54 protein-coding genes and 1 tRNA gene (2 of these 55 only partly in view) are annotated in these 55,507 nt (G+C 66.5%); 26 read left to right on the forward strand and 29 right to left on the reverse strand.

The window, feature by feature from the left end:
• Nucleotides 1–105, forward strand: partial view of a hypothetical protein gene (locus OMW55_RS13090; protein WP_264883753.1) — the 3' portion only. 315 nt of this gene lie to the left of the window's left edge; 105 of the gene's 420 nt are visible here — the last part of the coding sequence; its start codon lies beyond the left edge, outside the window; the stop codon is at nucleotides 103–105.
• Here the strand turns inward: OMW55_RS13090 and OMW55_RS13095 are convergent.
• Complete coding sequence (locus OMW55_RS13095) at nucleotides 102–353, reverse strand: hypothetical protein (RefSeq protein WP_264883755.1); 252 nt, start codon at nucleotides 351–353, stop codon at nucleotides 102–104. The genes OMW55_RS13090 and OMW55_RS13095 overlap by 4 nt on opposite strands.
• A 351-nt stretch (nucleotides 354–704) precedes the next feature.
• On the opposite strand from OMW55_RS13095, the gene OMW55_RS13100 reads away from it, so the two are divergent.
• The gene (locus OMW55_RS13100; protein WP_264883756.1) at nucleotides 705–1,349 is read left to right on the forward strand and encodes a S24 family peptidase; all 645 of its coding nucleotides are present in this window, start codon (nucleotides 705–707) and stop codon (nucleotides 1,347–1,349) included.
• On the opposite strand, the gene OMW55_RS13105 is transcribed toward OMW55_RS13100, so the two are convergent.
• Entirely contained in the window at nucleotides 1,350–1,523 is a 174-nt protein-coding gene (locus tag OMW55_RS13105) for a hypothetical protein (RefSeq protein ID WP_264883758.1), read from the reverse strand.
• Nucleotides 1,524–1,618: 95 nt separating this feature from the next.
• Here OMW55_RS13105 and OMW55_RS13110 point away from each other — a divergent pair, with 95 nt between their 5' ends.
• From OMW55_RS13110 to OMW55_RS13125, 4 genes are read left to right on the forward strand one after another with little or no spacing between them, the layout of a single operon-like run.
• Nucleotides 1,619–1,828 carry a hypothetical protein gene (locus OMW55_RS13110; RefSeq protein ID WP_264883759.1) on the forward strand — a complete coding sequence of 70 codons (210 nt, stop codon included), beginning with the start codon at nucleotides 1,619–1,621 and terminating at the stop codon, nucleotides 1,826–1,828.
• Between the two features lie 49 nt (nucleotides 1,829–1,877).
• Nucleotides 1,878–3,839: an autotransporter assembly complex protein TamA gene (locus tag OMW55_RS13115; protein ID WP_264883760.1), complete on the forward strand. Its 1,962-nt coding sequence runs from the start codon at nucleotides 1,878–1,880 to the stop codon at nucleotides 3,837–3,839.
• A 1-nt stretch (nucleotide 3,840) separates the two neighbouring features.
• Nucleotides 3,841–8,037, forward strand: coding sequence for a translocation/assembly module TamB domain-containing protein (locus OMW55_RS13120; protein ID WP_264883762.1), 4,197 nt, complete (start codon nucleotides 3,841–3,843; stop codon nucleotides 8,035–8,037).
• A gap of 7 nt (nucleotides 8,038–8,044) precedes the next feature.
• Complete coding sequence (locus OMW55_RS13125; RefSeq protein ID WP_264883764.1) at nucleotides 8,045–9,466, forward strand: amino acid permease; 1,422 nt, start codon at nucleotides 8,045–8,047, stop codon at nucleotides 9,464–9,466.
• Nucleotides 9,467–9,476: 10 nt separating this feature from the next.
• On the opposite strand, the gene OMW55_RS13130 is transcribed toward OMW55_RS13125, so the two are convergent.
• The 5 genes from OMW55_RS13130 to OMW55_RS13150 form a co-directional block, all read right to left on the reverse strand.
• Nucleotides 9,477–10,418, reverse strand: coding sequence for a PilZ domain-containing protein (locus tag OMW55_RS13130; protein WP_264883766.1), 942 nt, complete (start codon nucleotides 10,416–10,418; stop codon nucleotides 9,477–9,479).
• A 62-nt stretch (nucleotides 10,419–10,480) separates the two neighbouring features.
• On the reverse strand, nucleotides 10,481–11,899 hold the full coding sequence (glnA, locus tag OMW55_RS13135; RefSeq protein WP_264883768.1) for a type I glutamate--ammonia ligase: 1,419 nt from the start codon (nucleotides 11,897–11,899) through the stop codon (nucleotides 10,481–10,483).
• A gap of 114 nt (nucleotides 11,900–12,013) precedes the next feature.
• Nucleotides 12,014–12,442: a nuclear transport factor 2 family protein gene (locus OMW55_RS13140; RefSeq protein ID WP_264883770.1), complete on the reverse strand. Its 429-nt coding sequence runs from the start codon at nucleotides 12,440–12,442 to the stop codon at nucleotides 12,014–12,016.
• A 51-nt stretch (nucleotides 12,443–12,493) separates the two neighbouring features.
• Nucleotides 12,494–12,706 (reverse strand): helix-turn-helix domain-containing protein, encoded by a 213-nt coding sequence (locus tag OMW55_RS13145; protein ID WP_264883772.1) that lies wholly within the window; start codon nucleotides 12,704–12,706, stop codon nucleotides 12,494–12,496.
• Between the two features lie 13 nt (nucleotides 12,707–12,719).
• Nucleotides 12,720–13,058, reverse strand: coding sequence for a P-II family nitrogen regulator (locus OMW55_RS13150; RefSeq protein ID WP_264883774.1), 339 nt, complete (start codon nucleotides 13,056–13,058; stop codon nucleotides 12,720–12,722).
• Nucleotides 13,059–13,135: 77 nt separating this feature from the next.
• On the opposite strand from OMW55_RS13150, the gene OMW55_RS13155 reads away from it, so the two are divergent.
• A complete protein-coding gene (locus tag OMW55_RS13155) occupies nucleotides 13,136–13,867 on the forward strand; it encodes a phosphocholine cytidylyltransferase family protein (RefSeq protein ID WP_264883775.1) in 732 nt (243 codons plus the stop codon).
• Nucleotides 13,868–13,871: 4 nt separating this feature from the next.
• Here the strand turns inward: OMW55_RS13155 and map are convergent, their stop codons facing one another.
• Nucleotides 13,872–14,699, reverse strand: coding sequence for a type I methionyl aminopeptidase (gene map / locus OMW55_RS13160; RefSeq protein ID WP_264883776.1), 828 nt, complete (start codon nucleotides 14,697–14,699; stop codon nucleotides 13,872–13,874).
• A 46-nt stretch (nucleotides 14,700–14,745) separates the two neighbouring features.
• Between map and OMW55_RS13165 the strand changes: the two genes are divergently transcribed.
• A complete protein-coding gene (locus OMW55_RS13165; RefSeq protein ID WP_264883778.1) occupies nucleotides 14,746–15,507 on the forward strand; it encodes a competence/damage-inducible protein A in 762 nt (253 codons plus the stop codon).
• Here OMW55_RS13165 and OMW55_RS13170 read toward each other — a convergent pair.
• The 8 genes from OMW55_RS13170 to OMW55_RS13205 form a co-directional block, all read right to left on the reverse strand.
• Nucleotides 15,480–15,779: a hypothetical protein gene (locus OMW55_RS13170; protein WP_264883780.1), complete on the reverse strand. Its 300-nt coding sequence runs from the start codon at nucleotides 15,777–15,779 to the stop codon at nucleotides 15,480–15,482. The two genes, OMW55_RS13165 and OMW55_RS13170, sit on opposite strands and share 28 nt — an antisense overlap.
• Nucleotides 15,769–16,137 (reverse strand): DUF4440 domain-containing protein, encoded by a 369-nt coding sequence (locus OMW55_RS13175; protein ID WP_264883782.1) that lies wholly within the window; start codon nucleotides 16,135–16,137, stop codon nucleotides 15,769–15,771. Before OMW55_RS13175 ends, OMW55_RS13170 begins: the two co-directional genes overlap by 11 nt.
• Nucleotides 16,138–16,376: 239 nt before the next feature.
• Nucleotides 16,377–17,861 (reverse strand): lipopolysaccharide biosynthesis protein, encoded by a 1,485-nt coding sequence (locus tag OMW55_RS13180; protein WP_264883784.1) that lies wholly within the window; start codon nucleotides 17,859–17,861, stop codon nucleotides 16,377–16,379.
• A 374-nt stretch (nucleotides 17,862–18,235) separates the two neighbouring features.
• Entirely contained in the window at nucleotides 18,236–19,354 is a 1,119-nt protein-coding gene (locus tag OMW55_RS13185; RefSeq protein ID WP_264883786.1) for a glycosyltransferase family 2 protein, read from the reverse strand.
• 124 nt (nucleotides 19,355–19,478) lie between these two features.
• The gene (locus OMW55_RS13190) at nucleotides 19,479–20,606 is read right to left on the reverse strand and encodes a glycosyltransferase (protein ID WP_264883787.1); all 1,128 of its coding nucleotides are present in this window, start codon (nucleotides 20,604–20,606) and stop codon (nucleotides 19,479–19,481) included.
• A gap of 777 nt (nucleotides 20,607–21,383) precedes the next feature.
• Nucleotides 21,384–21,457, reverse strand: a tRNA-Gly gene (locus OMW55_RS13195).
• A 103-nt stretch (nucleotides 21,458–21,560) separates the two neighbouring features.
• Nucleotides 21,561–24,137 (reverse strand): TonB-dependent receptor, encoded by a 2,577-nt coding sequence (locus OMW55_RS13200; protein WP_264883788.1) that lies wholly within the window; start codon nucleotides 24,135–24,137, stop codon nucleotides 21,561–21,563.
• 195 nt (nucleotides 24,138–24,332) lie between these two features.
• Complete coding sequence (locus tag OMW55_RS13205; RefSeq protein ID WP_264883789.1) at nucleotides 24,333–25,001, reverse strand: queuosine precursor transporter; 669 nt, start codon at nucleotides 24,999–25,001, stop codon at nucleotides 24,333–24,335.
• A 77-nt stretch (nucleotides 25,002–25,078) separates the two neighbouring features.
• Between OMW55_RS13205 and OMW55_RS13210 the strand changes: the two genes are divergently transcribed.
• The 6 genes from OMW55_RS13210 (at nucleotide 25,079) to recA (ending at nucleotide 31,125) form a co-directional block, all read left to right on the forward strand.
• Nucleotides 25,079–26,065 carry an adenosine kinase gene (locus tag OMW55_RS13210; RefSeq protein ID WP_264883791.1) on the forward strand — a complete coding sequence of 329 codons (987 nt, stop codon included), beginning with the start codon at nucleotides 25,079–25,081 and terminating at the stop codon, nucleotides 26,063–26,065.
• Nucleotides 26,065–26,634: an LOG family protein gene (locus OMW55_RS13215; RefSeq protein ID WP_264884015.1), complete on the forward strand. Its 570-nt coding sequence runs from the start codon at nucleotides 26,065–26,067 to the stop codon at nucleotides 26,632–26,634. The genes OMW55_RS13210 and OMW55_RS13215 overlap by 1 nt, the downstream gene beginning before the upstream one ends.
• Nucleotides 26,635–26,656: 22 nt before the next feature.
• Nucleotides 26,657–27,982: a NupC/NupG family nucleoside CNT transporter gene (locus tag OMW55_RS13220; RefSeq protein ID WP_264883793.1), complete on the forward strand. Its 1,326-nt coding sequence runs from the start codon at nucleotides 26,657–26,659 to the stop codon at nucleotides 27,980–27,982.
• A 46-nt stretch (nucleotides 27,983–28,028) separates the two neighbouring features.
• Entirely contained in the window at nucleotides 28,029–28,979 is a 951-nt protein-coding gene (locus tag OMW55_RS13225; protein ID WP_264883795.1) for an isopenicillin N synthase family dioxygenase, read from the forward strand.
• Between the two features lie 83 nt (nucleotides 28,980–29,062).
• Nucleotides 29,063–29,839: a hypothetical protein gene (locus OMW55_RS13230; RefSeq protein WP_264883797.1), complete on the forward strand. Its 777-nt coding sequence runs from the start codon at nucleotides 29,063–29,065 to the stop codon at nucleotides 29,837–29,839.
• A gap of 215 nt (nucleotides 29,840–30,054) precedes the next feature.
• A complete protein-coding gene (recA, locus tag OMW55_RS13235) occupies nucleotides 30,055–31,125 on the forward strand; it encodes a recombinase RecA (protein WP_319950676.1) in 1,071 nt (356 codons plus the stop codon).
• Nucleotides 31,126–31,182: 57 nt separating this feature from the next.
• On the opposite strand, the gene OMW55_RS13240 is transcribed toward recA, so the two are convergent.
• Complete coding sequence (locus OMW55_RS13240; protein ID WP_264883799.1) at nucleotides 31,183–32,457, reverse strand: multidrug effflux MFS transporter; 1,275 nt, start codon at nucleotides 32,455–32,457, stop codon at nucleotides 31,183–31,185.
• 89 nt (nucleotides 32,458–32,546) lie between these two features.
• Here OMW55_RS13240 and OMW55_RS13245 point away from each other — a divergent pair, with 89 nt between their 5' ends.
• Nucleotides 32,547–33,170, forward strand: a complete 624-nt coding sequence (locus OMW55_RS13245) for a glutathione S-transferase family protein (protein WP_264883800.1) — start codon at nucleotides 32,547–32,549, stop codon at nucleotides 33,168–33,170.
• A 19-nt stretch (nucleotides 33,171–33,189) separates the two neighbouring features.
• Nucleotides 33,190–34,389 (forward strand): M24 family metallopeptidase, encoded by a 1,200-nt coding sequence (locus tag OMW55_RS13250; RefSeq protein ID WP_264883801.1) that lies wholly within the window; start codon nucleotides 33,190–33,192, stop codon nucleotides 34,387–34,389.
• 4 nt (nucleotides 34,390–34,393) lie between these two features.
• On the opposite strand, the gene OMW55_RS13255 is transcribed toward OMW55_RS13250, so the two are convergent.
• Nucleotides 34,394–35,575 (reverse strand): vWA domain-containing protein, encoded by a 1,182-nt coding sequence (locus OMW55_RS13255; RefSeq protein WP_264883803.1) that lies wholly within the window; start codon nucleotides 35,573–35,575, stop codon nucleotides 34,394–34,396.
• Between the two features lie 93 nt (nucleotides 35,576–35,668).
• Here OMW55_RS13255 and OMW55_RS13260 point away from each other — a divergent pair, with 93 nt between their 5' ends.
• Entirely contained in the window at nucleotides 35,669–37,066 is a 1,398-nt protein-coding gene (locus OMW55_RS13260) for a methyl-accepting chemotaxis protein (RefSeq protein WP_264883804.1), read from the forward strand.
• Between the two features lie 9 nt (nucleotides 37,067–37,075).
• Here OMW55_RS13260 and OMW55_RS13265 read toward each other — a convergent pair whose 3' ends face one another.
• From OMW55_RS13265 to OMW55_RS13275, 3 genes are all read right to left on the reverse strand, one after another.
• Nucleotides 37,076–37,918, reverse strand: a complete 843-nt coding sequence (locus tag OMW55_RS13265; RefSeq protein ID WP_264883806.1) for an AAA family ATPase — start codon at nucleotides 37,916–37,918, stop codon at nucleotides 37,076–37,078.
• A gap of 29 nt (nucleotides 37,919–37,947) precedes the next feature.
• The gene (locus tag OMW55_RS13270; protein ID WP_264883807.1) at nucleotides 37,948–38,619 is read right to left on the reverse strand and encodes a DUF6975 family protein; all 672 of its coding nucleotides are present in this window, start codon (nucleotides 38,617–38,619) and stop codon (nucleotides 37,948–37,950) included.
• Between the two features lie 147 nt (nucleotides 38,620–38,766).
• Entirely contained in the window at nucleotides 38,767–40,203 is a 1,437-nt protein-coding gene (locus OMW55_RS13275; protein WP_264883808.1) for a hypothetical protein, read from the reverse strand.
• A gap of 119 nt (nucleotides 40,204–40,322) precedes the next feature.
• Between OMW55_RS13275 and tgt the strand changes: the two genes are divergently transcribed.
• The gene (gene tgt, locus OMW55_RS13280) at nucleotides 40,323–41,465 is read left to right on the forward strand and encodes a tRNA guanosine(34) transglycosylase Tgt (protein ID WP_264883810.1); all 1,143 of its coding nucleotides are present in this window, start codon (nucleotides 40,323–40,325) and stop codon (nucleotides 41,463–41,465) included.
• 23 nt (nucleotides 41,466–41,488) lie between these two features.
• Nucleotides 41,489–42,910, forward strand: coding sequence for a DUF2142 domain-containing protein (locus tag OMW55_RS13285; RefSeq protein WP_264883811.1), 1,422 nt, complete (start codon nucleotides 41,489–41,491; stop codon nucleotides 42,908–42,910).
• Nucleotides 42,911–42,929: 19 nt separating this feature from the next.
• Here OMW55_RS13285 and OMW55_RS13290 read toward each other — a convergent pair whose 3' ends face one another.
• From OMW55_RS13290 to OMW55_RS13305, 4 genes are read right to left on the reverse strand one after another with little or no spacing between them, the layout of a single operon-like run.
• Nucleotides 42,930–43,277 carry a VOC family protein gene (locus OMW55_RS13290; protein ID WP_264883812.1) on the reverse strand — a complete coding sequence of 116 codons (348 nt, stop codon included), beginning with the start codon at nucleotides 43,275–43,277 and terminating at the stop codon, nucleotides 42,930–42,932.
• 55 nt (nucleotides 43,278–43,332) lie between these two features.
• Nucleotides 43,333–43,998, reverse strand: a complete 666-nt coding sequence (gene lexA / locus OMW55_RS13295; protein WP_264883814.1) for a transcriptional repressor LexA — start codon at nucleotides 43,996–43,998, stop codon at nucleotides 43,333–43,335.
• Between the two features lie 34 nt (nucleotides 43,999–44,032).
• On the reverse strand, nucleotides 44,033–44,623 hold the full coding sequence (locus OMW55_RS13300) for an anthranilate synthase component II (protein ID WP_264883816.1): 591 nt from the start codon (nucleotides 44,621–44,623) through the stop codon (nucleotides 44,033–44,035).
• Nucleotides 44,624–44,627: 4 nt separating this feature from the next.
• The gene (locus OMW55_RS13305) at nucleotides 44,628–46,565 is read right to left on the reverse strand and encodes a peptidyl-prolyl cis-trans isomerase (RefSeq protein WP_264883818.1); all 1,938 of its coding nucleotides are present in this window, start codon (nucleotides 46,563–46,565) and stop codon (nucleotides 44,628–44,630) included.
• A gap of 114 nt (nucleotides 46,566–46,679) precedes the next feature.
• Between OMW55_RS13305 and tpiA the strand changes: the two genes are divergently transcribed.
• The 5 genes from tpiA (at nucleotide 46,680) to trxB (ending at nucleotide 50,871) form a co-directional block, all read left to right on the forward strand.
• Entirely contained in the window at nucleotides 46,680–47,435 is a 756-nt protein-coding gene (tpiA, locus tag OMW55_RS13310) for a triose-phosphate isomerase (protein ID WP_264883819.1), read from the forward strand.
• 56 nt (nucleotides 47,436–47,491) lie between these two features.
• Nucleotides 47,492–47,902 carry a preprotein translocase subunit SecG gene (gene secG, locus OMW55_RS13315; RefSeq protein ID WP_264883820.1) on the forward strand — a complete coding sequence of 137 codons (411 nt, stop codon included), beginning with the start codon at nucleotides 47,492–47,494 and terminating at the stop codon, nucleotides 47,900–47,902.
• Between the two features lie 82 nt (nucleotides 47,903–47,984).
• Nucleotides 47,985–49,619 carry a CTP synthase gene (locus OMW55_RS13320; RefSeq protein WP_264883822.1) on the forward strand — a complete coding sequence of 545 codons (1,635 nt, stop codon included), beginning with the start codon at nucleotides 47,985–47,987 and terminating at the stop codon, nucleotides 49,617–49,619.
• Between the two features lie 49 nt (nucleotides 49,620–49,668).
• Nucleotides 49,669–49,818 carry a lmo0937 family membrane protein gene (locus tag OMW55_RS13325; RefSeq protein WP_264883824.1) on the forward strand — a complete coding sequence of 50 codons (150 nt, stop codon included), beginning with the start codon at nucleotides 49,669–49,671 and terminating at the stop codon, nucleotides 49,816–49,818.
• Nucleotides 49,819–49,905: 87 nt separating this feature from the next.
• Complete coding sequence (gene trxB, locus OMW55_RS13330) at nucleotides 49,906–50,871, forward strand: thioredoxin-disulfide reductase (RefSeq protein ID WP_264883825.1); 966 nt, start codon at nucleotides 49,906–49,908, stop codon at nucleotides 50,869–50,871.
• A 3-nt stretch (nucleotides 50,872–50,874) separates the two neighbouring features.
• Here the strand turns inward: trxB and OMW55_RS13335 are convergent, their stop codons facing one another.
• Nucleotides 50,875–51,156, reverse strand: a complete 282-nt coding sequence (locus OMW55_RS13335) for an acyl carrier protein (protein ID WP_264883827.1) — start codon at nucleotides 51,154–51,156, stop codon at nucleotides 50,875–50,877.
• A 45-nt stretch (nucleotides 51,157–51,201) separates the two neighbouring features.
• Nucleotides 51,202–51,558: a hypothetical protein gene (locus OMW55_RS13340; protein ID WP_264883829.1), complete on the reverse strand. Its 357-nt coding sequence runs from the start codon at nucleotides 51,556–51,558 to the stop codon at nucleotides 51,202–51,204.
• A gap of 1 nt (nucleotide 51,559) precedes the next feature.
• Between OMW55_RS13340 and OMW55_RS13345 the strand changes: the two genes are divergently transcribed.
• Nucleotides 51,560–53,023, forward strand: a complete 1,464-nt coding sequence (locus tag OMW55_RS13345; protein ID WP_264883831.1) for an AMP-binding protein — start codon at nucleotides 51,560–51,562, stop codon at nucleotides 53,021–53,023.
• Nucleotides 53,020–54,243, forward strand: a complete 1,224-nt coding sequence (locus OMW55_RS13350) for a pyridoxal-dependent decarboxylase, exosortase A system-associated (protein ID WP_264883833.1) — start codon at nucleotides 53,020–53,022, stop codon at nucleotides 54,241–54,243. The genes OMW55_RS13345 and OMW55_RS13350 overlap by 4 nt, the downstream gene beginning before the upstream one ends.
• Here the strand turns inward: OMW55_RS13350 and truA are convergent.
• Together truA and fmt are read right to left on the reverse strand one after the other, a co-directional pair.
• The gene (gene truA, locus OMW55_RS13355; protein ID WP_264883835.1) at nucleotides 54,240–54,983 is read right to left on the reverse strand and encodes a tRNA pseudouridine(38-40) synthase TruA; all 744 of its coding nucleotides are present in this window, start codon (nucleotides 54,981–54,983) and stop codon (nucleotides 54,240–54,242) included. The two genes, OMW55_RS13350 and truA, sit on opposite strands and share 4 nt — an antisense overlap.
• A protein-coding gene (gene fmt, locus OMW55_RS13360) for a methionyl-tRNA formyltransferase (protein WP_264883837.1) crosses the window boundary here: on the reverse strand, nucleotides 54,980–55,507 show its 3' portion. Its footprint extends 378 nt past the window's final position; 528 of the gene's 906 nt are visible here — the last part of the coding sequence; its start codon lies off the right edge, out of view; it ends in the stop codon at nucleotides 54,980–54,982. The genes truA and fmt overlap by 4 nt, the downstream gene beginning before the upstream one ends.

A 55,507-nucleotide genomic window follows, 5' to 3' on the forward strand; every position in this document is an offset into this window, starting at 1 on the left:
CACCTTGATGGGCGTCAGCAGACGGCGGAGGTCATCCCCTTGAAGGTGGACGCCTCCGCCGCGCTGCATGACGCGTTGATTGGGCTCAGGGACGCGCGCCGCTAGTCCTTCAGCGTCAGCGCCTCCAAGGATACCACCACCGAACCGTCTGCTCCCTCGGGCGAGAGATCTGCAACGGTGAGTTCGGCGACGAACATGCCCCGGCCTACGTCGAGTTCCGCATCCTCCAGGCCTTTGCTCCAGCGGCGGGCCAGTGCAGGTGCATCCGGCCCGAGTAGCCGAAAGCTTGCCTGGTGACGCTCACCAACGAAGGTGAGCGACTGCCAATCGACGCTGGTCCAGGAACTAAGCAATATCCTATTGCGATCGTTTCCTAACCGTTCCAATAATGAACGCATCAGTGCACCAGCCGACCTGCTGAGGAGTGAGCGGGTCATCGGGTCTGCTCCAGGAAGGCACGGACGCGCGCGACCGTGCGGCTGCGAGGTTCTCTCCCATTGCGGAGATCGAACACAAAGCGAGGGTCCTGCATTGCTTCGCGGCCGAACCGTGCGGCACTGAAGTTGTTGGATCGCAGGAAATTTTCAACATCACGCAATAGATACACAGCAGGTCCCCCCGGACGCTTACAACGACTCGGCACGTGAACAGTCACAATCGATTTCCTACTTGTCTAGGAAATTTCCTGCGGATAGAAGAAACAAATGTCGAATGAAGTGCGTGTGCAATTGGAACGTCTGTGCCTCGAGCGGGGGGAGGACTTCGCCGGCCTATCCCGCATGATCGGCAGGAATCCCGCCTATATTCAGCAGTTCATCCGTCGCGGCGTGCCCCGCCGGCTAGGGGAGGAAGAGCGGCGGCGGCTGGCAAGATATTTCTCGGTCCCGGAGGCGACGCTGGGCGGTCCGGAGGAGGAAGAGGATTTCGTCGGCATGGTCCGCGTGCCCGCGCTGCCGGTGCGCGCGTCGGCCGGACCCGGCGCTTTTGCCGACAATGAACGGCAGCGCGCCTTTTTCGCATTCGAGGAGCGGTGGCTCAAGAAACTGACCAGCGCCTCTTCGGAAGAGCTGAACCTGATTGTGGTCGAGGGCGACTCGATGGCGCCGACGCTGGCGGACGGCGATGACATCCTGGTGGACCGGAGCGACGCCAAGGCGCGCCTTCGTGACGGCATTTACGTGCTTCGGGCGGAGGAGGCGCTGCTGGTGAAGCGGCTGGCGCTGCACCCGATCACCCGCCGGGTAACAGTGCAGTCGGACAATCCGGCATACTCCGATTGGCCCGACTGCGATCCCAAGGAGATCGACGTTATCGGGCGGGTGATCTGGAGCGCCCGCCGAGTTACCTGATCAATGCCGTTGCCGGCGGTCGAACAGGTAGAAGCCGACCGCCAGGATGATCCCGGCGATCGCGCCGTAAATCAGGCCGGGACCGGTCAGACCCTTGTTCAGCCCGACCACCAGGCCGACCAGGATGGCAAGGAACAGCAGGCAGCCGCCTGCCTGGGGTGAACGACTATTCATGCTCCGCCTGTGGCAGAACTGCGGACCATGGTGAAGAGCGGCTTAAGTAAGCCCGGTAGCAGGCCTGGTAACCGGTCCCGCCCTAACGCTGGAGCATGCAGCAGCTCTTCATCGCCACCCGCACCGCCGTTGCCGACGCTCACGAATTGATCAACCGCTTCGGCGAGGATGCCGGCTTTGAGGCTGCTTTACGGGCCGAACGCAGCCGCCATGCGGACAATGTGCTCGGCTACTGCCACTGGCGCCAGATCGAACGCCTGATCGTCAGCCTGGCCGATACGGACATTTGCGGAACGGTCCACTAAGGGCGGTTCGCACTGGCAGGCGCCCACGGCACCCGGTAGAGCTTGCCGCATGGGCAGGCGGGGAGCGGATTGGGCCGTCGTGGCGGCAGGGCTGGCGGTGGCGGCGCCGGCCGCTGCCCAGACGGTTCCGCCTCCCACGGTTCCCGAACCCGCGGAGATCGACCCGAACGCGCCGCTCGCCCCGTTGCCGGACCTTGGCGTCGACTGGCCGGAGCTCCTCCCGCCGCCGCGCGGCGAAACTCCCGCAGGGGACGCCGCGGCGCCGAGCGTTTCATCAGCCGACATTGCCGCCGAGCGCCGTTATGCGCTGCTTGTAACCGGGCTCGACGGCCCCGGACAGACCGAGCTGCTGAGGCGCTTCCGCCAGAGCTCGGTGCTCGAGGCAGATCGCAAAAAGGCCGCCAACGCCGCGCAGCTTGACCGGCGGGCGCGCGCCGATGCCGACCTGCTCGAAGAACTGCTTCGCGCCGCCGGCCATTTTGATGCCGCGGTTAAGCCGTCTGTGGCCGAAGCGGGCGATACCGCGCGGATCACGCTCGCCGCGACACCCGGGCCGTTGTACCGCTTCGCCTCGGTCGACCTGCCCGGCTTGGAGCAGGCTGGCGAGGATGCGGCTTCCTTGCGGAAGGCCTTCGCCGTTCAACCCGGCGGCCCAGCGGATGCGCAGGCGGTGACCGATGCGGGGCTGGCCCTCAAGGTCGCTCTGGGACAACAGGGCTTCGCCTTGGCTGACGTCGGTAGTCAGGAGGTCGTCATCGATCATGCGGCCCGGACGGCACGGCTCACACTGCCGGTAGCCACCGGGCCTTTTCAGCGTATCGGCACCATCCGCGTTGCGGGCGAGCCGCGCTTCGGCGCCGCCCATGTCGCGACCATCGCCCGTTTCCGTGCCGGCGACCGCTATCGCCAGAGCCGTATCGACGACCTCCGCCGGGCGCTGATCGCCACCGGCCTGGTGGGCAGCGCGGACGTGCGGGTCGTGCCCGCGGCCGACCGCCGCACCGTGGACCTGGACGTCAGGCTGGAGCCGGCGCCGGCCCGGACAATCGCTGGCGAGCTCGGCTACGGCACCGGCGAGGGCGTCCGGGCGGAGGCAAATTGGCAGCACCGCAACCTCATCAACCCGGAAGGCGCGCTGACCCTTCGCGCCGTGCTCGGGACCCAGGAACAGCTCGCCGGCGCCGTGCTGCGGTTCAACAACTGGCGCGCGCGCGACCGCGTGCTGACCGTGCTCGGCAACGTCAGCCACGTCGACCGTGATGCCTACGATGCGCGGACGATCCAGGTCGGCGCGACCGTGGAGCGCCAGTCGACTTTCCTGTGGCGGAAGACCTGGACCTGGAGCCTGGGTTCCGAGCTCCTCGCCTCCGACGAGCGGGACGTCGTCGCCGCGACCGGCTTGCCGCGGCGTCGCACCTTCCTGATCGGCGCCGTCCCAGCGACACTTAACTACGACCGCAGCAACGACCTACTCGATCCGACGCGCGGGTTCCGGCTCGGCGGCCGCTTCAGCCCCGAGGTCAGCTTGCAGGGGAGCGTGTTCGGCTACGGCCGCGCGCAGTTCGACGCGAGTGCCTATCGGCCCTTCAGTGAGCGGGTGGTGGTCGCCGGCCGGGTTCGCGCCGGCACCATCCTGGGCGCGAGCCGCGATCGGATCGCGCCGTCGCGACGTTTCTTCGCCGGCGGCGGCGGGTCGGTGCGGGGCTATGGCTACCAGCGGCTCGGGCCGCGCGACGTCAACGGCGATCCAATCGGCGGTCGCAGTCTGGCCGAGTTCAGCCTCGAGACCCGCGTTCGTTTCGGCACTTTCGGCGTTGTACCATTCCTTGATGGCGGAACCCTGTCGACGGGCACCCTGCCGCGCCTTCGCCAGTGGCAGTTCGGCGCCGGGCTTGGCCTGCGTTATTATTCCAGCTTTGGTCCGATCCGGATAGATGTCGGTACGCCGCTCAATCGTCGGAGCGGCGACGGGCGGATCGCCGTCACCGTGAGCCTCGGGCAGGCCTTCTGACGTGAGTGAGGCGGTTCTCGACGCCGCGACGCCCGACGCCGGAGAGCACAAGGCCGCCATCCAAGTACGGCGCCGGTCCTGGTGGCAGCGGCTGCTAGTCGAATTTGCCGCGCTGCTGATCGTTATCGCCCTGTTGCTTGCTGTCGGCCTCGCCTTCCTCGACAGCGCGCCCGGCCACCGGTGGATTGCGGACCGTGTAGCAGGGCTGGAGACCAAGACGGGCCTGCGGGTCCGCATCGGCAGGATCGATGGATCGGTGTTCGGCGTCGCGCGGCTGCGGAATGTGGCGGTTTCAGATACGCGCGGCGTGTTCTTCACCAGCCCGGAAATCCTCGTTGAGTGGGCGCCTGGCGCCTGGCTCTACAACAGCCTGCATGTTGATCGTTTGGAGGCGAGCCGGGTGACGCTCGGTCGGCTGCCGGTGACAAGACCAGGCGGCGGCGGGCCATTGCTGCCCCGGTTCGACGTGCATGTGGGGCGCCTAAGGATCGCTCGGCTGGAGCTGCTCCGGCCCGTGACCGGCCAGCCACGCACCGGCCAGGTCGACGGCAGCGCCACGATCCGCGCCGGGCGGGCGATGGTCGCACTTGAGGCCCGGCTGAGCGGCGGCGGCGACCGGCTGGCGGTGACCCTGGATGCGGAGCCTCATCGCGACCGCTTCGACCTGGGCGTGCAGCTGGAGGCGCCCGCCGATGGCCTCGTACCCGCGCTGCTCGGCCTCAAGCGTCCGCTGGGACTGCGCATCGGCGGCGACGGCCGCTGGTCGCAATGGGCCGGCGTGGCCGAGATGGACATTGCGGGGCGCGAAGCCGCGCGGCTGAGGCTGACCGCAGCCAGCGGCCTCTACCGCTTGGCCGGGCAGCTGACCCCCGGACCCTTGCTGACCGGGCGGCTGCAGCGACTGGCGGCGCCGCGCGTCGCGGTACGCGGCGAGGGGCGGCTGGTCGAGCAGGTGCTGGACGGACGGCTGACCTTCGCTTCCGCCAGTTTGCGCGCAGTGGCGCGCGGCGCCGTTGACTTGGCCGAGGGCGAGTATCGGCAGGTCAGTGTCGGTATCGACCTGCTTCGGCCGCAGACCCTGTTCGACAACATGCGTGGCCGGGGCGTGCGCATGGTATGGACCCTAAATGGAGCCTTCCGTCGCGCAACCTATGCCTATCGCCTGACGTCGCCCGAGCTGTCGTTCGACACTACCGGCTTTGTCGACGTACGAGCGGAGGGCAGGGGGCGGCTCACCCCGTGGCCCATGCGCGTCCCGCTGCGCCTCTCGGCTCGGCGCATCATCGGCGTCGGCGAGGATGCAGGCGCGATCCTGGCGAATGCACGATTGGAGGGCATGCTGACCCTGACCCCGCACTTCGTGCGCGGCGACAAGCTTCGCCTGACAAGCGACAAACTACAAGCAGACCTGTCGGTGCTGATCGATCTCGCCACTGGCCGGTTCGACCTGCTCCTAAGCGGCGGCCTGACCCGTTACTTCATTCCGGGCCTCGGGATCGTGGACGTCACCAGCCAGTTGCACGTGGAGCCCGGACCCGGCGGCAAGGGCAGCCGCGTGGTTGGCTCCGGCGGGGCGCAGGTGCGACGGCTGGACAACGCCTTTTTTCGCAGCCTGGCCGGTGGTTTGCCGCGGATCGAGGCCCGGCTGGGGCGCGGTCCCGACCGCATCCTTCATTTCGTAGACTTGCAGCTGTTCTCGCCTGGCCTGCGGCTGAGCGGGCGCGGCTACCGACGGATAGACGGAAGCTTCGTGGTCGAGGCGAGCGGACGCCAGGAGACCTACGGGCCCGTCCGGTTGACCCTGGAAGGACCGATCGCCCGCCCTCGCGTCGAGCTGCTGCTGGCAAGGCCCAACGAGTCGCTCGGCTTGCGCGACGTGCGACTGTCGCTGGTGCCGAGCGCAGCCGGCTTCGATTACCGCGCCGCCGGTCAGTCCCGCCTCGGCCCCTTCACCACCCGCGGCGCGCTGCTGCTACCGCCGGGCGGTCGCACAACCGTCGCCATCGCGGCCCTGGATGTAGCCGGCAGCCATGCGACGGGTCAGCTGCGGGCCGATCCGGGCGGCTTTACCGGCCAGCTGACCCTCGGCGGTGGAGGACTGAGCGGCGAACTCACGTTTGCGCCGCAAGGTGACGACCAGCGCATCGAGGCGCATCTGGCCGCGAACGGCCTCCGGGCGGACGGCCCGCCCTCGCTGGCGGTTGCGGTCGGTCGGCTGGACGGCGTGATCGTGCTCGGGGACGGCCGGACGAGCGTCGGCGGGACGGTCGCCGCGCGTGGGCTGGAGACGGCCGGCGTGAGCCTCGCCCGGCTGACCGCCAGTGCGCAGCTGGTGAACGGCAGTGGCCAGGTCCGCGCGGCGCTCGCCGGCCGGCCCGGCAGCGCAGTCGAGTTCGTTACGCTGGCCGATATCACTCCCGATCGCATCGTCGCTCGCGGCAACGGGTCGATCGAGGGTCGGCCGCTGCAATTGGTCAGCCCGGCCGTGATTACCGCCGAAGCGGGTGGATGGCGGGTCGCGCCGACCGCATTGCGCTTCGCGGGGGGCACGGCAACGGTTGGCGGCCGCACTGGCGCCGATCCTCAGCTGACGGCCCAGCTCGCTGGGATGCCGCTGGGCGTGCTCGACATCATCTCACCCCAGCTGGACCTCGGCGGCTTCGCTACCGGGCAACTGACTTACGCCTGGAACCGGGGTCGCCCCACCGGCCGGGTGGACCTGCGGGTCCGCAATCTTACGCGGGCCGGCCTGGTGCTCGCCAGCAAGCCGATCGACGTGGGGCTGGCTGCCGTACTCAATGGCGATCAGGCGGGTGCGCGCGCGGTGGCGGCCAGTGATGGGCGCACCATCAGCCGGGCCCAGGCCCGCTTCGCGCCGCTCGGCGGCGGACCGGTCGTGGCCGAGCTGCTGAATGCGCCCTTGTTCGCGCAACTGCGTTACGCTGGTCCCGCCGATACGCTGTGGCGGCTGGCGGGAACCGAGCTGTTCGACCTGTCGGGCCCGGTGGCGATCGGCGCCGACATCCGCGGCCGCCTGCTCGACCCTCAGATCCGTGGCGGGCTGCGGACCACGGGTGCGCGGCTGGAAAGCGCGGTGACCGGCACCGTCATCACCGACCTGACCTCCATCGGCGCCTTCAATGGCTCCCGCTTGCTGCTTCAGCAGCTTCAGGGACGGACGCCAGGAGGTGGCAGCATTTCAGGCAGCGGCACGGTTGATCTCAGCTGGGGCAGTCCGGCACTCGACCTCCGGTTCCAGGCGGCCGCAGCGCGGCTGCTCGCCCGCGACGACATCGCTGCCGAGGTCACAGGTCCGATCACCATCCGCTCCGTAGGCAATGGCGGGACGATAAGCGGCGACCTGCGGCTCGACCGCGGCCGTTTCACGCTCGGGCGGGCCAGCGCGGCCGCCAGTGTTCCAAGGCTAGAGGTCCGCCACGTGGGCCTTGAAGACGACGAGGTGATAGAAGAAGCCGACCTCAAACCCTGGCGCCTGGACGTGGCGGTAAGGGGAGGCGAACTGGGCGTGCAGGGCCTCGGCATCGACAGCCGCTGGACCACCGATGTCAGGGTTGGAGGCACCGCCGATGCGCCACGCTTCACCGGCAGCGCCAGCCTGGTCCGGGGAGAGTATGATTTCGCTGGCCGCAGCTTCCGCCTCAGTCGCGGCATAATCCGGTTTCGAGGCGAGACCCCGCCGAACCCGCAGCTCGACATCGCGGCCGAGGCGCAGGTGCAGGGGCTGGACGCCAGCGTGCTGGTCCGCGGCACCGGGCTGAAGCCGGAGATCAGCTTCGCGTCCACGCCGCAGCTGCCGCAGGACGAACTGCTGTCCCGGCTGTTGTTCGGAACGTCCATCGCTAATCTGTCTGCACCCGAAGCGCTGCAGCTGGCCGCCGCCGTTGCTGGGCTGCGGGAGGGCCGCAGCGGCAGCCTTGATCCGATCAACGCTGTTCGCCGCGCGGCCGGGCTGGATCGCCTGCGCATCCTGCCGGCCGACATTGGCACCGGGCAGAAGACATCAATTAGCGCGGGCAAGTATCTGACTCGCAAGCTGTTCGTAGAAGTGATTACCGACGCGCAAGGGTACAGCGCTACCCGTGTCGAGTACGAGATGACCCGATGGCTTTCCCTGCTGTCCAGCATCTCGACGATCGGCCGCACCAGTGCCAACGTGCGTGTCAGCAAGGATTACTGAAGGGGGCATGGTGAGAAACTGGAACTTCCGAAAGGCCGTGGTCAGCCGAGCCGACCTGCCGGAACACCATCGGCTGGCGCAAACTCTCTCGTGGCCGCACCTCGTGGCTCTGGGAGTGGGCGCGATCGTCGGCACCGGCATCCTGACGCTGATCGGGGTCGGCGCCGGGAAAGCGGGGCCGGCCGTAATCCTGAGCTTCGCGATCGCCGGCGTGATCTGTGCATGCGCGGCCTTGGCCTATGCCGAAGTCGCGACCATGATCCCGGCGTCGGGCAGCGCCTACACCTACAGCTATGTGGTATTCGGCGAACTGCTCGCGTGGATGATCGGAGTCGCCCTGATCCTCGAGTACAGCTTGGTGGTGAGCGCGGTGGCTGTGGGCTGGTCCGGCTATGCGGCCGGCTTCCTCGAGCGCATCGGCTTCGCCTTGCCCCACGCGCTTATCCAGGGACCGGAGCTCGGCGGGATCGTCAACCTGCCGGCGATGTTCATCATTTGGGTCGTTGCCGGGCTGCTGATCGCGGGTACCCGCGAGAGCGCAACGCTGAACGCGGTTCTGGTCCTGGTGAAGCTGGCGGCGCTGGCCTTGTTCATAGCGGTAGCGCTCCCGGTGTTCGACAGCGCCAACTTCACGCCGTTCATGCCCAACGGCTTCCCGCGCAGTGGGGCCGCCGGCAGCGAAGTCGGGGTGATGGCGGCGGCGGCAATCATTTTCTTCGCCTTCTACGGCTTCGACGCGATCGCAACCGCGGCCGAAGAGGCCCGTAACCCTGGCCGCGACCTTGCCATCGGGATCGTCGGATCGATGGTGCTGTGTGTCGCTATCTACATGCTGGTGGCCGCGGCCGCGATCGGGGCGGTGCCAGTGCAGAGTTTCGCCCGCAGCGCCGAGCCACTTGCGCTAGTGCTCAGCGAGATCGGCCAGCCTTGGGCGGCGCGGCTGCTCGGCGCGTCGGCGGTGATCGCCCTGCCGACCGTCATTCTGGCCTTCTTCTACGGCCAGAGCCGGATATTCTTCACCGTTGCGCGCGACGGCCTGCTGCCGCCAGTGCTGGCCCGCGTGTCCAGCCGGGGCACGCCAGTACGCATAACCTTGTTCACCGCCGCGGTGGTCTCGGTTGTTGCCGGCATTTTCCCTCTCGACGAGATCGCCGCTCTGGCCAACGCGGGTACGTTGGCTGCCTTCATCGCCGTGTGCGCGGCCATGCTGGTGCTGCGTCGCCGAGAGCCACACGCCGAGCGTTTGTTCCGCGCGCCGCTGCCGTGGCTCGTCGGGCTGGGCGGCATCGCCGGCTGCCTCTACCTGTTCTACAGCCTGCCGCTGAAGACGCAGCTGTTCTTCCTCGTCGCGCAGGCGATCGGCGTCGCGCTCTACTGGCTTTACGGGCACGGAGCAGCGGCGCGGGCGCGGGCTGCGGGCGCGGCCTGACGCGCTCGGGTCAGCGGCGGAGTGTCTTGTTCAGTTCTTTAAGGGTCAGTCGGCCCCATTCGGCAGCCCAAGGCGAGTTGTCGGAGCCTTCGTCCCGCAGATAATCGGGCTTGGCCCAGCGGCTGGGCGCCACCTGCGGCTTGACCGCGGCAAGACGGGACAGATTGAAGGGCTGCCGGAACGCCAGGCCGTATTGGTCGCCATGGGCCCAACTGACCACCGCGAACAGGGCCTCGGCTTGGTCGATGTCAAGGTAGAGCTCGGCCCCGACGGGAAAACTGGTGCCGCTTTCCACCAGTGCTCCGGTGGACGAGATGTTGCGCAGCCGCACCGGATGACGGTCGTGCTGGAACAGCACCTCGCCGCTCCAGATCAGCGGATGGCGAGGCTCGCGGCGCCTGCTCTGCGGCGCGGACGTCAGCTCGGCCTCGAGTGCTTCCACGGTGCTTTCCGCCTGGGCGATTGTGTCCTCAACCACATCGGCGAAGCTGCGCGACAGGACTTCGCGGAGCAGCGCGGCGCGGGTGTCGTCGTCGGCCTCGATCCGGGTCTCGTGCGCGAATTCCAGTCCCATGCGGCTGCCACGGATCCAGCGGACGGCGCATTCCACCCGGCCTGACCGGTCGCTGCCGGCCAGGTCCAGGTCGACCCGGTCCCACAATTCAGGTTTGAACGCGCCGTCGATCATGGCGCCGCCGCCCGACAGGTTGACGAGCTTGACCTGGTACTTGCCTCGGCCGTGCCGCGCGGTGACCGGCGCCTCGCTGCCCAGGCGGTGGCGGTCGGCGAAACGGTGATTGGCGATGCGCGATGCTGCGCGTGGTACGGCGACCCGCTCCAGGCTCTCCTCGCCGCACTGAGGCGTGGTGGGCTGGCGGGGCGTCTTCGCCTTCAGTAGCCCAGCGTTCGCCGGGGTGGTCCCGCCTAGGACTCGTGAGCGAAAATCGTTCATTCCAGTGCCCCGCGCGCCGTGTGGGCGACCACCTTAGGCGCGCGGGGTTAACAGGGCGTTCCTTACATCGAGTAATACATGTCGAACTCGACGGGGCTCGGCGTGGTCTCCCAGCGCATCACCTCTTCCCACTTGATCTCGATGTAGGCGTCGATCTGGTCGGAAGTGAACACGTCGCCGCGCAGCAGGAAGTCGCGGTCCGCCGCCAGCGCCGACAGCGCTTCGCGCAGCGAGCCGCAGACAGTCGGCACGTTGACCAGCTCGGCGGCCGGCAGGTCATAGAGGTTCTTGTCCATCGCCTCGCCCGGATGGATGCGGTTCTGGATGCCGTCGAGGCCAGCCATCAGGATGGCGGCGTAGGCGAGGTAGGGGTTGGCCATCGCGTCCGGGAAGCGGAATTCGACCCGCTTCGACTTCTCGCCAGCGCCGTAAGGAATGCGGCAGGAGGCCGAGCGGTTGCGGCTGGAATAGGCCAGCAGCACCGGCGCTTCGAAGCCTGGCACCAGCCGCTTGTAGCTGTTGGTGGTCGGGTTGGTGAAGGCGTTCAGCGCCCGGGCGTGCTTGATCACGCCGCCGATGAAATGGAGCGCGAGGTCGCTGAGGCCCGCGTATCCGTTGCCGGCGAACAGCGGCTTGCCTCCGTTCCAGATCGAAAAGTGGGTGTGCATGCCCGAGCCGTTATCCTTGGCGATCGGCTTGGGCATGAAGGTCGCGGTCTTGCCGTAGGCGTGCGCGACCTGATGCACGACATACTTGTACACCTGCATGCGGTCGGCGGTCTCGACCAGGCTACCGTAGGTCAGTCCCAACTCATGCTGCGCGGCGGCAACCTCATGGTGGTGCTTGTCGCACGGCAGCCCCATCTCAAGCATGGTGGAGACCATCTCGGCGCGGATGTCGACGGCGCTGTCGACCGGCGCGACCGGGAAGTAGCCACCCTTGGCACGCGGTCGGTGAGCGAGGTTGCCGCCCTCATATTCCCGACCGGTGTTGGTCGGCAGCTCGATGTCGTCGAGCTTGAAGTAGCTGGTGTTGTAGCCGTCCTCGAAACGGACGTCGTCGAACATGAAGAACTCGGCTTCCGGACCGACGAAGACCGTGTCGCCGATGCCGGTCGCCTTGAGATAGGCTTCGGCGCGGGTCGCGGTGGAGCGGGGGTCGCGGGCATAGAGCTCGCCGGTGGCCGGCTCGACCACGTTGCACACCAGGATCATCATCGGCGTGGCGCTGAACGGATCGACATAGGCCGCGCCGAGGTCCGGCTTCAGGATCATGTCGCTTTCATTGATCGCCTTCCACCCGGCGATGGACGAGCCGTCGAACATGAAGCCGTCGTCCAGCATGTCCTCATCGACCGCGCCCGCGGCCATGGTGAGGTGCTGCCACTTGCCCTTGGGATCGGTGAACCGGAGGTCGATCCACTCGATCTCCTCGTCTTCCAGGCGCTTCATGATGTCGGACGCGGTCACTTTGTCGGCCATGATGATCCTCAAGCAGTCGTTGATTTCGGATGGCCGCAAGGGATTCCAGCGGCATCGCCCGAGGTCGAGTCAGCCGTGAACACTTCACGTGGATAGGCCGGCGGTTCCTGCCGGCTATTTCCAGAGCTGGAGTGCCTTGATGGCCACCGGAAAGCGCGAGTCCGGTTCGATCCTCGACAAGTGGCGATCGGCCAGTCGCCAGGAGCGGCGGAGGCGGCCCTTGCGCCAGATGTCCGTGACCCACCAGGTGCCGGACCAATCCTGTCCGTCCAGCCTAGCCTCGAGCTCCAGTTGGGTGGCGAACACTGCCGTGCCGTCGAGATCGCGCGAGTAGATGGTGCCGAAGCGGTAGGCGGAGCAGCGAAACCGGCTGGTCGCTCCGTCGAGCCAACTTCTGGAATCAAGCAACACGCTGGGCCGTGCACCGATCACCAGTCGGAAGTTGCGGGAGGTCAGACGCTTCAGCGCCTTGCCGTCCCCCTCCATCCAGGCGCGCATGAAACTGTGCTCAAGAGTCTCGATCTGCGCGGCCAAGCTGGTCATTCCGGCTGCCTAGCAAGGTCATGGAGGGGCGCAAGGGCAGAGCCACAGGGCTCAGAAGACGCGACGTTGCGCCTGCAGGAGCATGCGCAGCAGCATCGCGACCGGGCGCGGAACGCCGACCTTGCCTTCCAACCACAGCGATACGGCCGAGCGGCTGACCCCGATCGCTTCGGCCAGTTCGGCCTGCGTGCGATAACCGAGCGCCCGCATGTGGGTGCGCAGCTCGTCAGGGCTCATGGAGGCAAGGCGTGGGTCCTGGGCCATCTGGCGGGTACGCTCAGATCGCGTCCTGGCCCCGGTCACCAGTGCGGATGCGGATGGCGTCGGCCACGTCGGTGACGAAGATCTTGCCGTCCCCGATGCGGCCGGTGCGCGCGGCGTCGGTGATCGCGTCGACCACATTGTCGACCAGGCCGTTTTCGACCACCACCTCGACCTTCACCTTGGGCAGGAAGTCGATCACATACTCTGCCCCGCGATACAGTTCGGTATGGCCCTTCTGCCGGCCGAACCCCTTAACCTCGGTGACCGTCATGCCCGAAACTCCGACGTCATGGAGCGCGTCCTTCACGTCGTCGAGCTTGAACGGCTTGATGATCGCTTCGACTTTCTTCACCGGCCCGCGTCTCCTTGCATAGCGCACCATAGAGCGCGTCACCGGATTGCCGCAATTGGGCGGCAGCGGCTCCATGCATGAAGAAAGCCATTATCCTGTCCGCCGGGCAGGGCTCGCGTCTGGGCCAGCTGACCGTGGACCGGCCCAAGTGCCTGATCGACTTCGGCGGACGAACCTTGCTCGACCGGCAGCTCGACACGCTGGCGGCCAACGGGGTCGAGGAGGCGGTGGTGGTCACCGGCTTTCGCGACGTCCTAATCGAGGAAGCGCTGGAGCGGCGGCGGCAGGCGGGGCAGGGGCCGGCGACCCGGACCGTGTTCAACCCTTTTTACAAAGTCGCGGACAACACGGGCTCGCTCTACATGGCACGGGCCGAGCTGGCGGGTGACACATTGGTTTGGAACGGTGACACGATGGTCTCACGCAGCCTGATGGCCCGGGTCGTCTCAAACGACCGGCCGGGCATCTGCGTCACCATCGACCGCAAGGACGAATACGACAGGGACGACATGAAGGTGGTCGAGGAAGGCGGCCGCCTGCGCGCGATCGGCAAGCGCTTGACTGACGGCGTCAATGCCGAGTCGATCGGTCTGCTGGCGTTCCGCGCGGGTGGAGCGGAGCGGTTCCGCCAAGCGATCGAGGCTGCGATGCGCTCACCGGAGGGCACCACCATCTGGTACCTTCGAGTCATTCACCACCTCGCGCAAACGGACGAGGTCGGGACGCTCGACATCCGCGGCGAGGAGTGGGGCGAGGTCGACTTCCCGGAGGATGTGGAACGCGCGCGGGAGCTGGTGGCGGGCTGGTAGCCCGTCAGGCGTACGGCCGGTCTAGGCCAGCAGGGCTCAGCGTAAAGATCTCGCAGCCGTCCTCGGTGATGCCGATTGAATGCTCGAACTGTGCCGACAACTGACGGTCGCGAGTGACCGCCGTCCAGCCGTCGTCGAGGATCTTGGCGTCCGGCCGGCCGATGTTGATCATCGGCTCTACGGTGAAGATCATGCCGGGACGCAGCTGGGGGCCGGTGCCGGCGCGTCCGGCGTGGACCACTTCGGGGCTGTCGTGGAACAGCCGGCCGACGCCGTGGCCGCAGAAGTCGCGGACTACGGAGTAGCGGTGCTTTTCGGCATGGCGCTGGATGGCGGCGCTGATATCCCCCAAGCGGTTGCCGGGGCGGGCCTGCTCCAAGCCGATCATCAGGCACTCGTAGGCGGTGTCGACCAGCCGGCGCGCCTTCACGCCGACGTCGCCGACCAGGTACATGCGGCTGCTATCGCCATGCCAGCCGTCGACGATCGGGGTCACGTCGATGTTGACGATGTCACCGTCCTTGAGCGCCTTGTCGGCCGGAATGCCGTGGCAGATCACGTGGTTGATCGAGGTGCAGCAGCTGTGCGTGTAGCCGCGGTAGCCGAGCGTCGCGGGCGTTGCGCCCGCCCTGCGCATCTCGGAGAATACGAAATCGTCGATCGCCTGGGTGGTTACGCCCGGCTTCACTAGCTCCGCCAGACCATCAAGGATCTCGGCCGCCAGCCGGCCGGCGCGACGCATGCCCTCGAAGGCCTCGGGACCGTGCAACTTTATTACGCCGTTCTTGGCTTCGACCTGATCGTCGGCAGCGACGGTGATGTACTGGGTCATTCGGCCCATATAGTCGCCGCTTCCCAAAAAGGTTAGCCCCGCCCGCATGAACTCCGAGTCACGCACCTGGACCGCCGCCCTGCTGATCATAGGCGACGAGATCCTGTCCGGCCGCACCCAGGACAAGAATGTCGCCCAGATCGCCAGCTGGCTGAACGTGCAGGGTATCCGGCTGACGGAGGTGCGGGTGGTGCCCGACGTCGAGGAGCGAATCGTCGCGGCCGTGAACGACCTGCGGGGTGCTAGCGACTACCTCTTCACCACCGGCGGGATCGGTCCGACGCATGACGACATCACGGTGGATGCGATCGCCGTGGCCATCGGCGTGCCGGTGGTCGTTCACCCGGACGCCCGCGCTGCCCTGGAGCGATATTACGAGACCCGCGGCGGGCTGAATGACGCGCGGCTGCGGATGGCACGCGTGCCCGAGGGCGCCGAGCTGATCGCCAACCCGGTCAGCGGCGCGCCCGGCATCCGGCTTGGCAGCATCTTCATTCTCGCCGGAGTGCCGCACATCACCGCCGGCATGCTTGCGGGGCTCACCGGGCAGATCGAGGGCGGGCGACCGATCGTCAGCGTCACGGTCGGGGCCATGGCTCCGGAGAGCGAGGTGGCCGATCTACTGCGGGAGACCGAGCGGGCGAACGCCGGCGTCAGCATCGGCAGCTATCCCTTCTTCCGCGAAGGGCGGGTCGGGGCCAATTTCGTGGTTCGCGCGGAAGACGCCGATCTGGCGCAGCAGACCGCCGACCTGCTCGCCGCCAGCCTGGAAAGCGCTGGCTACCCGGCCGTGCCCGGCGGTATCTGAAGGCTTTCGAACCAGCCGGCGTAGGGCGTGTTGTGGGCGAGGTGGCGGTTCCAGTCGGGAGTGCCGTCCGTCCACCACGGCTCGCCGCGTTCGCCCAGCGCCCGCTTCGTCCGCTCCACCTCCGTCCGATCGCGGGTCCGCCGCGCCGTCATCAGCTCACGGACGAGTTTGTCCCGCTCCTCTGGCGCTAGCTGCGGGTTGCTGCACCGCCACAGCCGACCGCGAACTACGAAGTAGCGACCATCCGGGGTCGTCGGATACTCAGCCGGCATCCACCGCCATCTTCGGCGGCACCACCTGGCTGTGCTGTACCACCGTCCAGTCGTCGTGCCCGCGGCGCATCATGGTCGAACTGGCGTAACAACGGTAGGTCTCGTCACCCCGCTTGGCCTCGACCTGATAGCCGATCACGATCAGCCCTTCCTCGGGCCGCGAGACCTTCTGGTCAGAGAAACGCACTTCCTCCCACACCGGCGTGTTCTTCACTGCGGCCTTGGCGGCATCGCGCGAGAAGATGAACGGCTCGGCCGGAAGTGCCATCACCACGTTCTCGTCGACCAGGGTCTCGTAGACCTCGTCGCCGCCGTGCCAGAGCTTCTCTTCCATCTGCCAGATGCGAGCGTCTTCCATGTCCGTCTCTCCTCGGTTCGTTGCAATGGACAACGGAGCGAGCGGCGGTGGGTTGCCTTCCTCGCTGGCGGGCAGGGCGACGCGGGCACCGGCAGGCAGCCCAACGGACGACATGAGGACGCCTGTAAGTGAGCGGAGCCGGCAATGCGGCTTACGCGGAGCGGGCGCCGCCTTGCCCCCTCGCTGACCCTTCTGGCTGGAACTTGCCGACACTCAACAGCGCCAGCCAAGTACCAACTTTAGGTCGGCTGGCCGCCTATAATCCTGAGCCGTCCGGCACTCAGGAAATCGCGAAGAATCGATATTCCCTCGCGCACGAACGTACGACTGCTCTCATTCACCAACATGCAGAGCAAAGTGACGGCGTAAGCTGCGGTCCCCGCCGCAACGAGGAATGGAAGCGTGCCGGGTGTGTCGAAGGCACTTTGGAGCCAGACGAGTCCTGCGCCACAAATTCCGGTGGCCAGCAGGAAGGGAGCGAGAGCGAGAGACGCTTCGCGCAGCGAGACAGGACCCGTGCGGGTCGTGTACCACAGCATCGCTGGCGAGCGGACAAGTTCGCTGATGGCGAATGCGGCCGCGACACCCACTGCCCCCCATTTCAAGCCGATCACGAATGCGACAGAGGTGTAGAGGCTGGACACAACGCTGGACAGCATGGCTTCGCGAGAGCGACCCTGACTGACGAAGATCATGTTTAGCGGGCCGATCACCAGCTGCCCGAGTGAGGCGATTGCGAGCCATGAAAAGATGGGCGCGGCGCTTAGCCATTGTGAGCCGAGGACAAAGACCACGATCTGCGGAGCCGCAAATGCAAGCAGAAGCGTGCCCGGCACTGTAATGAAGAGCGACAGCTGGTAGCCCAGGATGAACAACCTGCGATGGCGCTCGGGCTCGCTCCTGCTTTGGCTCAGCATAGGCACGAGCAAGCGGAACAAAGGCATGTGGACGAACAGGGTAGGCAGAAGCACAACCTTGTAGGCGCGTTCGTAATAGCCGAGCGCAACGGCACCAATCCAACGTCCGATCAGGATCTTGTCGAGATTCTGCCCAAAGTAAGTGGCGAGGTTCGAAGCGGTAATATTGCCACCGAAAAAGAGCACGTCTTTGACACGCCCGAGTGGTGCCACACGCCCCGGTCGCCAGCCGCCAAGCGCCCAGGCAAGCAGACACATCGATGCGGTCGTGCCGAAGCTCAGCAGGAAGATCGCCCAGTAGGAGTGGAACAGGTAAGCCGTTAGAATGGCCAGCGCCGTACCGATCGCCAGCGACAGGAGATCAACGAGGGCAAGCCGTCCATACTCCATCTTCCGCATCAGCAGAATGATATGCTGCGAGGTGAGCGCGCCGACGATCATGAGCGCGCCGGAAGCCGCGGTTAAGCCCCTTACACGTGGTTCGTTGTAGAAAGCGGCGACGAGAGGCGAGACGGCGACCAGTAGCGCACCGACCAACACACCGATGGCCACGTTCGTCCAGAAAATGGTGCTCAGTTCCTCGTTGCTGACGCTCTCACGCTGCAGCACGGCCATGCCCAGGCCCGCCTGCTGAAAGATCGACGCAAACGCGATGATCGGGAAGACCATCGCCATCACTCCGAAATCCTCGGGCTTCAGCATTCGCGCCAGCACTACGATCGCCAGCACCTGGAGGACCGCTTTTGCAACCGTGCCGCCGCCGGTGACGATCGCACCGCGAACAGCAGTGTTTCGGTAGCTCGGCAATAGGCTTGCCGGCCCGGCGGCAGGCTCTTGCTGCTTTGGCCCGCTGGTTACTGAACTGTGGGTGATCGAAGCCTCCGGAGGAGCAAGGCGACCCTTGGGCCGAGGTTGTGTTATGTGGCGAGTGCTGGGTTGGGTGGAGGTGGTAGAAGCTTGAGAGTGGCTGAGCGCAGCCGCCTCGCTAACCGGTCCCGGGGCGAGGTACGCTCCACGGTATATCAGAGGTAGGGTACGGCGGTACAATCACGACAACAGCAAGATCCCCGGCTTAGGCCAGTTCGTCGCTCATATCTGCTCCCGGCAAGATGGCCGAGGCGCGTCAAACGGGAAGGAAGGTCGGCAGTTCCGCGGCGCCCTGTTTTGGCACGACTGCGTGGTTAGAGGGCTGGCTCATTTCCCTGATCATTCTTGCGATCGATCGGCCTGAGTTGCAGCGGGTTGTCGGTGTCGGCAGGGCTGCATGCCTCGGCCGGCTCGCCCGCAAGACGCAGGGTTTCGTGGAGCAAGCCGCGAAGCTCCGCGTCCTCGGCCGGTTCTTCAACCCGCCCCAATACCCGGTTCAACATGGTCTGAATCGGTGTTCGAAGGAGCGGGAGGGAGGACGGCCAGCGGGCGGCAATGCTGATTGCCCCCATGATGTCCTTGCTCCGTAATGACTCAACCAGCCGCAGATAGTTGCTCGCCCGCTGAAACGCTCGATAACGCTGAATCAACAGGGCACGTAGGGGATGGGATGTGAAATCGGCCAAAAGTCGGTCGCTCGCCTCCGCCAAGGCGGACACGTCCTTTGCCGTAATCTGCTGTGTCGAAGCATCCCGATGTTGTCGGTAGAAGTAGAAAGGCGACGCACAGACGCGAAGGGTCAATCCCTCCAGTAAGAGCCGCAGATAGAAGTCGTCGTCTTCCGCAAGCCGCAGACGCTCGTCATATCTTTGCGCCGTGCGTCGCACGGCTTCGGCTCGGAAAAGCGGCTTCAGCAGACCGTAATGCAGACTGCCGTGGAAGAACATGGTGTGGCGGAGATAATGCTCCGCATCGATCGTCAGGTCACCATGCAGCTTGAAGAACTTGTGGAGGGGACTGTCTGGACACGTGAATTCCACGATATTGTCGGAAACCATGTCGGCACCGTAGCGCTCGCCCAAGGTCACGAGGCGTTCCAGCCGGTCAGGCGCCATGAGATCGTCACTATCCAGGATGGCAATCCACCGTCCACGAGCCATTTCAAATGCGCGGTTGCGCGCAGCGCTCACCCCGGAGTTCCTGTTCATTCGGTGCACCTGCACCCGGCGGTCCCGTTCGGCTTCCCATTCCGCCAGCTTCAGCGTGGCATCAGTCGACCCGTCATCAATAACGAGCAACTCCCAGTCAGGAATGCTTTGCGCCAGCACGCTCCCCACGGCACTGCTGATGTGTGCTTCCGCGTTGTAAGCCGGAAGGACGATGCTGACGAGCGGCTCTCCACCAGCAGCAGAAGCGATCGGAGCCGGAGTCATCGGCGCGCTTCTGCCACACAGACCTCAGACCGGTGACCTGCCGAACCACGCAGGACAGCCGAGATGTGCCAATTTCTCATCGTGGAATGATTCCTAATCAGCGATAACTGCGGACGCGCAGCGATCAGCGGTCGGCAGACGCGAGTCGCTTCAACGCCTCCAAGTGATTACGGGCGGCGCCATCGGCGGTGAACCTTTGTTCAACAATGGTCGAGCCCTCTGCCGCCATTTCCCGCAGCCGATCCGGTTCCCGCAGATGCCGTTCGATCGCGCTCGCAAGGCCCCACTCGTCAGCAACGCCAACCAGATCTCCGAAGCGGCCAGCTTCGAGGATCTCCCTTGGCCCGGAGACACAGTCCGAAGCGATCACCGGAACACCAAGCAGCACAGCCTCACATAACGCGAGCGGAAACCCTTCCCAACGGCTCGGAAGGACAAAGAGATCAGCTTGGCTCATCAAGGTTTGAGGGTTCTGAACGAAGCCCAGGAACGACACCGACTTCGATACGCCCAGTTCTGCCGCGAGCCCGCTGAGCTCCGCCAAGGCCGGGCCCTCACCAGCGATAGATACTTGATGTGCGGGCGCGCCGTGCTTGAGAGCTAGCGCATGAGCCTTGATCAGGACGTCAAAGCCCTTCTGATCTGAGAGGCGCCCAACGGCCAGGAGGTTAGGCCCGCGCGGAAGGACAACAGCCGGTTCCTCCCTAGCACGCGCCTTGAGCAACGCCGGCTCGAAACCGTTCTCGACAACCCGGATCCGTTCTCGATCGATGCCAAGCTCCAGGAGACCCTCTACGAGGCCTTGAGCCACAGGAGTCAGCAAGCGCGCCCGCCGAAGGCAGGCAAGCACGTTGGCCCGATGCCGCGGCGTGCCGTGGTGCTGAAGCGCGGCTTCGACGTTACTGTGAACGGTTACTGCCAGCGGCCGCCGGGCAAGCCTGGAGAGCAGGGTCCCGATCAGCAATCCCGATGCGATTTCCCGACCCGCAACGATAATGTCGGCATTGCGGGCGGCGGTCCAACCTTGCCGAATGGAGTTAGGAGTCATCCAGCGTGCGCTGCGCACCTGCTTGTTAGCGACAATGGCCTGCAACTCGGCCGGGACGGATGCTCGCTCTCCTTCGTAGTGACCGGACACCAACAACAAGCGGACGTCCGCACCCATGGCCGACCACCGCCGCGCCCGGTCCATGGATACACGCAAGGCACCGTTTTCGTTGAGATCAGGCTCGACAAGGAGAATACGGAACATGCGTCACTTTCGCCCATGCACGGAAAGGATCCCGCCAAGATCCACATAGAGGTGCGGTGTCAGAATGCCGACGGCGAAGCCGGGCTCTACCCATCGCCATAGCTCTTGTGTGCGGCGGTCGTTCCATGGACGGACCATTTAAATAACCATGCCTGGACTTCAGGGCCGGAATGCACCGTCCTCCTGAGCTTTCTCGGCTACTTGGAGGCCCTGACCTGCTGATCGCAGCCGAGGACCAGGTGCATCTGTAGCAGGCCGCGGGCGACATGCGGAGCGGCGGGGGACAAGCAGCGGGGCCGATGCATTCCGGTCCCGCTATGCCTACAAGCAGACGCTCGGCGCTACTTGCCAGGGTTTAGCTCAATTCCGGCGATGATCCGCGCATAGAGGCCAGCGGCAAACAGTTTAAGTCGCACGGCAAAGTCCCGTGCGGATCCAACTCGGCCAGATCGGCTATGAGCCCTCAGGTGAACGAGGCCCTCGACGCTTCCGAAACCGGCGCAATTGGGACCACAGGTGGGCTGGTACGCGGCTCGCTGGATCGAGGTGTTCGACGGTTCTCGGGTATTCCTTACGCGGCACCGCCGGTAGGGGCCAGAGGCTTGGGACATGGTTCGGCCTTTCGGCTGCCGTCCGATGATCCTTGCTGCGGCGGACGATCGACGCCGGCCCGAGTCAGCCTGCCATTGGGTGTAACAAGCCGGTGCTACAGTCCGGCACCCTGCGGGAGTGCACTGAGACGCAGCAAAGGCAAAATTCCGAAACTTCTGGCCGAGGTGGAGCGGGTAGCGGGAATCGAACCCGCGCGTTCAGCTTGGGAAGCTGACAGGCTACCATTACATCATACCCGCGCATGGCTCACCAAGCGCCGGCCGGCCGATTGCCACAGGCGCGCACATAAGAAAAGGGGCGCCGCGGTTAACCCGCGACGCCCCGTTCCCTTGTGTGGCGAGCTTAGAAGCCGAGGGCCAGCGTCGCCTGGAAGGTGCGCGGTGCGCCAACCGAGAAGCGCGGTCCACCGGACAGCGTGTTCTGTGTGTTGATGTTGCCGAAGTAGTACTTGTCGAACAGGTTGATGACGCTGAAGCGCACGCTCGAGTTCTTCAGGTACTCGCCAAGGTCGTAGCGCAGGTCGCCGTCGACGGTCGTGTAGGCGTCGGTCCGGCCGCGATTGTCGATCGGCAGGTTGCCGACGTTCGCGATCGTGCCGACCCGGCCGTTGTCGTCGGTTGAGAAGCGCTTGCTGACATACTTGGTCTGCACGCCGAGCGACAGCGGACCGAAGTTTTTCTGCACGCGGCCACCGAAGGTCCACTTCGGCGTCTCGACGAACTCCGCGCCCTTGGTCAGCACGAACACGCAGGTGCTGCCCGACGTGGTGTTGGCAAGGCAGGCGGTGTTGCCGGCCGGGCCCAGGATGTTCTCCGCCAGCTTCGACTTGATGTACGAAGCATAGACATAGAGGCTGAGGTCGCGAACCGGCCGGTAGCTGACCTGCCCGTCCAGGCCGTAGGCCTTGGCGTCGCCCACGTTGCGGTCGACCGTCGAACCGAACGTCGGGCTGTTGGGATCGAGATCCTGGGCCGTCACGATGCGGTTCTTGTAGTCGACGTAGTAGCTCGCCAGCTGCGCCTGCAGACGGCCCGAGCGGAAGCGATAGCCCAGCTCGTAGCTGTTGGTCGTTTCCGGCGTCGGATCCAGCACCACCGAGCGGTACAGGTTGTCGGTCGAGGGCGAGGAGAAGTTCTTGCCGTAGCTGACGTATACGCTGTGGCCGCCCGAGAAGTCGTACGAGGCGCCGGCCGACGGCAGCAGCGGGCTGTACTTCACGGTCCGCTCAAAGGGCGCGAAGTAGCGCGTGCCCAGGCCCGCCTGCGGGTTGGTCGCGGTGAAGCCCGGCAGGATCGGGTTCGGGTTGCTGGTGCAGTACGGGTTGCCGGCGGTGACCGACGCGCCGCCGGCCGCACCGGTACCGGTGCCGCCGAACGTGTTGGAGCCGTTCGACGTGTAGCAATACTGGTTCAGCTCACGCTTGAACCAGGGCGCACGCAGGCCAGCCGTGAATGTCAGCTTGTCGTTCAGGAACCGGCCGAAATATTCAAAGCTCAGCTGCTGCAGCTGGGCGATCGACAGACGATCGCGGTTCTGCAGAGCCAGACCGTCGGCGGTGGTGACGCGGGCGTCCTCCGACTTCTTGCCGCCGAACACGCTGAGCGGATTGCCGTTCAGGTCGACGAAGCCGAACTCGCCGGTCTGGCGATGGTGGCCGCGATCAAACGTGTAGGCGACGCGCACGCGGTGTTGCGGGCTAATCTCGTACACCAGCGAGCTCAGCAGCGTGTAGCGGTTCGTGCGGGTGTTGCTCGGCTGGTAGAGCCGCACCGTGTCGAGGGTGTCGCCATCACCGTTTAGGTCGACGCCGACCTGCGTGGTCGCACCGCGCAGGCGGTTGTCGCGCTCGTTGATGGTGGTGGTGCCGCCGCCGTTCGCCAGCGTGAACTGGTAGCCGGGGTCGGCCGTGAAGATGAGGCCCGGTGCCAGCGTCAGCCGTAGCTGCCCACGCACGTTGCCGGTGTTCGACGGGTTGATGCGCAGGTTGTAATAGTTGGTGCAGGTCGACGGAGCGAGGCCGAAGACCGACGACCCAACAACGGACGTGGAGCCGTCGTTATCGGCGACACCGGCGGTCGGGATGTCGCGCGCGCACTGCTCGATGTTGTCGAAGTTGCGGTCGGCCAGGTAGTCGCTGACCAGGCCGTTGTTGTAGCTGTTGTTGCGATTGTAGTTGTAGTGGACGGCGATCGACGCGAAGTCGCCCGAAGTGCCGAGCGGCTGGTAGATGCGGGCGTTGGCCTGCCGCTTGCGCAGCTGGCCCGGGCCCTTGAACTTGTCGTAGCGCTGGTCGGAGCCGGCGATGAACGCGCGAGTGCCGAAGCTGGTGAACTCGCCCGTGTCGATCATCGCGAAGTAGCGGTGAAAGTCGAAGCTGCCGAAGCCAGCCTTGAACAGCCCACTGAAATCGGTCGACGGCACTCGCGTGCGATAGCTGACCACGCCGCCGGCGGCCGACGGGGTCGGGGAGTCGACGTCGGTGGTGCCGAGGTTCACCGACACCTGGTCGATGATTTCCTGGTCCATCTGCTGGTTGGAGAAGATCGCGTAGTTGCCGGTGTCGTTCAGCGGCAGGCCGTCGAACAGCAGGGCGACGCGGTTACCCGGAAAGCCGCGGATGCGGAGGTTGCCGCCCGACGAACCATACGGGTCGGTGTTGGTGAAGTTGACGCCCGGGACGAGGTTGATCGACTGCAGGATCGACTGACCCTCCGACTGCCGCACCAGCACTTCGTTGGTCAGGATGGAGCGCGTCTTGGGCACGTCCGGAACCACCACGCCGCCGACGCCGCGGTTACGGGTGCCGGTGACAACGACGGTCGCCGACTCTTCGGTCGTGGTCGTACCGGTCGACTGGGCGTAAGCGGTGGTCGGAAACACGGCCAGCGCACAGGTGGTCAAAAGAAGCGTCTTCTTCACGGCGGAGCAGTCCTCGATTGGCAGGGAAAACCCGATGCGTTCTGGGTCGAGGGGGCCGCTAAGCTCGGTTTGCGACAGAAGGGTGACTCTCCTGCGGGAGATCACCTTGTCCGTAACCGATGTTGCAGAAAAACAACGAAGCCGGTCGCCACCCCCGCGACTCGCGGCTGCCTAGAGCAGCTTAACCGGCTGTAATCAAGCCGAGGTCCGGTCCAGCCGGTGTCCCAAACTGACAAAGAGGTAAATGAGTGGCGGAACGAGCACAATCGACAGTGTCACCTTTGCCAGCATCTGCCCAAGCAGCAATTCGCCGATCGGGAACACGCCGTAGAAAGCGATGCCGATGAAGATCAGGGTGTCGACAATCTGACTCAGCGCCGAGGCTACGGCCGAGCGCAACCAAAGCAGGCGCGAGCCCTCGCTGCCCTTTAGGCGGGTGAAGATGGTGACGTTGAGGAGGGTCGATATACCGTAGGCCACAATGCCGCCGAGCCAGATGCGGGGCGTGCCGTTCATCATGGTCTCGAACGCGGACAGCCGGGCCGGGTCCATGTCGGCGGCGGGCGGAACGGCGAGCACCAGGATCGTCAGCCCAAGGCTGACCAGCAGCGGAATGAAGCCCCACAGCACCAGCCGGTTGGCGGTGTTGCGACCGTGCAACTCCGCGATGGAGGAACTGGTCACCACCAGGAGCAGGAAGGCGAAAATGCCGGCTTCCACCGCCAAGGGGCCGAGCGCGACCTGCTTGTTGCCGAGCACGCCGGCGATGCACACCATGCCGCCATAGAAGATGGAGAACAGGAACAGCGAGCGCGAGATGGCGGGCGGCTGGGAGGTGGCGTTGGCGGCGGCGGTCGTGTCCATGGGCGCGGTGGCGTAACGGCTTGAGCGGCAATGGCAAGATTGACGGTTCGCCCCGCCACCCGTAACCGCGCCCGCCAATGTCTTCCCGCCGCTTCGACGTGCTCGCCATGGGCGATGCGATTGTTGACGTCATCGCCACGTGCGACGACGGCTTTCTGCTTGCGCATGGCCTGCCCAAAGGCTCCATGCAGCTGCTGTCCACCGAACAAGCGGACAAGTTGTACAACGCGATGGGTTCAGCGCGGGAGACCAGCGGCGGGTCGGCCGCCAACACCATGGCCGGAGTTGCGGCGATGGGCGGCCGCGCGGCGTTCGTGGGCCAGGTCGCAAGCGACCAGCTCGGCGCCATCTTTGCCCACGACATGCGGGCGCTTGGGGTGACGTTCGAGACGCCGGCTCTGGCGAACGGCCACCCAACCGGACGCTGCCTGATCCTGGTCACGCCGGACGCCCAGCGGACCATGAACACCTGTCCAGGCGCCGCGCACCAACTCGCGCCCGCCGCCCTGGACGAGGCCGCCATCCGTGACGCCGCCATCCTCTATCTCGAGGGTTACTTGTTCGGCCCCGAACTGCCCCGCAGCGCCATGCATCGCGCGGTTGGGATCGCCCGCAAGGCCGGCAACCAGGTCGCCTTCACCTTGAGTGAAAGCGTCTGCCTGCCGGGCCGCAAGGAAGGGCTGCAGGCGATGATCGCTGAGGGCGGCATCGACCTCATCTTCGCCAACGAGGCCGAGGTGCAGCAGCTGACCGGCCGAGGCGACCTCGACGGCGCCATTGCCGAGATCACCTCTCAAGTACCGACTCTGGTGGTCACCCGCGGCGAGCATGGTGCGCTTGCGGTCGAGCGGGGCGAACGGACGGACGTGCCGGCCATTGCCGTGCAGAAGGTGGTCGACACCACTGGCGCTGGCGACTTGTTCGCCGCTGGCTTTCTCACCGCGCGGGCCATGGGCCACGGCATCGATCGCCAGCTGATGACTGGCGCCATCGCGGCCGCCGAAGTCATCGGCCATTTCGGCGCGCGGCCGATGAGTGATCTGAAGCAGCTGGTGAAGCTGTGATCCGCCGAGTCGCCGTCTACTGCGGCTCCGCCATGGGCGTGGAGCCCGCGTTCGCTGACATGGCGCGGGCGCTGGCCGACGAGATGGTGCGTCGCCGCATCGGCCTCGTCTACGGCGGTGGCCGGCTGGGGTTAATGGGCGTGGTCGCGGATGCGGTGCTGGCCGGGGGCGGCGAGGTGCACGGCGTGATCCCGCAGGCGCTCGTCGACAAGGAAGTGGCGCACACCGGCTGCACCAGCCTGTACACGGTGGCCGGCATGCACGAGCGCAAGGCGAAGATGACGGAGCTGTGCGACGGCTTCGTCGCGCTGCCCGGCGGCATCGGAACGCTCGACGAACTGTTCGAGGCATGGACGTGGAACGCGCTCGGCTACCATGCAAAGCCCTTCTGCCTGCTGGACGTGAACGGCTTCTGGAGCGGGTTATCGGGGTTCATGGACCATGTTTCAGCAAGTGGCTTCTTGAGCGCGGATCGGCGTGCGCAGTTGCTGGAGGCGACCGATCCAGCTGGAGCCCTGGACAGGCTGGACGCGGCCGCGCGAACCGCTACGCAAGGCATGGTCTGGTAGGGCCGGGGAGGGCCGCACACGCATGAACCACCTGTTCGGCCTCGTCGGGGTCGCGGCTATCCTGCTGCTCGCATTCCTGCTGTCGAATGATCGACGGGCGATCCGGCCGCGCGTGGTTGGCGCCGCGTTCGCGCTGCAGTCGGTAATCGCCTTCCTGGTGCTCTACACGCCCTGGGGCCGCGCGGGCATTGAGGGCATGTCCCGCGGCGTCGCCAACTTGCTCGGCTATGCGGGCGAAGGGACCCAATTCCTGTTCGGTCCTTCGGAAAAGAACCCACTGGCGCAGACCTTTGCCCTTGGTGCCCTGCCGGTGATCATCTTCTTCGCCGCGCTGGTTTCGATCCTCTACTATCTCGGCATCATGCAGCGGGTGGTGCGCTGGGTCGGTGGCGCGATCGGCTGGATCACGGGCATCGGCCGGGTCGAGGCGCTGGGCAGTGCGGCCAACATCTTCGTCGGCCAGTCGGAAAGTCCGCTGGTGGTCCGGCCCTATCTCGCCGCGCTGCCGCCGGCCAAGATTTTCACCTTGATGACGGTCGGCATGGCTGGCGTCGCGGGCACCATCCTGGCGGCCTATGCGACCCTGCTCGGGCCACAATACCTGCCCTTTCTTCTGGCCGCCGCCTTCATGTCGGCGCCAGGCGGCATCCTGATGGCCAAAATCATCATGCCGGATCCTCGCGATGATGTGGGTGCGGGGCCTGAGCGCGTTGAATTGCCGGAAGGTCGGATCAGCGCGCAGGGGCCTGCCGCACTGCTGCCCGAAGGGCGCAAGCCCGCGGAAACGGTTGAGATCGCCGAGACCTTCGAAGAGGGCGAGAAGCCGGCCAACATCATCATGGCCGCGGCCCAGGGCGCGCAGACCGGCGTCAAGCTGGCGGTGGCGGTCGGGGCCATGGTGCTGGCGTTCGTGGCACTGGTGGCGCTGGCGAATGGCCTGCTCGGCGGGGTGGGCGGCTGGTTCGGAGTGCCCGACCTCAGCTTCCAGCGGCTGGTCGGCTACCTATTCCAACCCTTCATGTTCCTGATCGGGGTGCCGTGGAACGAGGCGGGCGTCGCGGGCGGCCTGTTCGGGACCAAGATCGTCCTCAACGAATTCGTCGCCTTTATCGACCTCGGCAACGCCCAGGGCGCAGCCGCGGCGCTCAGCGCGCGCAGCCGGGCGATCGTTACCTTCGCTTTGTGCGGCTTTGCCAATTTCAGCTCCATCGCCATCCAGATGGCGGTGACCGGCGGCCTCGCGCCCAACCAGCGCCCGGTCATCGCGCGGCTCGGCATCCGTGCGCTGATCGCCGGGAGCCTCGCCAACCTGATGAGCGCCGCGCTGGCGGGTATCATGATGCCTTGACCTCGCTCAATTGCGAGCCAGTTCCCTTGCGCGTAAGGCCGTTCCCATGAGCACCGACCTCCTGACTCCCGACAAGATCGCTTCCGTTTCCCTGGCCGAGGCCGATCGCGACCCCGACGCCTTTGCGCAGGAGCTGGGCCACAGCTTCGAGGAATATGGCTTCGCGGTGATCGCCGACCACGGCATCCCACAGGAACTGATCGACCGCGCCGAGGAGCAGGCCAAGGCGTTCTTTGCACTGCCCGAAGAGATAAAGAAGAAGTACGCTCTGGGGCAGGGCGGAGCACGCGGCTACACGCCGTTCGGCATTGAGACCGCCAAGGGCCATAAGGCGCACGACCTCAAGGAATTTTGGCACGTCGGCCGGGAACTTGCCGCGGGTCACCAGTTCCGTGAGGTCATGGATGACAACGTGTGGCCAGCCGAAGTGCCCGGCTTCAAGGCGACCTTCTTGGAGCTCTACGACACCTTCGACCGGACCGGCCTCAAGGTGCTGTCCGCGATCGCCCGCTATCTCGGGATGGACGAAGATTACTTCCGCGACACGGTCCGCGACGGCAATTCAGTGCTGCGCCTGCTGCATTATCCGCCCCAGACCGAGCCGACCGGCGAGCACATCCGTGCCGGCGCGCACGAGGACATCAATACCATCACCCTGCTGCTCGGTGCGGAAGAAGCTGGGCTGGAGTTGCTGACCAAGGACGGCCGGTGGATCCCGGTGTCGCCCAAACCCGGCCAGCTGGTGATCAACATCGGCGATATGCTGCAACGGCTGACCAACGGGAAGCTGCGCTCGACCTCGCATCGGGTGGTCAACCCGTCGCCCGACCGCGCGTCGAACGCGCGCTATTCCATGCCCTTCTTCCTGCACTTCCGGCCCGACTTCACCATCGAAGCATTGCCTGGCACCGTGCCAGCCGGCGAGCAGCCGAAGTGGCCACCGATCAGCAGCCACGACTACCTCCTAGAGCGGCTGCGCGAGATCAAGCTCACCTGAGGCTAGCCCGACGGCCAGGCTCCTGATAGTTTCGCCTGGGCAACGGATCCTCATTCCGTTCTGGGCGAACAGGGGTGACCGCCATGGGCGAGGTGTCAAGCGTCGAGGTTCGCGCGGTGAGCGCGCAGCGGCAAGGGCGGCAGTTGGGTCTGCCCCTGCTCGTCGCCAGCGCGACCATCCCCCTTGGGCTGGTGCTGTTCGCCACCTTCGGCCTCGCCATTCCGCCCCGCATGATCCTCGGCGACCCGGCGACCTTCACAGAGCAGCCTTCCTACCTCGGCCTGGTCTCGGACATGGGTTTCCTCGGCTGGTGGACCGCCGCCGTCGCCTGCCTGCTGGCCTGGTCGGTCGATGCGCCGTCCCGCTTGAGGCCGGTGCTGCTTGCGGGCGGGCTGCTCTCCGCGATCCTTTGCCTCGACGACCTGATGCTGCTGCACGAATGGCTCGGTGAGAAGCCGTTCTTCCTGTTCTACGCGATCGCATCGATCACCTACGTCTGGCGCTATCGCGCGGTGCATCGCCAGGTAGGGCCCGCACTGCTCGCCGGCGCGCTCGTGCTCCTGGCGACCAGCCTCGGCGTGGACGCGATGCGCGATCTTTATGAGCACATTGGGCCGACGCTGGACCGGCTGGCCGGATCGATGCTGCACATCGACCTTGCCAGCCTGGGCCAGGGCCGCGCCGCGCCGATCGACACCTGGCGCTCCCGGCAGGGAGGGGATCCGATGAACATGTCGCTCGACGACCTGCGCCGGATCGTCGAGGACGGCACCAAGTTCGCCGGCATCGTCACCTGGGCCGCTTACCATGTCGTCCTGGCACGCTTCAGCCTCACCGAGCGGCGCACGGCGGCCCTCTGAGCGGCCGCCTTCAGCCGCCGCGCCGCGGATGAGCTTGCAGCTGGATTGGCCCTTGCGGGGCGGCTCCTGCGCGCTACACAGGTGCGGCTCGGCCAACTAATTGCCAGGCTTTCCTTCTCTATCTTGCGTTCTTCTCTTGTTCTACAAGAACGTAAAGAGTACATCCGGTCCGAAGCGGAGTGTTTTCGCGAAGAGCGGTTTGAGAGGATGAGGGCATGGCATCGCAGCTGAAGGTCGTTGGAATGGGTGGGGATGTGGTGACCACGGATCGTCAAAAGGCGCTTGAAGCAGCGCTGGCGCAAATCGATCGCGCATTCGGCAAGGGCTCGGCAATGAAGCTGGGCAGCCGCGAGAAGATCGAGATCGACACCATCTCAACCGGCTCGCTGGGCCTGGACATCGCGCTGGGCGTCGGCGGCATTCCGCGCGGCCGAATCATCGAGATCTACGGGCCGGAAAGCTCGGGCAAGACGACGCTTGCGCTGCACGCCATTGCGGAAGCGCAGAAGACCGGCGGCACCGCAGCGTTTGTTGACGCCGAACATGCGCTGGACCCGGTCTACGCCAAGAAGCTGGGCGTCAACATCGACGAGCTGATCGTGTCGCAGCCCGACACGGGTGAGCAGGCGCTGGAGATCGTCGACACGCTGGTCCGCTCCAACGCGATTGATGTGCTGGTGGTCGACTCCGTCGCCGCGCTGGTTCCCCGAGCCGAGATCGAGGGCGAGATGGGCGACAGCCACGTCGGCCTGCAGGCTCGCCTGATGAGCCAAGCGCTGCGCAAGCTGACTGGCTCGATCAACCGGTCGCAGTGCACCGTCATCTTCATCAACCAGGTCCGGATGAAGATCGGCGTCATGTACGGCAACCCGGAGACGACGACTGGCGGTAATGCGCTGAAGTTCTACGCGTCGGTCCGCCTCGACATCCGCCGCACCGGTCAGATCAAGGACAAGGACGATATCGTCGGCAACGCCACCCGGGTGAAGGTGGTCAAGAACAAGGTCGCGCCGCCGTTCAAGCAGGTCGAGTTCGACATCATGTACGGCGAGGGCGTCAGCAAGGTCGGTGAAATCCTGGACCTTGGCGTCAAGGCGGGTCTGATCGACAAGTCGGGCGCCTGGTTCAGCTACGACTCGACCCGCATCGGCCAGGGCCGCGAGAACGCCAAGCAGTACCTCAAGGACAATCCCGAGATGGCGCAGCGGATCGAGAACTCGATCCGCGGCCGCAAGGACGAGGTCGGTGAGGCACTGATGGTCGGACCTGACGCCGACGACGCCTGAGCTTCCTCCCGGTACTTGAATAGGTCGGCGTGCTCGGAAGAGCGCGCCGGCCTTGCTTCATTCTGCGGGAGCGACTTTGGCGCCCACGGCTGCAGGTTCGCGGGGCAGTCGCTCGAACAGCCTTCGCGGTTCCGTCGCCACCACTAGTGCCGCTCCGACCAGTCCGCAGGCGGCGAGGCCATACAGGAATGGCAGCTGGGTACCGTCGAACTGCTGGCCAATGGCAAAGCCCGCGACGGCAGCGATCACCGTCCCGACCACACCTTGGATTGACGAGGCCATGCCCGCGATCGGCGCCATCTTCTCCATCGCCAGCGTATTCAGGTTGGATGAAGTGAATGCGAAGCTAGCCATCGTCAGCCCTTGCAGGATGACGAATTCGGTCAGCCCCTCTGGCCATAAAGTCGCGGCTCCGGCGTGAATGCAGGTGATCGCGACAAACGCCGCCACCCCGAGATGCCCTACCCGCCGCAGCCCGAACCGCCCGACAAAGCGGCTATTCAGCCACGCAGCCAGCGCCATCGGTGCGGCGACGGCGCCGAACACCAGCCCGATCCGGTTGGGTGCGTGAAAGGCGTCGAACACGATCTGCTGAATGGACGAGATATAGGCAACCAGGCCGGAGAAGGTGGCGGTCTGCGCCAACGTGTAGCCGAGCGACTGCCGCTCGGTCAGAACGGAGCGCGCAGCGGTGAGCAGCTCGCCTAGCTGAAGGCTCCGGCGGTAATCCTCGTGCAGGGTCTCGGGCAGGCGGAAGAAGCTCCACAGGCCCATGATCAAGCCGTAACCCGCCAATACCCAGAAGATCGCTTGCCACGGCCCAACCGTCAGGATCGCCTGGCCGATGCTGGGCGCCAGCACGGGCACGAGCATGAACACCATGAAGGTCAGGCTCATGACCCGCGCCATCGCCTCGCCTTCGAACAGGTCGCGGACCATCGCCACGACCAGCACGCGCGTCACGGCAGCCGACGCACCCTGCAGCAGGCGGCCGGCGATCAGCACCTCGAAGGAGGGCGCAACCGAACACAGGGCGGCGAACAGGGTATAAAAGGCGATCCCCGCCGTGAGGATCGGCTTGCGGCCGAAGCGATCGGCAAGCGGCCCCCACAACAGCTGCCCCACGCCAAAGCCAAACGTGTAGACGACTATGACCAATTGCCGCCGGTTCTCCTCGGTCACGCCAAGATGCGTGCCGATGTCCGGCAGCGCCGGGATCATGGCATCGATGGCGATGGCGTTGAGCGCCATGAGGCCGGCCAGCAAGGCGACCGTCTCACGCGCGCCGGGGCGCGGCCCGTCGCCGGGCAGATGGGCAAGGTTGATTGGCATGGAAGATTGCTTGACGCGTTGGCGCAGCGGAGGTTCCGCCGCAAGAGTGTGGCTGGCGCCGATCGTCACTCCATGCGACATTCCGCGGCATGATCGTCGTCCATCATCTGGAGAACAGCCGTTCCCAGCGCATCTTGTGGCTGCTGGAAGAATTGGAGCTGCCCTACACCGTGAAACGCTACCAGCGTGATCCGCGCACCATGCTGGCTCCACCCGAACTCCGCCGGGTCCATCCCCTCGGCAAGTCACCGGTGATCCAGGACGACAAATGGGTGATCGCGGAGAGCGGGGCGGTTGTCGAATATCTGGTGGACAAGGCGGGCGGACGATTGGGCGCACCGACCGACCCTTGCGGCAAGCTGCGCTACCGCCAGTTCCTCCATTATGCCGAAGGCTCGCTGATGCCGCCGCTGCTTGCGCTGCTTGTGATCGGCCGCCTGGGCCTGCTTGGCCGTCCGGCGCGCAAGCCGATGCTGAAAATGATCGATCGGCACCTCGAATATATCGATCAGGAGCTGTCGGGCCGGCCGTTCTTCGCCGGCGACGAGCTGACGGGCGCGGACATCATGATGAGCTTTCCGCTCGAGGCGGCCCGCAAGCGCGCAGGCCTCGACGCGCGGCGGCGGCACATCTGGGCCTGGCTGGAGCGGATCCACGAACGCCCGGCATACCAGCGGGCGCTCAAAAACGGCGGACCCTACCTCTATGCTTGAACTGAGCCGGCGCGGCCTGATGGCTGGTGGTATGTCGGCGGCAGCGCTGGCCGGCTTGCCGATACGCGCCGCCACCATTGCGCCTCAGCCGATAGGCCGGAACGAGCGGCTTGCACGCATCTCGCGGCTGCAGGAGCGGCTTCGGCAAGGCGGGCTTGGCGCCTTGATTGTCGAGCCTGGCGCCAGCCTGGACTATTTCACGGGCGTCCAGTGGCACCGCAGCGAGCGGCCGACGCTAGCGGTTATCCCTGCCGCCGGGCCGCCGATCGTCGTCACCCCCTTCTTCGAACGCCCGTCAGTCGCCGAAAGCCTCAGCGTTCCGGCCGAAATACGCGTCTGGCAGGAGGATGAGAGTCCCTATGCGCCGGTCGCGGACTACCTGCGGGCGCGCGCCGCGGGCACTCGCGCGGTGGCGGTGGAAGAGACCGTCCGCACCTTTATCGTCACTGGTATTGGCCAGGCCATGCCGGGCGTCGCCGTACAGGACGGGGCCGAGCTCGTCCGCGGGCTGCGGATGATCAAGTCACAGGCCGAGCTCGCCCTCATGCAGCGCGCCAACGATCTGACCATCGCCGCGCTGCGCCGCACCCATGCCGAAGTGCGGGCAGGGGAGAGCAACGGCGACATCGGCGACCGCTTCGAGCGGATCGTAAGCGAATTGGGTGGCAGCGATCCATGGAGTCTGGTGCTGATCGATGAAGCCAGCGCCTTGCCACACGGCAGCGGCCGGCCGCAGCAGGTCAAGCGCGGCAGCGTGGTACTGATGGATTGCGGCTGCGCTTATCGCGGCTACCAGGCCGACATCAGCCGCACGTTCGTGTGGGGTGCTCGGCCGACACCCGAACAGCGCAAGGTGTGGGGCCAGGTGCGACAAGGCCAGGCGATCGCCATGGCCGCCGCCAGGGTCGGCGCGCCCGCCGGCAGCGTCGATGACGCCGTGCGGAGCCAGTATGAGCGCTGGGGCTATGGACCGCGCTACGCCCTGCCCGGGCTCAGCCACCGCACCGGCCACGGCATCGGCATGGAAGGCCACGAACCAGTCAACCTGGTCCACGGCGAAGCAACGCGGCTCGCGCCCGGCATGTGCTTCTCGAACGAACCCGGCATCTACTTGCCCGGCAAGTTCGGCATCCGGCTGGAGGATTGCTTCCACATGACCGCTGCCGGCCCGGTCTGGTTCACCCGCCCGCCCGACAGCATCGACCGGCCGTTCGGCTAGCGCCTTACTTCTTCCGGCTGAGCTCGCGCATGGCGTCGTCCAGCCCCCCGAGCGTCAGCGGGTACATTCGGTCCGTCATCAACTGCCGGATCAGCGACGTCGACGCGCTGTGGCCCCAATAGGCCTCCGGCGTCGGGTTGAGCCACGCCGCAGCCGGGTAGGTGTCAGTCAGCCGCTTCAGCCACAGCGCACCGGCTTCCTCGTTCATATGTTCGACCGAACCGCCCGGATGCGTCACTTCGTACGGGCTCATCGCCGCGTCGCCGACGATCACCAATTTATGGTCATGGCCAAACTTGTGCAGGATGTCCCAGGTTGGCGTCCGGTCGGTCCAGCGCCGCCGGTTCTCCTTCCACAGGCCCTCGTAGATGCAGTTATGGAAGTAGAAGTGCTCCAGGTGCTTGAACTCAGCCTTGCAGGCGGAGAACAGCTCCTCGGCGACGCGGATGTGGCCGTCCATCGACCCGCCGACGTCCAGGAACAGCAGCACCTTGACCGCATTGTGCCGCTCCGGCCGGAAGTGGACGTCCAGCCAGCCTTGCCGCGCGGTGCCATCGATGGTCGCGTCGAGGTCGAGCTCGTCCGCTGCGCCCTCACGCGCGAACCGGCGGAGGCGGCGGAGCGCGACCTTGATGTTGCGCGTGCCGAGCTCGCGGCTGTCGTCCAGGTCTTTGAATTCACGCTTCTCCCAAACCTTGAGCGCGCGGCCATGCTTGCCGGGACCGCCGATCCGCACGCCCTCGGGATTGTAGCCGCCGTGCCCGAACGGGGAGGTGCCGCCGGTCCCAATCCACTTGGACCCGCCCTGGTGCCGCTCCTTCTGCTCCTCCAGCCGCTGCTTCAGCGTCTCCATGATCTCGTCCCAGGAGCCGAGCGACTTGATCTGCTCCATCTCCTCCGGCGTAAGGTATTTCTCGGCCACCAGCCGCAGCCACTCTTCCGGAACTTGCGCGGCCAAGTCTTCGCCCTCGGCCGGGATGAGGCCCTTGAACACCTCGCCGAAGATCCGGTCGAAGCGGTCGATCTGGCTTTCGTCGTGCACGAACACGGAGCGGGCAAGATAGTAGAACTCCTCCGGACTGCGCTCGATCACCTCGGCGTCGAGCGCCTCCAGTAGCAGCAGGTGCTCCTTGAGGCTGGCGGGGATGCCGCCGCGGCGCAGCGCTTCGACGAAGGACAGGAACATGGTCCCGTCCTACCGCCCGCCGCTGGTTAACGAAAGAGTAGGAGGTGCTCCGTACACCTGCGCCCAAGAACAGCTTCGAGGAACAGGACGGACATGGCGACCGCCGGCATTGAGCAGGTGACGGAGAATGCGATCCGCACGGTCGCGCGCGACTGCGGGTCGCTGTCGATCGAGTGTTCGGACGTGGCAGGCTATGTCGAAGATGTGTCCGAGCGCATCTCCGATCACCTCAAGACGCTCGACACGCTGGAGGATGTGACGACGCGTCTCTTGGCGGATCAGGCCCGCGTGGCGGACTCCACCGACGAGGCGCGACTGCTGTCCGAACAGGCCAAGATCAAGCTCGAGGCCGGGCGCGCCGCGATCGAAGACACAATTGCCGGCTTCAAGGGCCTGACCGAACTGGTTGTTCAATTGGGCGAGCGGATGGCCGGTTTCGCCTCGGCCATGAACCAGGTGCAGACGGTCAGCTCCACCATCGAGGCGATCGCGCGCAAGACCAACATGCTGGCGCTGAACGCCACCATCGAGGCCGCCCGCGCCGGCGACGCAGGCCGCAGCTTTGCGGTGGTCGCGGCCGAGGTGAAGAAGCTGGCGCACGACACCCGCGCGGCAACCAGCCAGATTGGCCTGACCATCGGCGAACTGACCCGTGAGGCCGGCGCGGTCACGACCGAGATCAAGACCGGCGTCGACCGCAGCCGAGCGGCGCAGCGCGGCTTTGGCCAGATCGGCGACACGGTGCGGGAGGTGAGCGAAATCGTCGGGATGGTCGATCGCCAGACCGAGGGCATCGCCCACTCGACCAGCATGATCCAGACCAGCGTCGACCGGGTTAAGGCCAGCCTGACCGACTTCGCCGCTGACGCGCGCGAGAATGGCGGAGCGTTGATGACTGCCCAGAAGCGCTTGTCGCAGCTGGAAATGATGAGCAATGCGATGCTCGACACGCTCGCCAACTCGGGCGCGGAGATCGACGACACGCCGATGATCACGCTGGCGCAGGACGCCATGCGAGCGATCGCCACCGCCGTCGAAAAGGGCATTGCCGCCGGCGAGATCGGCATGGACGACGTGTTCGACCGCACCTACGTGCCGATCCCCGGCCGCAACCCGGTTCAGTATGACAATCGCTTCTGCGACTTCGCCGACGCGCACGTCCGGCCGATCCTCGACCAATTCAAGGTCAAGGATGGACGGGTAATTGGCTCGGCCATCACCAACGTCGACGGCTTCCTGCCGACCCACCTGTCCGAACGCTGCCAGAAGCCCGGCGACGATCCGGTGTGGAACGACGCCCATTGCCGCAACCGTCGAATCTTCATGGACGAACAGACCCGCGCGGCGATCGCCAGCGACAAGCCAGCCATGCTGATGACCTACCGCATGGAGCTCGGCGACAAGTCGATCCCGGTCAAGAACGTGTTCGTGCCGCTGTTCGTCAGCGGAAAGCGCTGGGGCAACTTCGAGCTCGCGTACCGCGACGAGTAGGCGAGGGCGTCAGCCCTTACGGCGGGCCATGAAGGCCAGCCGCTCGAACAGCATCACGTCCTGTTCGTTCTTTAGCAGTGCCCCATGCAGCGGCGGTATGGCCTTGGTCGGGTCGCGCTCCTGCAGCACGTCAAGCGGCATGTCCTCGTGCAGCAACAGCTTGAGCCAGTCGAGCAGCTCGCTGGTCGACGGTTTCTTCTTGAGGCCGGGGACGTCCCGCACGTCATAGAAGATATCCAGCGCCTTGCCGACCAGGATCTTCTGGATGCCGGGAAAGTGCACCTCGACGATCCGCTCCATGGTTAGGCGGTCCGGAAACGCTATGTAGTGGAAGAAGCAACGCCGCAGGAAGGCGTCCGGCAGCTCCTTCTCGTTGTTTGAGGTGATCACGACGACCGGCCGTTCCTTGGCCTTCACCGTCTCGCCCGTTTCGTAGACGTGGAACTCCATTCGATCGAGTTCCAGCAGCAGGTCGTTCGGGAACTCGATGTCCGCCTTGTCGATCTCGTCGATCAGCAGCACCGGCAGCTGCGGCGCGGTGAAGGCCTCCCACAGCTTGCCAGGCCGGATGTAGTTCTTGATATCATGGACCCGCGGGTCGCCAAGCTGGCCGTCGCGCAGTCGCGCCACTGCGTCATATTCGTACAGGCCCTGCTGAGCCTTGGTCGACGACTTGATGCCCCAGGTGATCAGCGGCGCCTCCAGCGCGGCTGCGATCTCCTCGGCCAGCACCGTCTTGCCGGTGCCTGGCTCGCCCTTGACCAGCAATGGGCGGCGGAGGGTGACGGCGGCGTTGACCGCGACCTTGAGGTCGGGCGTCGCCACATAGCTGGAGGTGCCTTCGAAACGCATGTGCCCGCCCTAGAGCGGACGGCGGCGGTTTAGAAGTCCTCGCGCGCGTCGCAGCGCGCTTCCAGCAGGTCGAACAGGGCGCGGTGCTGAAGCAGCAGCTGTTCGGCGCCGAAGCGGATCGCGCGTTCGGGACCTGGCGCCGACGCGGCGTCCGACAGCACGTCGGCGATCGAGTTTTCATCGGGCAGTGAGCAGGCCGGTACGGCACAGCCGACGCGCCGTGCGGCAAGGTCCAGCAGCACTCGGATGTTGCGCCAATCGCTGACCAGCGCAGTTGCCGCGCCAAGTGCGCAGCCATGGCGCTCTGACCGGGCCAACGTCTCCAGTGCGTGACGCTGGGCCAGCATGGCCGCCTGGGTTTCAGCCTGGCCGGGGGTAGACGGCATGGGACCCACCGCTCCGGACAGGCGCAGCAGGAACTGGCGCTCGCGCTCGAACGAGTCGGCGGCCGCTGCCAGAAACGTGCGAGCCGGTCCGGCCGGTGCGCACCGCAAGGCAAGGTCGATCGGTCCTGGCTGCCGGCCGTACAAAGCGGTCAGCAGGTGCACCATGTCGTCCAGGTCGCGCGGCGCGGTCATGCCCCCGACCGGCGTACCCAGATCTTGGGCATAGGGATGGCCGGAACTGCCCGCGGCCGCCATGCGGGCGGCGTGGGCGCTCGCCGCACTCGGCGCCCTCTGAAGCTCGCTGGAAACCGCCATTCTCGACTCCTGATTCTTGCGTCCGGTCGCACACCGGAATGAAGAGGCAGCCGTAAGGGGACAGCGTAAAGACGCGGTTAGTGCCCCGGTAAGGACTCGTTCGCACAGGTTACGATCTGTGCCGCACCGGGACGAAGCGGGCTGCAGCTATATCGCCGCAGCCTCTTCCTTGGGGCGGATGATGACGGCACTCGACCGGCGTCGCCCAGCAACCTTCCAGCGGCAGAATACTCCAATGACCGCCAACGGCGCGAGCCAAACGATGCGGCTCTGATAACGAGCATGAACGTCGGACAGGGCGCCCGCCATGAAGGCGTTTACCGCCAGCGTCACGACTACCACCGCGAGCAATGAGGTGGCCTCGAAATCGCGCCGGGTCGAGGCTGCGACGAGCAGCGGAAGCAACGCCAGCAGCCCACATACCGTCATGGGAAAGGTCAGCGACCGCACCAGAAGATCTGGCATGGTTCCGCGCAGCTGGCGCGACGCTGTCAGGGTGGCGGCATAGCCATGACCGGCTTGGTCGAACGACAGCCGCAGCACGCTGTCAGGGTCCGCGCACATTTCCGGGCACTCGTCGTCCAACGGTCCGAATGTCAGGAGCTGAGACGCCGCGCCGCGCACGGACGTCTTGAGGACCGCGCCCGGCCGCTCGGCAATCGCGCCCCGGTCAGCCGCCCCGAACGCGTTCATCAAATCAACGAATCGCTGCTGCTCCCCGGGAGCAGGGGCGGGAAACCAGGTGCCGCTATCCGGCCCCCAGAGCAGTTTCTGGCTGTCGTGCGGCAGCTGGTCGCGGATGGCGCATAAGTTCGCGGGAGCGTCCTTGCCGCAATGACGGTCAAGCCATGGCTGCATGTGACCGTCTTCGTTAAGCCGGGCGAAGAGAAAGATCGGTCCAGATGGCGACACGGCCGGGATACCCAGCTTGCTCCCATTAATGGCTATCTGCGCGCCAGCGATGAACAGGCAGGCGACCAGCAGCGCACCCGCCCGGGCGATGACCTCGCCCCGCGGCAGTCGCTCAAGCAGCGCGACCGCCACCATGACGCTGCCAAGGGCAAGGAGGATCACGAGGTGCGTGACGTGCGTCACTGCAAGGATGCAGACCGTCAGCCACAGCAGCGGCACGCCCGGTGCCGTCGGAGAGCGGGACATCGCCAGCCATGCAGTCAGGACGACCAACCCGGTGAAGGCGTCGGGCATGAGCTGAGCGGCTTGCCATGGCAACGCGGTGCCGATGATCATCAGCGCACCGAGCGCCAGCAGCTGCCTGGTCGAAAAATCCGGAATAAGGCTCTTCAGGACCAGCACCAGGATGACGGCCGTGAGCACTGCCTGCAAGGCGATCCACAGCCAGAGCGCGGCGGGTCCACCTAGGGCCTGAACCGCGGGCAGCATCAGAAGACCGTAAAAGCCTGACCGATCAACCGGCCAGCCGATCCTCGCAGCAACGCGCAGGTAAGTTCCGCTGTCCGGGTGGACCAGCGGAAAGCCGTTGAACAATGCCGGGATCAGCAACGCTGCCGCGAGGAGTGCCAGGACGTGCCGGTAATGCGCCAGCGTCGGTCTCGGAGTGCTCATGAATCTTCCCCCCTGCGTCCCCCTGCGGAACCTGCATCGGCCGGCGGCGCGGCGCAATGCGCGCCTTGCGACCTCCATACTCGACGAGCCCCTGTCATCGCCGCTACGGCGCCTAGCCGATGGCCAGCCGCTTTTCCTTCACCGTTACCGCCACGGACGGCCGTGCCCGCACGGGCGAGGTTCGCATGCGCCGCGGCGCAATCCGCACGCCCGCCTTCATGCCGGTCGGCACCGCCGCGACCGTCAAGGCCATGCGGCCGGAGGAAGTGCGCGCGGCCGGCGCCGACATCATTCTTGGCAACACCTACCATCTGATGCTCCGGCCGGGGGCGGAACGCGTCGCGCGGCTCGGCGGTCTGCACGGCTTCATGGGCTGGGACCGACCGATCCTGACCGACAGCGGCGGCTACCAGGTGATGAGCCTGTCGGAGCTGACCAAGGTCACGGAGGAAGGCGTCTCCTTCAAGAGCCACCTCGATGGCACCCGGCACATGATCAGCCCCGAACGCTCGATCGAGGTGCAGCGGCTGCTTGGGTCCGACATTGTGATGCAGTTCGACCAGCTGGTGCCGACCACCGCGCCGCTCTCCGACCAGCAGGCCGCCATGGAGCGCTCGATCCGCTGGGCGCGCCGCAGCCGCGAAGAATTCGACCGCGGCGGCACGCATGCGGCGGGTGCCGCGCTGTTCGGGATTCAGCAGGGCGCGCTGGACGAAGACCTTCGTCGCGCTTCCGCCGACGGGCTCCGTGAGATCGGCTTCGACGGCTATGCGGTCGGCGGCTTGGCGGTTGGGGAGCGGCAGGACGCGATGCTCGCCTGCCTCGACTATGCGCCCGAACAGCTGCCCGCCGACCGGCCGCGCTACCTGATGGGGGTGGGCAAGCCCGACGACATCGTGGAGGCGGTGCGGCGCGGCATCGACATGTTCGACTGCGTCCTACCGACCCGCAGCGGCCGCACCGGCCAGGCATTCACTGCCGACGGCCCGCTAAATCTTCGCAACGCCCGCTTCGGCGAGGATCTCGAGCCGATAGAACCCGGCTGCCCGTGCCCGGCCTGCACCACTTACAGCCGCGCCTACGTCCACCACCTTGTCCGCTCCGGCGAGATCCTCGGCGCCATGCTGATGACGCAGCACAATATCTGGTTCTACCAGCGCCTGATGCAGGACCTGCGGGACGCGATTGGGGCCGGGCGCGTGGACCCACATGCGGCGTCGTTCCTTGATCGCTATAGGGCCCGGGGCGCCACGGCTGCCTGACGGCTTGTAGCCAGCGGCTGCGAATGCAACACCTCGGCGATGCGCCAGGGGAGGCGCTGGAGCTGGGGGGCAAGTTGTTCAATCTGGAGCGGGCACGGCCCGAGTACATCTTCCTGTTCTTCGCCGTGCTTGCCGGATTGACGCTGCTGGTCATGGTAACGCCGTTCGCCGGCGGCAACGAGCGCATGAACTACCAGCGAGCCGTTCTGATTGCCGACGGCCATGTGCAGATCGCGCCGGCCGCGATGCCCGGGGGCATTCAGCAAATGCTTGAACTCACGGATAAGCTGCTGCCCGAGGGCACGGAAGCGCCCTACCGGTTTACGCCCGAACAGGGCGCGCAGCTGCGCTCCATCCGGCTGGAGCGCGAGCGACCCGCCATCGTGCCACCCAACGCAATTGCCGTGCTCCACCCCATCGCATACCTTCCGCAAGTACCCGTGATGGCGGCCGGCATGCGGCTCGACCTGTCGCCCCTGACGCTGTTCTGGCTCGGGCGGGTAGCCGGATTGGCCGTCGGCGTAGTGCTGACGTTTTGGGCAATCAGGATTGCGCCGCGCAACCGCTACCTGCTGGCAGCCGTCGCGCTGATGCCGCAGATGCTGTTCTCGCGCACGACCCTGGACGCCGACCAACTAACCAATGGGGTCGCCTTCCTGTTTCTTTCTTTGCTGATGCGCGAGCTGGTGGAGGAGGGGCCAATGCGGGCCCGGCGCCTCGTCGCGCTCGCGGCCACCGCCTTTGTTTTCGCTCAAGCGAAAAGCGCTTATCTGCTCCTCCCGCTGCTCGCCCTCGCAATCCCGGCGGAGCGGTTCGCGTCGCGGCGGCATCGAGTGTTCGCCATGGCCCTGATCATGCTCCCCGGCCTGATCGGCAGTGTCGCCTGGATGTTGACGCTCCGGAACGGCTATTTCGCGCACGCCGCCTATCAGACCTGGTCCGGCGTCGTCGTCCCCGACCGGCAGGTGCAGGCAGTCTTGTCGTCGCCGCTTGGCTATGTCGAAGTGCTGCTCCGGACGGTGTTCACCACCGCCTTCATCCCCAAGGCGATCTTCGATTTTTTGGGCGCGTTTGGCCCGCCGGTATCTGTTCCGCTGTGGTTCGACCTGGCGATCATCAACCTATTCGTTGCGCTGTTGGTGGCGGAGCCCCAGATTGCAGGCGGGCCGCTTGACCGGCTGCCCGTCCGCCTCGCCGCAGGCGGCCTGTCGCTCGTCTCGGTCGTGATCATCCTGACCCTGCTATACGTCCAGTGGACTCGGGTCGGAGCGCCGCTGATCGACGGTTTCAACGGCCGCTACCTTTACCCGCTGGCGCCGCTTGCGGTGCTCATGGTTCGCGGAAAGGGAGAGCCACTGTTCCGGTTTTCGGCCGCGCACTGGCTCTGCGTGGCCGGCGTGCTGAGCCTGGGTGCGACCCTGTGGGTCACCGCGCAGACTTACTGACGACCCCGCCGTTGCCGGCTTAACGCTCGCTCCATACGGCGAGTTCGCTGCCGCCCGGGTCGATGAAGTGGAACCTCCGGCCACCCGGAAAGGAGAAGATTGGACGGGCAATCACGCCCTTGGCGGCAACGACGGCGTCAAACGCGGCTTCAAGGTCTCCCACCCGGATAACCGGCAGTGGCGCGGACAGGGCATCTTCCGGCTGCCCATTCAAGCCCACGTCCACATCGCCGGTGGTTGTTGAGCTATAATCCGGCCCATAATCGGTGAACGTCCAGCCGAACGCCTTGGCATAGAAGCCCCGCGTCAGTTCGTGCGCTGTCGTGGAGGGCAGTTCGACATAATCAATGCGCGCCGTCTGCATCATGGCCACCTTGATCCGTTAATCCGCAATACGGCGGCTGCCGCCGCCCTCGACTTGCCTAGTAGCGTCGGATGAGGCCCGCCAGGCGGCCCTGAATCTCGACCCGTCCCTCCTCATAGCGCTGGGGCGCATAGGCCCCATTGGCCGGGTCGAGCCGGATCATCTTGCCCTCCCGGCGGTAGGTCTTGAGCGTTGCTTCCTCGCCGTCGATTAGCGCAACCACGATCTCGCCCTCACGCGCCTGGTCGGCTTTGCGCACCAGCGCATAGTCGCCGTCCAGGATGCCCTCCTCGACCATCGAGTCGCCCGACACCTCCAGCGCGTAATGCTCACCGGGACCGAGCAGCGCTGCCGGCACCGAGAACATCTCCGTCCCCTGCAGCGCCTCAATTGGCGTGCCCGCTGCGATCCGGCCATGCAGCGGGATCTCGATGACGTCGTTGGCAGCAACCGGCAGCGACTTGGGTTCACGCGCCCTGACCGGTTCGGCGGAACCCGTCGGCGTCGGCGCGTCGGGCGTGCGCAACACCTCCAGCGCCCGGGCACGGTTAGGCAAGCGGCGGATGAACCCCCGTTCTTCCAGCGCAGAGATCAGCCGGTGGACGCCCGACTTGCTCTTAAGGCTCAACGCTTCCCGCATCTCGTCGAAGCTGGGCGACACGCCGGTCGAGCCGACCCGCTCGTTGATGTAGTGCAGCAACTCGCGCTGCTTGGATGTCAGCATGGCCGTGGCCCCATCGTGAACGAACGGGGAACGTCTACAGAACGCCAGGAGCCCTTGTCAACTGCACCCGCTGGAGAAAGCGCGCAAGGAGTGCATGGCCATGCTCCGAGCTCACGCTTTCCGGGTGGAACTGCACGCCGAAGGCCGGCGCTTCACGGTGGGCCACGGCCTGCACCACGCCGTCTTCGCTCCACGCCGTCGGCCGCAATTCCTCGGGCACCGCAGCTATCGCCAGCGAATGGTAGCGGGTCACGGTCATGGGCGAGGGCAGCTCCTCAAATAGGCCAGTGCCGTCGTGCCGGATCAGGCCGGCCTTGCCATGTACGGGCGCGATACGGACGAGCTCGGCACCGCAAGCCAAACCGATTGCCTGCTGGCCGAGGCACACGCCGAGCAATGGGCGCCGCTCGTCGATGCAGGCGCGAGCCAGCGCAATTGATATGCCTGCATCCTCCGGGCGGCCAGGGCCGGGGCACAGAACGATGCCATCCGCCGCCCAGCCGAGCGCCTCCGCTACGCTCACCGCGTCGCTCTGCACCACCTCCACCGCCGCGCCGACGGTTGTAAGATAGTCGACGAGGGTGAAGCTGAAGCTGTCGTGGTTGTCGACGACCAGCAGCCGCACCGGCTCAGCTGCCAGCCAGCATCCGCTGCCTGGCCGATGCGATGGCGGTCTCGTTGCGGGTGACTCCAAGCTCCTTCTGCGCAGCGCCGAGGAACTGCACCGCGAGTTCCTCCCCGGCGGAGCCGTTGAGGTCGGTTTGGGTCTGCGCCACCAGCGTCGGCTGGGTCAGCGCATCACCCGGCGTGATGCGGTCGAGCTTGACCACGTAGAAGCCCTGGCCACCTGGCGCCGCTACCAGCCGAGACTTGCCAGCCGCCAAGCTGAACAGCATCTGCAGTGGCGGCGGGACCTGGCCCTGGAACTGCTGCAGCTGGATCCGGCGCGCCTTGACCGGCGTCGGAGCCGAAGCGCCCGCGACCTTCTGCTCCTGCAGCGCCTGCGCGACTGGAACGCCCCGCGCGACCTTGGCCTGAATGGCGGTCGCCGCTGCCTGCGCCGCGGTGGCCGCCCGCTTGTCGACGAAATCTGCGGCTACGCGATCGCGAATCTGGGCCAGCGGGGCAGGGGTGGCGGGCGTCACGTCGCCAATCGCCAGCACCGCATAGCCGCCGTCGCCGCCCAGCGCCTCGACGATCGGGTCGTCGCCCGCGCCCATTGAGAAGGCATCCTTAAGCAACCGCTCGCGATACTCGGCTGGCAGCTGAAAGCCGGGCTGCTGCACCGACTGGCCATTGGCGATCAGCGGGGGCGTCTGCGTGACGGGCAGCTTATTGGCCTGCGCCACCTCGGCCAGGGTCCGGCCATCGCTGATCTGGTCCTCGACGCGTGTGACGAGGTCCGTCAGCGCGTTCTTGCGCTTGTCGGCGACCAGCTTGGCCGCAATCTCCGCTCTGGCCTGGTCCAGCGTCTTGCCCGGCGTGCGCTCGATCCGTTCGACCTTGATCACGTCCCAACCGGTGCTCGACCGCACCGGGCCGACCACCGCGCCGGCAGGCGCGGTGAACACCTGCGCCGCCACCTCCGCGCCCGTTAGCCCGGTCAGCTGCTCGCGGCTCTGTGGTCCCAGGTTGATGTCCGTTGGCGAGAAGCCGGCTGGCTGTGCCGCCGCCGCGAACGTGCCGCCGGCCTTGGCCCGCGCCGCGATCTGCCCGGCCTGGTTCTGGTCGCTGACCGACGCGCGGCTCAGCACGCGGGTCTCGCCGCCGGCATAGGTCGCGCGATTGGCATTGTAATAAGCGGCGATCTCCGCGTCCGTCGGGACGACGTTCGCCACCGCGTCCGCTGTGATGCGCGCGATTCGCAGCACCCGCTGTTCCGGCACGATGTAGCGATTGCGGTTCTGCGCATAATATTGCTGCACCTCGGCGTCGGTCGGCGCCGCGCCGGTGCGGAAGGCCGCGGTCGGCACCAGCGCCACTTCGCCCTGCCGTTCTTCGAGCAGCATGGATGCGTAGGGCCGCGCGACCCCGACCGGCATGCGTGAGATGGCCGCAACCGGCGCCAGCAGCATGCGCTGCAGCAGCAGCACCGTCACCTCGTCTCGCAGCTGCGCATCGGTCAGCCGGTTCTGCTGCAAGAACTGCTGGTAGGCGGCTTCGCTGAACTTGCCGTCCAGACCGCGCGTCGCCGGTATCTTGACGATTTCCGCATCGACCAGCTTCTTGGCCGGCAGCAGGTTGTGCTCGGCCGCGTAGGCCTTAAGCGTCTTGGCCTGGATCAGCCCGTTGACGATGCTCTCGAACTGCGGGGTCAGGTCAGCGTAGGTCGCGTCCGGCTTCTGTTGGCGCAGTGCCGTCAGCTGCCGCTGCAGCACCGCCGACAACTCGGCATCGGTCACCTGCTCGGAACCGACCTTGGCCAGCACGCCCTGGCTCAGCCCACCGCCCTGCCGGAACTGGGTCACATCAGCCACCGCGAAGCTCGCCAGGATTGTGACGAGGAAGATGATGCCGATCGCGGCGCCGAGCTTGGATTTGGACAGCCGGCGGAAGGAAGAAAGCATGAAACGGGGGCTCGCGACACGGGAAGGAGGTGGCGGCTCTTTAGAGACGGGGTGGCTTCCCTTCAATATGGCGGGCTTGCTAGGCGCTCGGACCAGTTAACGAGAGGAAAGTGAATGACGCGTCGCAAGCTGGTCGCCGGCAACTGGAAGATGCACGGCACGTCCGCCGACCTGACGGAGGTGCGCGCGGTCGCCGAGGCGGCGGCGCAGCTGGGCGAGCGCGTCGACGTGGCGCTGTGCTTGCCCGCGACCCTGATCCATCGAGCGGCCGAGGCCGTCCCGGGCTTCGCGATCGGCGCGCAGGACATCCACATGGCTGACCGGGGGGCGCACACGGGGGACGTCTGCGCGGCGATGCTGCATGATGCGGGCGCGACCCTCACCATTGTTGGTCACAGCGAGCGCCGCGACGCCCACCGCGAGGACGACGCCGCGGTCCGCGCCAAGGCCGAAGCGGGGCTCCGATCGGGCTTGAAGGTCATCCTGTGCGTGGGTGAGAGCGACGCCGAGCGCGAGTCCGGTCGTGCGGTGGACGTCGTCACCGGGCAGCTGCGGGCCAGCCTGCCGCAGGTTCACGTGACCACCGCCACCTTCGCAGTCGCCTATGAGCCCATCTGGGCGATCGGCACTGGCAAGGTGCCCTCGACCGCCGACATCGCCGAGATGCACGGCGCCTTGCGGCGGACGCTCGTCGAGTCGCTGGGCGGTGAAGGGAACGGCGTGCGCATCCTCTACGGCGGCTCGGTCAAGGGCTCGAATGCCGCCGAGATCTTCGCCGTGCCTGACGTGGACGGTGCCCTCGTCGGGGGCGCCAGCCTCAAGGCCATGGACTTCCTGCCGATCGTGGAGGCGGCCGCTTCAGTTGAATAAGCGACGCTCGGCCGCTAAGTGCGCCGCCACAAACCTTCCAAGTACGAAAGCCCTCGATGTTCACCTTCCTGCTTATCTTTGAAGCGCTGGTCGCCCTGGCCCTGTGCACGGTGATCCTGATGCAGCGCTCCGAGGGCGGCGGACTGGGCGTTGGGGGTAGCCAGGCGGGCCTAATGACGGCGCGCGGTGCGGCCGACTTCCTGACCCGCGCGACGGCCGTCCTCGGCACTGTCTTCGTGGTGCTGTGCATTGCGCTTGCGGCGGTCGCCGGCGCGCGCGGCGACACGCAGTCGATCGACGCCTCGGTAGCGAACCAGGTAGCGCCCGCCGCGCCGCTCAGCCCGCTCGAGCCGGGTGGCAACCCGCTGTCGGGTCCGCCGGCCGGCCCGAACACCGCACCGCCGAACAACGCCGCGCCCGGCTCGCAGCAGCCGGCCGACAACGGCGCCGTTCCGCTCGCCCAGTAAGGGCCACACCGGCACAAAATCGTTGCGAGCGGTGATTCACCGCTTGCGTCCCTGCGTCCCCCATCCCTAAGGCTCGACTCCCATGGCGCGGTTCATTTTCGTTACCGGCGGCGTGGTCTCCAGCCTCGGCAAAGGTCTTCTCTCGGCATCGCTCGCAGCCCTGCTGCAGGCGCGCGGCTACAAGTGCCGCATCCGCAAGTTCGACCCCTATCTGAACGTCGATCCGGGGACGATGTCGCCGTACCAGCATGGTGAAGTCTACGTCACCGACGACGGCGCGGAGACGGACCTCGACCTCGGCCATTACGAACGGTTCTCCGGCGTCTCGGCAAAGCAGTCGGACAATGTCACCACGGGCCGCATCTATCGCGACATCATCGCCAAGGAACGGCGCGGCGACTATCTCGGCGCCACGGTCCAGGTCGTCCCGCACGTCACCAATGCGATCAAGGAATTCGCGCTGACGGACACGGATGGCCTCGACTTCGTGATCTGCGAAATCGGCGGTACCGTCGGCGACATTGAAAGCCTGCCGTTCATCGAGGCGCTTCGCCAGCTCCGCAATGATCTGGGCCGCGGCAACACGGTCAGCGTGCACACCACCCTCGTTCCGTGGATCAAGGCGGCGGGCGAGCTCAAGACCAAGCCGACCCAGCATAGCGTCCGCGAGATCAGCAGCCTTGGCGTCCAGCCCGACGTCCTGCTGTGCCGCGCCGAGATGCCGATACCCGACAGCGACAAGGCCAAAATTGCGCAATTCTGCAACGTGCCAAAGTCGGCGGTGATCGAGGCGCTCGACGCCCGCTCCATTTACGACGTCCCGCTGCAATACCATCGCGAGGGCCTCGACGACGAAGTGCTCGCCGCGTTCGGAATCACCGACGCGCCGCGCCCGGACCTCGCCCGCTGGGACGAGATCATGGACCGGCTCGACCACCCGGAAGGGGAGGTCACGATTGGCGTGGTCGGCAAATATGTCGGCCTGCCAGATGCCTACAAGTCGCTGCGCGAAGCGCTGGTCCATGGCGGCATTGCCAACCGGGTCAAGGTCAACATCAAGTGGGTCGACGCCGAACTGTTCGAGCAGGCGGACGCCAACCTCGCCACCGAACTTGAACCGATGCACGCCATCCTCGTGCCTGGCGGCTTCGGCGAGCGTGGGTCCGAGGGCAAGATTGCCTCGGTCAAGTTCGCGCGTGAGCGCAAAGTGCCGTTCTTCGGCATTTGCCTCGGCATGCAGATGGCCTGCATCGAAGGCGCCCGGAACACCGCCGGCATCGCCGATGCGTCCACCACCGAGTTCGGCGACACGCCCGAGCCGGTGGTCGGCCTTATCACGGAATGGATGAGCCCCGAAGGCATCCAGGCCCGCGCGGCCGGGGGCGACCTCGGCGGCACCATGCGGCTGGGTGCCTACGAGGCCACCCTCGGCGGCAACAGTCGCGTTGCGCAGATCTACGGCTCGACCACGATCAGCGAGCGCCACCGCCACCGCTACGAGGTTAACTCGCACTACATGGCGCCGCTCGAAAAGGGCGGCCTGGTGTTCAGCGGCATGTCACCCGACGGGCGCCTTCCCGAGATCGTTGAACGGCCCGACCACCCGTGGTTCATCGGCGTCCAGTTCCACCCCGAACTCAAGAGCCGCCCGTTCGAGCCGCACCCGCTGTTCGCGTCCTTCATCGAGGCGGCTGTGCAGCAGTCCAGGCTGGTCTAGGCGGAACGGCCCGAGCGCGCGGCGGTTGTCCTTGCAAAAGGAGAATCAAATGCTCGCAACAATCGGCATCGTCCTGGTCGTCCTGTGGCTCCTCGGCCTGCTCGTGTTCAAGGTGACCGGAGCGATCATCCACATCGCTTTGGTGATCGGCCTGGTCTTGCTGGTGCTGCACTTCGTCCGCGGCCGCCGCTCCGTCTAGCGGTGCGCAAAAGCCGCAACTGAGCGCCAATTTGCGGGCAGGCGAGCTGCCATTGCCAGCCTGCCCGCCAGTCGCCACATGGTCCTCATGAGCGACATTGTTTCCAGCCGCATGATTGTACTCGGGTCCGGCCCCGCCGGCCTGACCGCGGCCATCTACGCCGCCCGCGCCGGGCTCCAGCCGATCGTGATTCAGGGCATCCAGCCCGGCGGCCAGCTGACCACCACCACCGACGTCGAGAACTATCCCGGCTTCCGCGACGTCATCCAGGGCCCTTGGCTCATGGAGGAGATGCAGGCTCAGGCCGAGCATGTCGGCACCCGCATGGTGTGGGACCATATCGAAAGCGTCGACCTGTCTCGCTCGCCTTTTCGCCTGCACGGCGACAGCGGCACCACCTACCTAGCCGACACGCTCGTCATCGCCACCGGCGCCCAAGCCAAGTGGCTGGGCCTGCCGACCGAGGAGCATATGAAGGGCAAGGGCGCCAGCGCCTGCGCGACCTGCGATGGCTTCTTCTACCGAGGCAAGAAGGTGGCGGTGATCGGCGGCGGCAACACCGCGGTGGAGGAGGCGCTCTACCTCACCAATCATTCGCAGGACGTCACCCTAATCCACCGCCGCGACTCGCTGCGGGCCGAGCGCATCCTGCAGGAGCGGCTGTTCGCCAATCCGCATATCACCGTCATCTGGAACCACGAGGTCGAGGAGTTCCTCTCCGGCGGCGACCCCGAGACGCTGACCGGACTGCGGCTCAAGGACCGGGTGACCGGAGCCACCCAGGACATCGCCGTCGATGGCGCGTTCGTGGCGATCGGCCACAAGCCCGCAACCGAGCTGTTCCAGGGCAAGCTCCGGCTCGACGATGAAGGCTATATCGACGTCGAGGTCGGCTCGACCCGCACCAACGTGCCCGGCGTGTTCGCGTGCGGCGACGTGATGGACAAGGTGTACCGCCAGGCCGTCACGGCCGCCGGCACCGGCTGCATGGCCGCCCTCGACGCCGAGAAGTATTTAGCCGCGCAGGAGTATCAGGCGCTGGCCGCCGAGTAGCCGTCAGCCGGCGACACGCTCCACGAAAGCGAGCAGGGCGCCATAGGTGAGAAAATCTTCGGCCTCGACCTCGTCATCCTCGATAGTGACGGCGAACCGCTCTTCGATGCCGGTCAGCAGGTTCGCCACTGCCATTGAGTCGAACTCGGGAAGCGCACCGAACAACTCGGTATCGGCACCGAACTCGGCCACCCGCGCCGGCTCGATGCCCAGCACCTCACCCAGCAGGCCGCGAAGGCTCTCGTCGGCACTCGGCCGGGACACGGGAACAGGCTGCGCCGTCATGGCGCGCCCCTAGGCGAGGGCCGCCGCACGCGCAAGTTCGTGGGGTCAGAACGGGATCTTAAGCCGGATCATGATCCGATTGCTGGTGAAGCCCCCGACATCGGCCTGCTCGGTCGCCGCGCCAACCGCGGCATTGCCTATCCGCGCCTCGGCCCTACCCAGCCCTTCCTTCTGCTCGGTCGTGCGATACTCGGGCGGAATGCGATAGCGGTCGGGGTCCCGACGCCCGCACACCACCACGTCGTCGGTCCGGGCCGCCGCGCAGGACGGCGCAGGCCGGGCCAGCAGGTCGATGGTCTGCGGCGGCGTGGCCGTGGCGGCCTGGACGGCAAGAAGCACCAGCAGCACGCGCATCACCTCCGCCATGTTGCACTCGCGAACGAGCGCATACAAAGACGGCACGATGCGGCCGCCCGACGCCAGCCTTAGCCCACTCGACCACCTCACGATACGGGGCGAGGCCGGCGCGCCCGCGCTCGTGGCCGATGGCGCAACGCTGAGCTACGCCGAGCTCGATCAAGCCGTGGGCCGCACCGGGGCTCGCCTATTGAAAGCTGGCCTAAAGCCCGGTGACCGGGTCGCCAGCTGGATGGGCAAGACGCGGCTGGCTTGCGTCCTTCCGCTAGCCGCTGCCCGCGCCGGCCTGATCCACGTGCCGATCAACCCCGTCCTGCGCCGCGCACAGGCCGAGCATATCCTGGCCGATAGTGGCGCCGCGTTGCTGGTTGCCAACCGGGCGCGGCTGGACACCCTCAGCCTGAACGACACTCGGCTGATCGCGCTTGAAGACTGGCAGGACGGCGTCGACGCACTAACGCCTTCCTCCCGCGATCCGCACGATCTCGCCGCCTTGCTCTACACTAGCGGCTCCACTGGCCGGCCCAAGGGCGTGATGCTCAGCCACGCCAATTTATGGCTCGGTGCAGTCAGCGTCGCGCATTACCTCCGGCTTGCATCCGACGACCGCACCTTGTGCGTCCTCCCGCTTGCCTTCGACTACGGCCAAAATCAGCTGTTCTCGACTTGGCACGCGGGCGGCTGCGCAGTGGCGTTCGACTACCTCCTGCCACGCGAGGTCCTCCGCGCCGTCGAGCGCCACCGGGCCACCGTGCTCGCCGGCGTTCCGCCGCTGTGGCTGCAGCTGGCGGAGCAGGAATGGAGCGGGGCAGGGGACAGTCTGCGCACCCTCACCAACTCCGGTGGCCACCTGCCCGAGCCGCTGGTCCGGCGCTTGCGGTCGCTGTTCCCGCACGCGAAGCTGCACCTCATGTACGGCCTGACCGAAGCCTTCCGCTCCGCCAGCCTCGACCCAGTCCTGGTCGACGCGCATCCGGACGCGGTCGGCACCGCCATCCCATTCGCCGAGCTACGGGTGGTCCGCCCTGACGGCAGCTCCGCCGACCCCGGCGAGGAAGGCGAGCTGGTTCACGCTGGCCCGCTCGTCGCCCACGGTTACTGGAACGATCCCGAGCGCACCGCCCAGCGCTTCCGGGACGGCGAAGTCTGGTCCGGCGACCGCGCCGTGATCGGCGCCGACGGCCTGCTCCGCATCCGTGGCCGCGACGACGCCATGATCAAGGTCAGCGGCAACCGGGTCAGTCCGACCGAGATCGAGGAAGCGGCGCTGGCCAGCGGCGCCGTCGCCGACTGCGCCGCGTTCGGCGTCCCCGACGAGCGGCTCGGCCAGGCCATCGTGCTCGTGGCGGTCGCAAACGGCGAGGACTCCGATGACCGTCTCCGCCGGTACTTCGCGGCCGAGCTGCCGGCCCACCTCCGCCCATCGCGCATCGACTGGCGCGACGCCCTGCCGCTCTCCCCCAACGGCAAGATCGACCGGGCGGCGCTGCAACGCGAGCTGACGTCATGAAGGCAGCCGGCCCGTTTCCACCCGACTTCCGCGCCGACAGCGGCCATCTGCTGCTCGGCGATCGCACCGCCGCGGGCCTGGTGAAGGAAGCCGGCGGCACCCCGCTGTTCGTCTACGACCGCAGCGTCGTCGCCGAACGCGTCCGCCGCTTCCGCGCAGCCTTTCCCGGTGTTGCCCTCCACTACGCCGTCAAGGCCAACCCGTTCGGCCCGCTGCTGGCCTACATGGCCGGTCTGGTGGACGGCTTTGACCTCGCCTCCGCCGGCGAGCTGGACATGCTGCAGGCGATTGGCGGGGATGGCCTCCCGACCAGCTTCGCCGGTCCCGGCAAGACCGACGATGATCTTGCCGCAGGGTTGGCTGCCGCCGTAACCATCAATCTCGAAAGCGAAGCGGAGTGGCAGCGTCTGCACAGACTCGCTGCCCGTGACAGCCGCCGGCCCAAAGTCGCAGTGCGCATCAACCCGCCGTTCGGCCTGAAGGGCTCCGGTATGAAGATGGGTGGCCTCGCCAGCCCTTTTGGCGTTGATCATGACCGCGTCCCCACCCTCGTCCGCCGCATCATCGATTCCGGGGCCGACTGGCGTGGCCTGCACGTTTACGCCGGGTCGCAATCGCTCTCGTCCGACGCGATCATCGAGAGCCAGCGCGCCACCGTCGCGCTCGCCGCCGAGATAGCCGGAGCCGCCGGCGCGAGCCCGCCCGAGGTCAACCTCGGCGGCGGCTTCGGCATCCCGTATTTTCCAGGGGATCAGCCGCTCGATGTCCGGGCCGTCGGTGAGGCCCTGAAGGAGACCTTGGCCAACCGCCACGCCCTCTTGCGGGACACCAAGTTCATCCTTGAACTCGGCCGCTGGCTGGTGGGGGAGGCGGGTGTCTATCTCACCAGCGTGGTCGACCGGAAGGTCAGCCGCGGCAAGACCTATCTCGTCACCGACGGCGGCCTCCAGCACATGCTCGCCGCCAGCGGCAATTTCGGCCAGCTTCTCCGCCGCAACTACCCCGTCGCGGTGCCGGGCAAGTTTGGCTCCGAGCCGGAAGAGGAAGTCACGGTCGTCGGCTGCCTCTGCACCCCGCTCGACCTGCTCGCCGACGAGGTCATGCTCCCCCGCGCGGAAGTCGGCGACCTCGTGGCCATTTTCAGCGTCGGCGCTTACGGCCTCACCGCCAGTCCGCAGGCGTTCCTCAGCATGGCGGCGGCCGGCGAGGTGCTGGTCTAGGCCGGGTACAGCGCCTCGACGAAGTACAAGCCCTCGGCCGGCGCATTCAGTCCGAGCGCCGCCCGGTCCCGTGCCTCCAGCGCCCCCCGCATGTCGTCCGGAGTCCATTGCCCCTGGCCGACCAGCGCCAGGCACCCGACCATCGACCGCACCTGGTGATGCAGGAAGCTGCGCGCCGCCGCATGGACGTGGACCTCGTCGCCGACCTGTTGGACCTCGAGCCGGTCGAGCGTCTTTACTGGGCTATCTGATTGGCAATGGACGGAGCGGAAGGTGGTGAAATCATGCCGCCCGACCAGCAGTGCCGCCGCCTCCCGCATCGCCGCCACGTCCAGCGGCAGCCCGATCCGCCACGCCTTGCCCCGGTCCAGCGTCAGCGGGGCCCGTCGATTGCTGATCCGATAAAGGTAGCGCCGGCCGACACAGGAGAACCGCGCGTGCCAGTCGTCCGCCACAGGCTCCGCCGACAGCACGGCCACCGGGTCGGGCCGCAGCAGTGCGTTCAATCCCTCGCGCAGCCGATGCGCAGTCAATTCCTTCGCCAGCTCGATATGCGCGGCCATCCCCACCGCATGCACCCCGGCGTCCGTCCGCCCGGCCGCCTGCGCCCTAACCTCCTCGCCGGTCATCGCCCTGGCCGCGCGCTCCACCGCCGCCTGCACCGACGGCCCATGGTCCTGCCGCTGCCAACCCATGAACGGCGCGCCGTCCCATTCGAGGATCAGCTTCCAGCGCGTCACGCGAGCATTGTGCCGGCCGGAACCGGGAACCCGCGGAGCAGTTCGCTTGGCGTCATCGGTCCGCGACCCGCGCGCTGAACCACGCCCGCCCGCACCGCACCAGCTCCGCAAGCAATCGTCAGCGCCTCGTCCAGCACCTCGCCAGCCTCGCCCGAGCTCTCAACTACCTCCGCCGCCAGCAGCTTCACCCGCTCGCCCCCAACCTCGAACCACGCTCCGGGTGCCGGCGCGAACGCCCGTACCTGCCGCTCGACCTGCACCGCAGACTGCATCCAGTCGATCCGCGCTTCCGCCTTGTCGATCTTGGCAGCATAGGTGACGCCACCCGCCGGCTGCGGCTCGGCGGGGAAGTTCGCCGGGTCTGCCAGCACGTCGACCAGCAGGCTCGCCCCGAGCCGCGCCAGATCCTCCGTCAGCTCGCCCGCATTGCGCCGCCCGATCGGCAGCTCGGCCATCGCCAGCATCGGCCCGGTATCAAGCCCGGCCTCCATCTGCATGATCGTGACGCCGGTCACCTCATCTCC

Origin of the sequence: Sphingomonas arvum (assembly GCF_026013565.1) — a bacterium.
Classification (GTDB): domain Bacteria; phylum Pseudomonadota; class Alphaproteobacteria; order Sphingomonadales; family Sphingomonadaceae; genus Sphingomicrobium; species Sphingomicrobium arvum.

Bases quoted from the DNA above. Each gene is read 5' to 3' on its own strand.
- OMW55_RS13100 (WP_264883756.1), top strand. From the start codon at position 705: ATGTCGAATGAAGTGCGTGTGCAATTGGAACGTCTGTGCCTCGAGCGG.
- OMW55_RS13105 (WP_264883758.1), bottom strand. From the start codon at position 1,523: ATGAATAGTCGTTCACCCCAGGCAGGCGGCTGCCTGCTGTTCCTTGCC.
- OMW55_RS13110 (WP_264883759.1), top strand. From the start codon at position 1,619: ATGCAGCAGCTCTTCATCGCCACCCGCACCGCCGTTGCCGACGCTCAC.
- OMW55_RS13115 (WP_264883760.1), top strand. From the start codon at position 1,878: ATGGGCAGGCGGGGAGCGGATTGGGCCGTCGTGGCGGCAGGGCTGGCG.
- OMW55_RS13125 (WP_264883764.1), top strand. From the start codon at position 8,045: ATGGTGAGAAACTGGAACTTCCGAAAGGCCGTGGTCAGCCGAGCCGAC.
- OMW55_RS13130 (WP_264883766.1), bottom strand. From the start codon at position 10,418: ATGAACGATTTTCGCTCACGAGTCCTAGGCGGGACCACCCCGGCGAAC.
- glnA (WP_264883768.1), bottom strand. From the start codon at position 11,899: ATGGCCGACAAAGTGACCGCGTCCGACATCATGAAGCGCCTGGAAGAC.
- OMW55_RS13140 (WP_264883770.1), bottom strand. From the start codon at position 12,442: ATGACCAGCTTGGCCGCGCAGATCGAGACTCTTGAGCACAGTTTCATG.
- OMW55_RS13145 (WP_264883772.1), bottom strand. From the start codon at position 12,706: ATGGCCCAGGACCCACGCCTTGCCTCCATGAGCCCTGACGAGCTGCGC.
- OMW55_RS13155 (WP_264883775.1), top strand. From the start codon at position 13,136: ATGAAGAAAGCCATTATCCTGTCCGCCGGGCAGGGCTCGCGTCTGGGC.
- map (WP_264883776.1), bottom strand. From the start codon at position 14,699: ATGACCCAGTACATCACCGTCGCTGCCGACGATCAGGTCGAAGCCAAG.
- OMW55_RS13165 (WP_264883778.1), top strand. From the start codon at position 14,746: ATGAACTCCGAGTCACGCACCTGGACCGCCGCCCTGCTGATCATAGGC.
- OMW55_RS13170 (WP_264883780.1), bottom strand. From the start codon at position 15,779: ATGCCGGCTGAGTATCCGACGACCCCGGATGGTCGCTACTTCGTAGTT.
- OMW55_RS13175 (WP_264883782.1), bottom strand. From the start codon at position 16,137: ATGGAAGACGCTCGCATCTGGCAGATGGAAGAGAAGCTCTGGCACGGC.
- OMW55_RS13185 (WP_264883786.1), bottom strand. From the start codon at position 19,354: ATGACTCCGGCTCCGATCGCTTCTGCTGCTGGTGGAGAGCCGCTCGTC.
- OMW55_RS13190 (WP_264883787.1), bottom strand. From the start codon at position 20,606: ATGTTCCGTATTCTCCTTGTCGAGCCTGATCTCAACGAAAACGGTGCC.
- OMW55_RS13205 (WP_264883789.1), bottom strand. From the start codon at position 25,001: ATGGACACGACCGCCGCCGCCAACGCCACCTCCCAGCCGCCCGCCATC.
- OMW55_RS13210 (WP_264883791.1), top strand. From the start codon at position 25,079: ATGTCTTCCCGCCGCTTCGACGTGCTCGCCATGGGCGATGCGATTGTT.
- OMW55_RS13220 (WP_264883793.1), top strand. From the start codon at position 26,657: ATGAACCACCTGTTCGGCCTCGTCGGGGTCGCGGCTATCCTGCTGCTC.
- OMW55_RS13225 (WP_264883795.1), top strand. From the start codon at position 28,029: ATGAGCACCGACCTCCTGACTCCCGACAAGATCGCTTCCGTTTCCCTG.
- OMW55_RS13230 (WP_264883797.1), top strand. From the start codon at position 29,063: ATGGGCGAGGTGTCAAGCGTCGAGGTTCGCGCGGTGAGCGCGCAGCGG.
- recA (WP_319950676.1), top strand. From the start codon at position 30,055: ATGGCATCGCAGCTGAAGGTCGTTGGAATGGGTGGGGATGTGGTGACC.
- OMW55_RS13240 (WP_264883799.1), bottom strand. From the start codon at position 32,457: ATGCCAATCAACCTTGCCCATCTGCCCGGCGACGGGCCGCGCCCCGGC.
- OMW55_RS13245 (WP_264883800.1), top strand. From the start codon at position 32,547: ATGATCGTCGTCCATCATCTGGAGAACAGCCGTTCCCAGCGCATCTTG.
- OMW55_RS13250 (WP_264883801.1), top strand. From the start codon at position 33,190: ATGGCTGGTGGTATGTCGGCGGCAGCGCTGGCCGGCTTGCCGATACGC.
- OMW55_RS13255 (WP_264883803.1), bottom strand. From the start codon at position 35,575: ATGTTCCTGTCCTTCGTCGAAGCGCTGCGCCGCGGCGGCATCCCCGCC.
- OMW55_RS13260 (WP_264883804.1), top strand. From the start codon at position 35,669: ATGGCGACCGCCGGCATTGAGCAGGTGACGGAGAATGCGATCCGCACG.
- OMW55_RS13265 (WP_264883806.1), bottom strand. From the start codon at position 37,918: ATGCGTTTCGAAGGCACCTCCAGCTATGTGGCGACGCCCGACCTCAAG.
- OMW55_RS13270 (WP_264883807.1), bottom strand. From the start codon at position 38,619: ATGGCGGTTTCCAGCGAGCTTCAGAGGGCGCCGAGTGCGGCGAGCGCC.
- OMW55_RS13275 (WP_264883808.1), bottom strand. From the start codon at position 40,203: ATGAGCACTCCGAGACCGACGCTGGCGCATTACCGGCACGTCCTGGCA.
- tgt (WP_264883810.1), top strand. From the start codon at position 40,323: ATGGCCAGCCGCTTTTCCTTCACCGTTACCGCCACGGACGGCCGTGCC.
- OMW55_RS13285 (WP_264883811.1), top strand. From the start codon at position 41,489: ATGCAACACCTCGGCGATGCGCCAGGGGAGGCGCTGGAGCTGGGGGGC.
- OMW55_RS13290 (WP_264883812.1), bottom strand. From the start codon at position 43,277: ATGATGCAGACGGCGCGCATTGATTATGTCGAACTGCCCTCCACGACA.
- lexA (WP_264883814.1), bottom strand. From the start codon at position 43,998: ATGCTGACATCCAAGCAGCGCGAGTTGCTGCACTACATCAACGAGCGG.
- OMW55_RS13305 (WP_264883818.1), bottom strand. From the start codon at position 46,565: ATGCTTTCTTCCTTCCGCCGGCTGTCCAAATCCAAGCTCGGCGCCGCG.
- tpiA (WP_264883819.1), top strand. From the start codon at position 46,680: ATGACGCGTCGCAAGCTGGTCGCCGGCAACTGGAAGATGCACGGCACG.
- secG (WP_264883820.1), top strand. From the start codon at position 47,492: ATGTTCACCTTCCTGCTTATCTTTGAAGCGCTGGTCGCCCTGGCCCTG.
- OMW55_RS13320 (WP_264883822.1), top strand. From the start codon at position 47,985: ATGGCGCGGTTCATTTTCGTTACCGGCGGCGTGGTCTCCAGCCTCGGC.
- OMW55_RS13325 (WP_264883824.1), top strand. From the start codon at position 49,669: ATGCTCGCAACAATCGGCATCGTCCTGGTCGTCCTGTGGCTCCTCGGC.
- trxB (WP_264883825.1), top strand. From the start codon at position 49,906: ATGAGCGACATTGTTTCCAGCCGCATGATTGTACTCGGGTCCGGCCCC.
- OMW55_RS13335 (WP_264883827.1), bottom strand. From the start codon at position 51,156: ATGACGGCGCAGCCTGTTCCCGTGTCCCGGCCGAGTGCCGACGAGAGC.
- OMW55_RS13345 (WP_264883831.1), top strand. From the start codon at position 51,560: ATGCGGCCGCCCGACGCCAGCCTTAGCCCACTCGACCACCTCACGATA.
- OMW55_RS13350 (WP_264883833.1), top strand. From the start codon at position 53,020: ATGAAGGCAGCCGGCCCGTTTCCACCCGACTTCCGCGCCGACAGCGGC.